The organism is Mucilaginibacter sp. UYCu711, from assembly GCF_050433825.1.
Lineage (GTDB): Bacteria > Bacteroidota > Bacteroidia > Sphingobacteriales > Sphingobacteriaceae > Mucilaginibacter.
Window position 1 is genome coordinate 230686 of the sequence record NZ_JBNPWM010000008.1, and the last position, 57671, is coordinate 288356.

Sequence of the window (57671 nt, forward strand, 5' to 3'; positions counted from 1 at the left end):
ATAGAAAAAATTCGGAAATGGCGAAGGGCTCCGCAGGTGCCTCCTTAATCTCCGCTTAACTATTGCACCATTTTATTGGCGCAGCACGAGCTGGCAAAAGCCTCGGGTTTGGCTTTAAATACAAAACCCATGCTTAGTATATAACCCATAGCTTCGTGCAGGGCCTGGTTTGATTTAAACATAGGGTTGGTATTGATATCGGCGTGAACTTCCAGATCTACATCATAAAGATCCAGCAGGTCGCAAAGTTTATAGGATATATCTATTGATTTTTGCACCTCGGTAAGCATGCGCTCCTTGATGCTCATTTTTTGCGAGCTGCGTTCCTGGTGGATAAACATGAAGCCGCCCCGGCCCTCGCGCAGGAAAACAATAACGGTAGCAAAATCGATAATGGTGCCTTTAACCTGCGAGTCGGTTCCGATGCAAACTTTAAGCTTGTTACCCAGCAGGGTTTCGCGCTCAATTGCTTGTTCTACTTCTTCAATAATGGGTAGTTGGATGATATCACCGCTGAACTTTCTCCAGGTCATAAAGTACGTTTTTTAGTAGTCCGTTAATGCATATCCTAAAGATAAAGCATAACGGACCATAAAAACGTTACCTTAATATGATTTATTTGTTAACACTGACCTAAATATCAACAGGTTAACAGCCTTAAAAGGGCAATTATTATATTTTTTTGATCTCAACACGGCGATTTCTGACACGACCGGCTTCGGTGGTGTTATCGGCAACAGGGTTTTTATCGCCATAACCTTTAACTACCAAATTATCAGCGCTGATACCCGAATTAACCAAGTAAGCCTTTACGGCAGTTGCGCGTTCGACAGATAATGCCATGTTGTGGGCCTCGGTACCTTCGGCAGAAGCATTGCCATTCAGCACAAATTTTACCGACGGGTCTTTCTTCATTTCGGTAACCGCTTTGTCCATAATTGGATAGGAAGCCGTCTTTAAAATTCCCGAGTTAAATTCGAGCTGGATATTGGCAAAGTTATAATTTGGTTTTTCAACCACCGGTGCGGGTGCAGGCTTTGGTGCTTCGGCAACCGGCGCGGGTTTTGGAGTTTCAACAGGTACCGGTGTAGTAACCTCGGCAACCGGTGCAGGGGTTTGTGCTACCTTTTTTGCCTTGCAGGCATTTAATAATACTACAGCTGATAATACGAATACGGAGAAGTAAAGTGCTCTTAAAAATTTCATAAGTGTGACGCGTTTGTTTATTTTGAAACGGCAATTATAAGCGGTTATTGTAAATAATACACACCCATAATTATAAACATATAAACAACGGGCGCGTGGGCGCCTATGCATTTAACTATAAAATTTTGGATAAAAAGATTACGCGGTAGCCACCAGCTTGCTTAAGCTGCGGTATACAAATTCGTTATAAATATGGCGGCGTGCAAACCTTCCCGGCGAATCGGCATTAACCAGTTTTACGTAGATGGCTTTGGGTACGTCAAAATACTCGTAAGCGTTACCATCGGTGAATTCAACCTTTAACACCTGGCTTTTAAACTCGAAATCGGCAATGGCAGCGTTGGTAGTTGTCTCGATGTATTCGGCTTTTGATTGCTCGCGCGTCTCTGGAGCGATACTTACCAGGAAGTGATAGGCCTCAATAATGGTTTTGCTTTTTTCTTCGGCATCCAGTTTACTTTCTTCGCTGGCCTGGAATTTATCCGGGTGCCAGGTTTTCATTAATCCGCGGTAAACCGATTTTAATTCCTGTAGTTCGGCAGTTTCTGCAACGCCTAAAAGCTTGCGGTAGTCGACAATTTTTTTCATGCTATATTTTGTAATTTATTGTCGTTGAAGCAGAAGCGTTTACTATCGCTCAAGAAAATAATTCTGCAAAGGTACGGTTTCTTTTGGTAGCGTGAAAGGTATCCTACGATATTAAAACCATGTACATATACGGGAGGGATTATGTTACTACTGTAAGCATATTGTTGGTGATAGTAACTGTATATTGTTTTAACGCGGTATTTGCCGGGCCCTGCACAACAGCGCCGCTTTTACTGAATATACTACCGTGCAACGGGCAAATAAATAAGTTTTGACTGCTGTTATAACCGATGGCGGTACCTTCGTGTGTACAAGCTACCTGCACCGCGGTAAATGCGCTTGCGGTATTACCAGTGGCAATACGCACTATTATTACACCATCACTAACTTTCGAGTCGCCAACCGAGGTAAGCGATGAGCTCAGATCGGTGGTAATGGTAGTACCGCTTGCCGGTGGTTTGTTTGAACTACCATTACTATTGCCATTATTATTTGATGGCGCAGCGTTTCCACTTTTGCTACATGCTGCCAGGCAGCTGCCCATACATACGGCCAATGCACCTATGCCAAGCTTCGATAAAAATTCTTCGCGTTCCATATTATTTTAATTCGCGGGTTATAATTTACATTTTCTCTTTTTTAACCTTCGGGTTAAAATCAAACATCCTTGATATGGTAAAGCCTATACGGTATTGGCCTTTTGAAAACTGGCGTTGATTATTGCTCAGCATGTTCATTTCGGCTACAGAATTTGAATTGGTAACATTTACTGTGAATACGTGGCCGCCTGTTTCTACTTCGTAGCCTAAACCTATCGGATCTTCAAATCCGTTGGCTTTTGTGCGGAAGCTGGAGAATGGGTGCGCGTAATCTAATATCAATCCTGCGTGATTACTTAGTTTAATACGTGCAGATGCCTGTACCGCGAAAAATGATTTTTCGTTACCCGGCAATAAGGGAAAAGGGGTATTATTACTTACATAAGTTGGGGCAACCTGCATTGAAAGGTCAGCCGAGAATTTACGGGCGATAATTGCCTGTGCCAGGTATGACAACCTGCTGCTGAATGTAGGGAAGGTAGCAACCTGGTATGGTTTGACACCCGCTTCGCCAACAAGCGTTATTGCAAACGGCGAGCTGTCATTTGATGTTTGGTGCAATAACGCCCATTTGGCTTCAAGTTGTACCAGTTGGCCGATAGTGCTGCGGCCGAGATCTAAGTTAAAATCATCGCTTATGCCATACTCAAAGCCAAAGAAAACATCGTTAACACGGTCGATACCAAAAGCCGCCTGGCCTCCGCCGTTAGTGCCGGCAATATCACCAAAGCGGTGGATGATCTGGAAGTTCAATTCGTTCTTCTTCACCATCTCGGTAGTTTGGGATAGCACCAAACGGGTTGATTTAAATATGGCGACCCTTACCGGTTTATCATTGGCGCTCATGGCGTTCATTAAAGAATCGGCAGCAGATTTTTGCTGCGCTTTTGCGCTCCAGGTTACTGCCAATAAGGCTAATACTGCGATGTGTTTTTTCATTGTTGTGTGATAGTTGTATGCGTGTTTAAATTTTATTTAGCGGCCGTATAAGTAGCATTAACATTCATTTTTATGCTCTCGGCGATATTGTGAAATACCAGCTTCGGTATATCAATATGATGATCGACGCATTTCACCATAAATTCTGCCGTCATGCTTATTACTCCATTATTAACCGTGAGGTTGCCTGGTATGGTGCGATTTTGTTTAACATTATGCACATCCAGCTCGCCTACAATAGTAATGGGGTAGGTGCCGTCCTTGGTCAGGTCGGGCTGTTCTTTTATTTTTCCTTTAAAAGTAGCGCGGGGATATTTATCACTTTCTAAATAATCGCTGTTAAAATGCTCCTGCATTAATGACTTAGGGAACTTGAAAGTGTTTATAGCTACGCTGAACACCAGATCGCCGCTTGTGGCATTATAAACCGAGTTTCCGGCTGATGTTTTGGCCGCGATATCTTCTATCGGCGCCGTCGAAAATAAACTTATCTGTGCGTTTTTACAGGCATAGAGCGTCTGCCCTGTCGCTTTTACTGATAGTAAAGCGGCAAGCAAAATAATACTTATATGTTTCATGTTTACTTAGGTTTTGTTAACGAATTTATGTTCCAGTTTAGCCCTACCGCTACCCCAAAGGTTTGTACTTTAACCTGGCTGTACCCAATAGCAGACAGGGGGATTTTAAAGTAAGGTTGCAGGCTTAAGCCTACGTTCGAGTTTATTTTGCGCTCATAAGTTGCCTGCAAGTTCATGATGCTGAACATGTATTTGCCTTTGCCCCGCACGGCATAATAAGACGGGCCGTATACTTTAGCCTGATCGCCATAATCATAAGTATAGCTTTCGTGCATCATAATGTATGATGATATACCTGTACCCAGTGTTATTTTATTGCTTGATTTGTTGTAAACCTGATAGCCTATGTTAATCGGGATATCCAGTACACGGCAATCGGCGGTAACATATTCCGGCTTGCTTTTAAAATTGTATGTAGTTGTGTATTGACTAAAAGGCAATGAATATGGCTTAACAGAATAATTTACACCCGTGCTTAAGCTCAGTTTTTTAACCCCCGCGGTAAACATTAAACCAATGTTTGTACCCTTGCTGGCCGACTGAAACGAACCTACGCCATTAATCTCTGACGATGCCAGCGCCGTTATAGCATACAGCGGATGGAACGACGAAGTCCCTGTTTTCTTAACCTCCACTTTTGACGCCGTTAAGGGCCTGGTAGCCGATTTTGGCACAACATTATTTGCCGCTAAAACCTGCCCGCTGGTATAATCAATTGGGGTTATGCCCGGCATCAGGCTTACTGCCGCCAATGTATTATAAGATCTGATTGGATCAGTCCCGGTTTGGGCAATAGCTTCGTTTTTAGCCGGATATTTCAACCCTGCCGGTAATGACGAACCGTATTTACCGCGTTTAGCTTTATTTAAGTTATTGGCTGTATATGCCTGCGCTACCTTGTTTTGCTGTGTAGTTGTTTGCTCATCCTTTACCGCGTTTGCTGGTTTAGAAATTACGTCATTACTTTTGCCTGGCTGGTTTGTTGCAGCCATCTGCGGTTGTTGCCCGTGGCTCGTAACATTAGCCGGCTGGTCGCCGGTTTTAGCAGGTTTATTACCTGCTATTTGCTGGGTACCTTGCTGCGTAGTTGTTGCCTCCGGTTTAAACATCAACCAGCCCAAAAACACCAAAATAACTGCAGCGGCCGCGCTTAATAGCGGTAGCCAATAAATCCTCCTTGCGGGTTTCTCTTTGTCAAGCATATGCTCAAAAGCATCCCAATCACTTTCCGCGAACTCCGTTTCCTGAACCGGGTCCTGCAGGCTGTGCTTAAAGATGTCGTCTATGCCCTTTTCCTTTTTCATTCTCTAATGCCTTTATCGTTATAAAACACCGGCTTAACGTTTGCTGCGTTTATTGCAACTACCGGTGTAAAATTTACGCCATTTATATAATTACCGGGTGCCTCTGCATCCAGTATCATTTGTTTTAGTTTCTGCCTTGCTTTAAATAAATTAGACTTTGATGTACCTATATTTATGTTCAGCATATCGGCAATTTCCTCGTGCGAATAACCGTCTATCGCAAATAAGTTAAATACGGTGCGGTAGCCCTGCGGCAACCGCTGTACCATAGCCAGCAGATCATTATAGTTCAGATTGTTATCGGTAGCTACGCTGGCATCAAAAACATGCTCGGCCTGGTCCAAATCCTCCGCATACGCCATTTTAAGGTTGGCGCGGTAATAATCAATAGATACATTGGTCATTATACGGCCAAGCCAGGCTTTAAAGGGCCTGGTAGTATCATACGATTCTATCTTTGTAAAAACCTTAAAGAATCCCTGGTTCATCACCTCCGCAGCTTCATCCCTGTCACCCGCATAGCGCAAACATATAGCCATAGAAAAGCCGTAAAATGCTTTATACAGCATTTTCTGGCATTTCCTGTCTTGTTCCATACAGCCCCTGATCAGTTGATGTAACTCTTCCTCGCCCATAAGGGTTGTTAATAGTTGCTAATTGTTATTACGCTCTAAACTACACCCATCACGTAGATTTATACGGAAAGGTTGCCCGTAGCCTTAAAATTAATTGAAATTAATTGAAAATCAGCCTAAATAAAAACTCATTAATGTTTAAACACAGACTCTTATCGGTTTCTGTTTGTAATTTTTAGAGGGATGGGCAACCTTTTATACGTTGTGCTCGTGTTTATATAGTTACCTGTTTAAAACATTATAATTATCTTTAACATGATACCTGTATCTGTAGTTATTATTACCAAAAATGAAGCGGAAGTTATACTGGAATGTATAGCCGCCGCTAAAATGATCACCGACGATATTGTTATCATAGATAATTATAGTACAGACCAAACTTACAACCTAACTGTTGCCGAAGGGTGCCGGGTTTATCAAAAAAACTGGGACGGCTACGGCACCAATAAAAACAAAGGCATTGAGCTGGCTAAATATGATTGGATATTAAGCGTTGATGCCGATGAAATTGCCGACCTGGAGCTGGTGCTATCACTGCATAGCTTAAAGCTTACCGACCCAACCATGGTGTACGATATTAAGTTTAAATCGTATTTCGGTAAAAAGCTCATCCGTTACGGCAGCTGGGGCCGCGATCATCATATCCGTTTGTTTAACCGCACAAGGGTGCGTTGGTCGCAATCAAGCGTGCACGAAACCCTGCTGTTGCCTGACGATACACAAATGCAGCGCCTGGATGGTGCTATGCACCACTACTCGGTAAAAAACAACGCCGAGTGTTATGCCAAAGCGTTTTACTATGCACGCCTTAGTGCCGAGAACTATTTAAACAGCGGCAAAAAAGCAAACCTGGTTAACCTGTACCTGTCGCCTGTATTTAGCTTCATTAAAAGTTATATTTTATTTGGCGGATTTGTAGATGGGAAAGAAGGCCTGGCCATTGCGCGTATAACCTATAAAAACAAGTGGCTTAAATACCATTACCTGCTGCGTTTTGAAAACACCCAGAAGAAAAAACAATACCTAAAACCTAACTTAGCGGTTGAATATTAATCATTTAACCCTGCGGTGAAACAAGGCCATCTTAAAAATCTTTCGGCAAATGCCTTGCAGCTTGTTGCAAACCAGCTTTTTGGGTTAGTTATATTTTATATCCTGTCCACCAGTTTAAGTAAAGATAGCTTTGGCCTGCTAAACCTGGCCTTGGCTATTTTGCTGGCCGTTTTTAATATTCTTTCCTGCGGCATGGATCAGCTTATCGTAAAAAAAATAGCTGCAGATGATAACAAAGAATCGGCCCTGTCGCTTTACATAACCCATACTCTAATTACCGGGTCGCTATTTTACGGGTTACTATTAGCCGGCTACCTGTTATTTCCACAGTTGCCATCGGTATATAGCTTGCTATTGCTGGTGGGCATAGGTAAGCTGATGATCTATCTCTCCACCCCCTACAAACAAGCCGCCACCGGTTTAGAAAAGTTTAAGCTGCTGGCCTGGCTCTCGGTTATATCAAATTTTGTACGATGCGTGTGTTTGTTGGCGGCCCTGTTGTTGCATAGTATTGGCCTGTCTGTAATTGTCGCGATCTTTATTATTGGCGACACTTTAGAATTTATAGTTGGCTTTACCCTGTTTAAAACCCAAGCCCAAATGCCCGTGCGCCTAAAATGGGATAGTCTAAATTATCTGAGCCTGATCCGCGAAGCGTTGCCGCAAATGGGTGTGATGCTGATTACCTCCTCATTGGCCCGGTTTGATTGGATCTTTATCGGCTTCATGCTCTCGGCTATTAAGCTGGCCGAGTATAGTTTTGCCTATAAGCTATTTGAGATAGCCACGCTGCCATTATTGGCTATAGCGCCGTTACTTATCCCCCGGTTTACCAAAATGTTTAAGCAAGGCGATGTTAATATAGCCGGCTTACAATTTTTGATCAGGATTGAAATGATTATAGCGGCGTTTACCGTTTTGCTGTTAAATATCTACTGGTCGCCCATTATTGATTGGGTTACACAAGGCAAATACGGGGCGGTTAATGTTAATACCATTTTTATCCTGTCGCTTTGCTTACCCCTGCTGTATATGGAGAATTTTTTGTGGACCATTTTCTTCGCGCAGGGTCGATTAAAAATGATACTGCATGCCTTTATGGTTACACTTGCGGTAAATGTGGTGGGCGATGTAATACTTATCCCCCTATATAAAAACGAAGGCGCTGCCATTGCTTTTTTGCTGGCTTGTATGGCACAGATCATTTTCTACCTCAGCAAAAACGCGCTGGCCGAATTAAAGAATATCTGGCAGCCTTTATTTATATGTACCGGCTGCGCATTGGTCAGCGGCTTTGCGGCAAAGGCTGTTTTGGCTGATAGCTGGCTGGTTATACCTGCTGCGATATTACTTTATTGGGGGTTGTTGTTTATTACCGGGCAGGTAAGGGTGAGTGATAGAGATAAGTTAAAAGCGGTAATGGAGTAAGCGCCGCACAAAGCGCGAGCCTGTGCGATTCCCTTCTTGAGAGGGGAACTTTAAGCGGCAAAGCTCCTGTTCACAGGCAACCAATCCCAATTTTTACCCGTAATCCCTCTACCGGGATTAACCTGGTTATTTGCTTCTGTAAAAATCAGATGACCCCAGCACCAATCGCATTTAATTTAAAAAAACTAAAAGGTAGTGCCGACTGGAAATTACTACTTTTTTTGGTGTTGTTTTTAGATGTTAAACTGGCGGTAAAGCTTTTTGCAATTGCGCTCATCTACCTGTTAAACTTCGATTTTAAATTTGGCTTTAAACTTAAAGGGGCAAGGCTGACGCTTTTTTACCCGCTGATAATTCTGCTGGCTATAATTGGGTACTTACTTAACGGGCGCTACACCAATTTAAACTATAACCTTGTTTTTATAACCGTGCTGGGGTTTTGGTTGATGTGTATTTTGGCGATACACCAAATTAAACTGGCTATTGAAAGAAATACCGTAGCGGTTATTAATCAAACCATCATTATCTTTTTTATTATCAATACAGCGGTATCGCTGTTAAATATAGGGGCTATTATATTGCATACCCACGCGCTTAACCCGTTTACCTACCAGGGCGAGTACCAAAAATACTTCATCAGTACCGGCGATTTTATAAAGGGACTAATGTTCGATTCATCTATCACCAATTCAGTAATAAATGCTTTCGGGGTGATTTACTTTTTATCCCGCAAAAATTTCATGATGACGTTGGTTTGTATGTGCATCCTGTTACTTACGGCCAGCAATTTTATTAATTTATTGGTAATAGCCGTACTGGGGCTGCTGTTTGTTTTTAAAAGCAATCGGGATCAAAAAAGCGTTATCGTAGTTTGCTTTGGATTCCTGGTAGTGTTTATGGCCAAAATATCACCACAAAATAACGACTACGCCCTAAACACGATAAAAACCGCCATATATAAAAAGCCGGTAATATCTCCATGGCTGGTTGATAATACGGTCCGCATCACCTTGCGGCCGGACAGTACCTTAACCCCCGAAGAAAAAAGAATAAAAACAGCAACCCTATATATCGACAGCTTATATAAAACGCACCCTCCAAAAGCTATACGCAATAAGTTGCCCGCCGCCGTGGTAACTACCCCGACCGGTAAAATTATTTTACCCAAGCCTAATCTTAACCTACCTGCGTACCAGTGGTTACGGTCGACCCCAAAAGAACAAATTCAGCTCCATGATTTTGTAACTGCTCATGAGCAGGAATTGCCTATTTCAAAAACGCATACCTGGAGCCCCACCCCCGGGAAACTTACAGGGATGAAACAGACCGTTGATTTTTTCAAGCAGCATCCGGCAAAAATATTTTTTGGCGAAGGCGTTGGCAATTTTTCGTCGAAGCTGGCATTTAAGGCAACCGGGTTAAATTTTACCGGGGGATATCCTAAAAAATACGTTTACATCAATCCCGACTTTTTGAGGAACCATTTAGATGTTTACCTGTCGTTTTTTAGCAGGGGGCCGGGCACGCACTCCCTAACCAACAGCCCGTTCTCGGTATACGACCAATTACTATCAGAATATGGCTTGTTGGGCTTATTGGCCCTGTTTATATTTTACTTATGGTTTTTTGCGAGGCATTATAAAAAGCTTACTTATGGCATCCCGTTATTAATTTTATTACTGTCGATATTTTTTATCGACTATTGGTTCGAGCAGCTATCGGTGGTGGTATTGTTTGAGTTATTGTTATTTTTAGATATTAAAGAAAGTCAATTACCGTTAACCCCTAAAACCGTAATTAAATGAGCGCCACACCAAGCATAACCGTTTTAATGCCGGCTTACAATGCTGCAAAATATATTGCCGAGGCAGTTACCTCGGTATTACAACAAACCTATACCGATTTTGAATTGCTTATTATAAACGATGGTTCGACAGATGAAACCGTAGCTATCATCAACAGCTTTAAGGATGACCGCATCGTATTGATCAATCAGCCCAATAAAGGTGTGGCAGACGCTTTAAATACGGGCCTTGCCTACGCAAGGGCGCCCTACATTGCAAGGTTTGATGCAGACGACGTTTGTTATCCCTACCGTTTAGAAAAACAGGTGCGTTTTTTACAGGATAACCCCGAATACATTTTAGTAGGCAGCGAGGCCAAATACATTTTAGAGAACGGCGAGTTTTTGTTCGATTTTCATTGCATCGCCTACTCGCACGAGCAGATCATTGATAAGCTATATTTCTACTGTCCGTTTGTGCACCCTGCAGTTATGTATAAAAAACAGGCGGTTATTGATGCCGGCGGCTATCCAACCCACGCTCATAATTTTGAGGATTATTTGTTATGGGCCAACCTTGCCGGCTCGGGCAGGCTTTGCAACCTTACAGAGCCGCTGATAAAATACCGCCTAAACTCATCATCAGTAACCATTGATGAGAAATGGCGCGGGCGAAGGTTCCGCGAATTAAAACGCGAGATCGTACTGCGCGGCTCTATAACTGCCGCCGAAGGCAATGAGCTGCTGGCCATAATTAAGGACCAGGACGTACGCAAAATAAAAGAGGGTGCCTATAATGCTTTATGCGGTAAAAAATTCCTGACAGATAACCATCAGCCCGAAAAGGCACGGGATTATTTTAACCGGGCCATTAAGATCTATCCAATGCGGTTAGAGAACTACCTGCTGTACGCACTTAGTTATTTCCCCGAAAGTTTTATAGCGTGGCTACATAAACTTAGTCCTAACCGTTTGTAGCATGAGGGTAGCTATAATAGCGCGATCAACTTTATATACCGTCCCCGGTGGAGATACGGTGCAGGCCGTGCAAACCGCTTTGCATTTAAAGGATCTGGGCGTTATTGCCGATGTGAAGCTATCCAACGAGGTTATTGACTATAGCCGGTATGACCTGCTGCATTTCTTTAACATCATTCGCCCGGCTGATATTTTATATCATAGCAAAAAAGCCGGCAAGCCTTATGTAGTATCAACCATTTTGGTTGATTACAGCGAGTATGATAAACATCACCGTAAAGGTATTGGCGCTTTGTTTAGCTATCTGCCGGCAAACACTATCGAATACCTGAAAACGATAGCCCGCTGGTTATTGGGCCGCGACCACCTGTCGAGCCACAGCTATATCTGGAAAGGCCAGCGTAAAAGCATTATGGAGATACTGCGCAAGGCTGCCATGTTATTGCCCAATTCCGAGTCGGAGTACCTGCGTTTGATGAAGGCTTACCCGCAGCCTGTTAAATACCGGGTTATACCCAATGGTATCAACCCAGCTTTATTTAATCATGATAGCACGATAAAAAAAGACAACAACCTGGTTTTATGCGTGGCGCGGATAGAAGGAATAAAAAACCAGCTTAACCTGATAAAAGCCTTAAATAATACCCGCTTTAAATTATTGCTAATAGGTAACCATAGCCCCAACCAACAGGCATATTATGATGAGTGCCGCAGCATAGCGGCAGCCAACATCCAATTTATCGACCATCTACCCCAGGCCGACCTGGTGGCTTATTACCAGCAAGCCGGCGTACATATTTTACCCAGCTGGTTTGAAACTACCGGTCTAAGCTCGCTTGAAGCGGCTGCCATGGGGTGCAACCTGGTGATAACAGACAAGGGCGACACCCGCGAATATTTTGAATATTATGCCTTTTACTGTGATCCGGCGAAGCCGAAAAGCATATTAGCCGCTGTTGAAGAAGCAAGTACCACAGTAAGATTGGATAGCCTCCGCGAAAAAATTTTAGAAAAATATACATGGGCGCAGGCAGCCAAAAGCACATTTGCTGCGTATCAATCAATAACAGCGGCCACATGAAATTAAAAATAGCCATATTAGGTACCCGGGGCATTCCCAACCACTACGGTGGTTTTGAGCATATATCAGAGTATGTATCGGTAGGGCTGGCTAAGCGCGGGCATACAGTAAGCGTATACAACTCGCACAATCATCCCTATACGCATGAGTCCTGGAATGGTGTAAACATTATCCATTGCTATGATCCCGAATACCTTATTGGCTCGGCAGGGCAGTTTGTTTATGACTTGAATTGCATCCGCGACGCGCGTAAACGCAATTTTGATGTGATCATTATCATGGGTTATACCAGCAGCTCGGTTTGGGGCAGCTTATATCCCGAGCGAAGCGCCATAATTACCAATATGGATGGGCTGGAGTGGAAACGATCAAAATACTCGAAACCGGTACAAAATTTTTTAAAATATGCTGAGAAGCTGGCCGTAAAACATAGCCAGTATTATGTATCAGACTCGATGGTTATTAAACAATACCTGGCCCGTAAATACGATATAAACAGCCGGTATATTCCTTATGGCGCAGATATGATTTCGGCTATAGAACGCGAACAGATAACCTCAACCGAAGCCGCCAGAGAAGACTACTTTTTGCTGATGGCCCGTATGGAGCCCGAAAACAATATCGAAACTATTTTAGAGGGTTATAACCAGAGCAGCTCAAAAAAACCATTTAAAGTTTTGGGCGATACCGGCAACCGTTTCGGCAAATTCATTACGCATAAATTTCAAAACGATAACAGGATAGAATTTAAAGGATCGATTTTCGACACTGCCAAGGTGAGGGCGCTGCAAAATAATTCATACCTGTATTTTCATGGGCATAGTGTGGGCGGTACCAACCCATCGTTATTAGAGGCAATGGCCAGCGAAGCCTTAATCGCGGCGCATAATAACCCGTTTAACCAGGCTGTTTTAAGTACCGATGCTTTCTACTTTTCAAATCCAAATGATGTAAAACAGCTGGTTGAAAAGGTGCAAAGGCACGATACCGAAAAAACCATGGTTAAAAACAACCTGCAAAAAATAAAGCACCTGTTTAATTGGGAAAGCGTTGTTGACGGCTACGAGCAATACGCCATTGAATGCTACCAGGATTATAACAATGGAAGGGTTATTTCTTAAAGGCGGTACGCCGGCAACTAAAATAAGCTATTACCATTTACTGGCTTTTATGGCCAGCCTGCCTTTTGATTTTTTTTACAGCCACATTATCCTGGCAAGCTTTTGTCTACATACGCTTATTCAGCTGAACAAGAAAGGTATCAAGCCGGTTTTTACAGTTAATAACCTGTTATTGCAATCGGTATTTTTTGTTACGCTGTTAAGCACCATTTACACCATTAATCGCCCCGAAGCTTTTAACCAGTGGAGCAAGCATATCACTATATTATTGTTCCCCATACTATTCTGCGTGTCGCCGTTTGATCTGAAGAAGTATCGCGGGCAATTATTATTGGGTTTTTCAATGATATGCACCCTGGTTGTATTGTATTTATATGCAGATGCTTTTCGTACCATCAGGCATTATGGGTTGCCGTTGCGCGACCTAATTTCGGGAGCATTTACCAACCAAAATTTTTCTGACGCTATTGAAATGCACGCTACGTTTTTCTCGCTGCAATTGGTTATTGCATTAATATACCTGCTATCAGAATTGTTAAAGAAGCAGCCGACCATTAACAAGGCTATTTATAGTATCTGCAGTGTTATTTTATTAGCCGGGATTATTCAGCTAAGTTCAAAATCTATTTTTGTCGCACTGTTTTTAGTCATCAACCTGGCTGTGCCTTATTTTTTATTGAGGGATAAAAAGCGGGTAAGGTTTATCACCAGTACGGCATCATTATCTGCAGTGCTTATCATCATCTTATTTACCGTTGGCAATTTCAGGGTGCGGCTGGTAAACGACTTAAAATACGACCTTGCTTTAACCAGTGCTGATAAGGCTTTCGATTCGCGCCTGGACCGATGGGGTACTGCCACTGAATTGATCAGCAAATCGCCGATAATAGGCTACGGCGCCGGATCAGAACTTGGCCTGCTGCACGAAAGTTTTTTTGCAAAGAAGTATTACAACTCGTTCCTGAATAACCTTAACGCGCATAATGAGTATTTGAGCATGCTGCTAAAATCAGGGATTATAGGCTTATTGATCTACCTGGCTACTTTATGGTTTGGCTTTAAGCAGGCACTGCAAAGAAAAGATCTTTTGTTCTTTACGTTTATACTGCTGATAGCGGTGGTATCGCTGTCAGAAAACCTACTGGATATAGATAAAGGCATCATATTTTACGCCTTCTTCTTTTCGTTTTTTATTTTTTCGGGGGATAAGAAAGCGGTTACAGCTGCGCTTTGATTTTGTCAACAGTTGCCTGGAACTCTTCCGAAGTAAATTTCAGTTTTGGGCGGGTAAAATCCATATCGGCCATGCCATTAATAGGTATTAAATGCACGTGCGCATGTGGCACTTCCAAACCAATAACAGTAACACCAATCCGGTTGCAGGGCAAAGCTTTCTCCATCGCGGCAGCAACTATTTTAGCAAAGATCATTAAGCCGGCATAGGTTTCATCGTCCAGGTCAAACAGTTTATCAACCTCTTTTTTAGGCACTACCAATAAATGGCCTTCCACCAATGGATTAATATCCAAAAACGCCAAAAACTCATCGCTTTCAGCAACTTTATATGCCGGGATCTCGCCTGCTATTATTTTTGAAAAAATGCTCATGAGTTAATTATTGAATGAGTGAATTATTGAATTAATGAATTTTAAAGATGGGTTAAATCAATAATTCATCAACTCAATAAATCAGTAATTAATTACCTGCTTACTTCCAATATCTCGAACTGCATTGTACCGGCCGGTACGGTAATCTCAGCTATTTCGCCTGCTTTTTTGCCTAACAAGCCTTTTGCAATTGGCGATATCATAGAAATCTTTCCCGTTTTCATATCGGCTTCGCTTTCGGCAACCAATTGGTAGGTCATGGTAGCGCCGTTGCTTACATTTTTAATTTTTACGATAGACAAAGCCAACACTTTTGATATATCTAATTTCGACTCGTCCAATAAACGCGCGTTTGCCAACGTTTCCTGCATTTGCGAAATTTTAGCCTCGTGCAAGCCCTGAGCTTCTTTAGCTGCATCATATTCGGCGTTCTCAGATAAATCGCCTTTATCGCGCGCCTCGGCAATTGCCTTTGATATATTCGACCTGCCTGTGGTCTTTAACTCCTGTAATTCTTTTTTTAAATTCTCTAAACCTTCTTTGGTAAAATATGCTACCTCTGCCATAATCCCTATTATTACTTTAATTGTCTAATTGGTTGTCAAAAAAAACCGCCCTCCCTTTTTTTATAGAAGGACGCCATGACTTTAAAAACAAACAAGACTATAAAGGCATGCCCATATAGTCTTGTTTTATGTAAAACGAAGATAAGCGATTTAAGTTTTAAAATGCAAATTTTTTGTGTAGGGTACAAAAAATAGTGATTGGAGATTGGAGGTTAGGGATTAGTTTTTTTCTAAGAGCGACCAGCCCGATCTCTAATCAACTAATCACCAATCTCTAAGCGCAGCGCAGCAAGCTTCGCAGCCATAACCTCGCTAATTTTGCGGTACGAATCAAACGTCCAGCCTGCAACGTGTGGGGTTAAAATAACTTTACCTGACTTTTTCAAATCGTCAAACCATTCCTGCTCGGCCAAACCTGGAAACTTTTCTACTTCCAGCACATCAAGCCCCGCGCCTAATATTTTACCGTCTTTTATCGCATTTAACACCGACCTGACTTTTGCCACCTTACCACGCGATGTATTGATAAAAAATATCGGTTTTTTAAAATGAAACAACAGCTCGTCGTTGATCATGCCGTTTGTTTCTTTGGTTAGCGGCACGTGCACGCTCAATACATCGCTCTGCTTAACTATCTCTTCCATGCTTACTTCGCGGGCATAACGGTCGCTGAAACCGGTTTTATACTTATCATAAGCAATAACCTCAACCTCAAAACCACTCAGTTTTTTGGCAAAGCTTTTACCCATAAAACCATACCCAATAATGCCCACGGTTTTACCCTTTAACTCAAACCCTCGGTTGGCTTCACGTTTCCATTCGCCATTACGAATCTGGGCATCGGCGGTATTAAAATGGTTCATTAATGATAATAATAACCCTACTGCATGCTCGCCTACGGCATCCATATTACCTTCGGATGCATTGATCAGGGCAATGTTTTTTTCGGCAGCGTATGCCTCGTCTACATTATCCATCCCCGCTCCCGCACGGCAAACAAAGCGCAGATTGGCAGCGGCATCAATAAGCTGCTTGTCCACGTTAAATTTTGAGCGAATAACCAGTCCGGCATACTCACCTATAATTTCTAAAGCACCGTCTAATTTAATAGTTGGCTGATAATCGCATACGTAACCCAGCGTTTCAACCTGCTCAATAAATATGGGGTGGATATCGTCGGCGATAAGGATTTTGTTGTTATTCATTTAATTATTCCTGAAGCGCCAAATATACATAACGAAAGATTAACTACTTTTGAATATGGGTAACCTATCCGTCAAAAAAATAATACTTACTGCCATTTGCCTTACCTGCACTATACTACCTACTAAAGCGCAGGACGCAACCCCTGTTACTAAAGTTGATCCGCCTTTATTCGGATTTTATACCAAGTCCTTAGATTCCGGCGGTATCCTGATCCGTTCGTCTGCCGAAGTAGATGATAAGGCCTTGCAGGTTGCCGCGCAAAAAATTAACCTTATGCTGGCCAATATCCCCGATGTACGGCATAACCTGGCACAGTGGGGTGCCGGGATTCATATCATCGGCAAAAACCAGCAAACATCTGACCTGCCCGAGTTTCACGATCAAAAAGGGGTGTCCTTTGTCGATAATAGCGCAACCACCAATATCGATGTCCGCACTCGTGGGATAGGCGGTATCTATACTTCGTGCGGTGAAGAGAATTTACTTAACCTGCCTGGCGACCGCTATGCCGGCTCGGATATTTGCATGCATGAGTTTGCACACAACATTATGTTTTACGGACTGGACGACTCGTTATCCAAAAAAATTGACGCGCAATATAAATCAGCCATAAAAAAGGGCTTATGGCCCGGAGCCTATGCGTCAGTTAATGCCGGCGAATACTGGGCCGAACTATCTATGTGGTACTTTGGAGCTCACGGCGAATTTTTAAAAGGCACAAAACTACCGGCGGCAGGCGCAGCAGGTTTAAAAGCTTACGACCCGGAGGGTTACGCCTTGTTGGCGTCCATCTACTCAGGTAAATTAAAACCGGCAATAACGGATATAGCACCAGCTAAAAACTTGACTAAAGGTGCAAAATCGGCTGCGGTAAATATCAAAGCCCGTTTAATGTTTACTAACAACATGGAACAAAAACTAAAGCTGTTCTGGATTGATTATTTGGGGAAAGCACGGGCTTATGGTACAGTATCGCCATATAGCAAAGCCATCCAAAAAACATTTGTTGGCAATGTGTGGAGGGTTGAGACTGAAAAAGGAAAAGTAATTGGCTATTACGCTGCTACTACGCCCAATGCCATGGTAAAACTGGAATAAATTTATTGGCGGCCAACTGTTACTTGTTGGGTGATCTTTACAAAATCGGCTACCGTTAAGCGTTCGGCGCGCAGGTTGAGCAATGGCTCGTCGGTCATTTTTTCTTTATTGATGATGGACGATAGCGCGTTACGTAAAGTTTTACGGCGCTGGTTAAAACCGGCTTTTACAACCTGCCAAAAAAGCTTTTCATCACAATCTAAATTTGCCACCTCGTTACGGGTTAGCCTTATTACTGCCGACAGTACTTTAGGCGGCGGATTAAACACCCCGGCTTTTACAGTAAACAAATACTCAACTTTATAATACGCCTGCAAAAACACGCTTAATATGCCGTATTCTTTGCTCCCCGCTTTGGCGGCGCAACGCTCGGCAACCTCTTTCTGGAACATGCCCACCACCTCAACCACTTGTTGGCGGCTGTCCAGCACCTTAAAAAGTATTTGCGATGATATGTTATAAGGAAAGTTACCAATAATGGCAAACGGGCCGGTAAATCGCGCAGCAAAATCCATTTCTAAAAAATCGGCGTTGATCAGCCTGCCGGCAAGTTCAGGATATTTCTTTTGAAGGAACTCGTAGCTTTCGGTATCGATATCGATCAGCGACACTTCATACTCCGGGCGCTCCAATAAAATATCCGACAGTATCCCCATCCCTGGCCCAACTTCCAAGACCTGGGTATACCGGTTTTCGGGGCGCAGGCTGTCCACTATCTTGGTGGCGATATTTTTATCGGTAAGAAAGTGCTGCCCTAAATGTTTTTTTGCCCGTACTAATGTCATTATAAATGGATTATTTGAGCAAATTACGTCATATTTGTGCTTTAATCAGGAACGCTTAGCTTAAAATCTTTTATTTGACTGTAAAGCACAAAGCTAAAAGACTAAAGCTAAAAGCAGATGCTGTAAATTACAACGCCGATTATGTGTGAAATCAACCGTATAATCAGTGAAATCATAAAAAAATGAATAAACTTAAGATAGGCATAAGCATAGGCGACGTTAACGGCATTGGTTTAGAGATAATAATCAAAACCCTGGCCGAAAGCATGATCTATAATTATTGCACGCCAATTGTTTACGGGCATACCAAAGTGGCATCGTTTTATCGCCGTGTTACTGAAACCAGCGAGCTTAATTTTAATGTGATAGACCACCCATCACAAGCGCAGCCTAAACGCGCCAACATGATAAATTGCTGGGAAGAGGACGTAAAAATTGAGCCGGGTGTAGCTAACAAAGAGGTGGGTAAATTTGCTTTCCTATCGTTAGAGCGCGCTACTGCCGATTTGATAAATGGCGATATAGACGCATTAGTTACCGCCCCTATTAATAAAGACACGATACAAAGTGAGGACTTTAATTTCCCGGGCCATACCGAGTATTTGCAGGAGCGCGACGGGGCTGAAGAATCATTAATGTTTTTGGTAAGCGATACCTTGAAGGTTGGTGTTGTTACGGGCCATATCCCCGTTACTAAAGTTGCCGAAAGTATAACCACCGAAAAGATATTGGCTAAATTAAAGCTGATGAACAACAGCTTACGTAATGATTTCTGGATACGTAAACCAAAGATTGCAGTACTGGGCCTTAACCCCCATGCCAGCGACAATGGCCTGATCGGCGACGAAGAGCAAACTAAAATTATCCCGGCCATTGAAGAAGCAAGGGCAAATGATATCCTGGCTTTTGGCCCGTATGCTGCTGATGGTTTTTTTGCCAACGCTACCTATATGCAATTTGATGCGGTGCTGGCTATGTATCACGATCAGGGCCTGATACCTTTTAAACAGATAGCTTTTGAATCGGGTGTTAACTTTACCGCGGGGTTAAAATTTGTACGCACCTCGCCCGATCATGGAACGGCTTATGATATTGCCGGTAAAAATATAGCGTCGGAAGTGTCTTTCCGCGAGGCGATATTTACCGCGTTGCATATTGCGAAACACCGTATCGAAGGATTGGAACTGAACGAAAACCCATTACAGTTTACCAAACTGCAACGCGACAGGGATTAAGTAACCAACATAAGAAATACACAAATGTTAATATAAAGGCCTCTATTTGAGGCCTTTTTTTATTAATAATTAATTATATTTGAAATAACCGTTATTCACTTAGCCCTTTTATTGTATGCGTAAAGTTTCTGATATACTTGCCCGCAAGGGTGGTACAGTAGTGGCTATTGATGCCGCCACTTTAGTTTTAAATGCATTAAAATTAATGGCCGAAAAAAATATTGGCTCGGTAGTAGTTACCGAACATGGCGAATACGCAGGCATCTTAACCGAAAGGGACTATGCCCGTAAAGTGATCCTGGAAGGCCGCTCGTCCGACCATACTACTGCCGGCGAAATTATGAGTACCAGCATCCCGCGCGTTTTGCCCGAAAACTCTATTGAAACCTGCATGCATATCATGACCGAAGGCAAACTACGCTACCTGCCGGTTTTTAGTTATAACAAACTGGAAGGTATTGTTTCGATGAGCGACGTGGTTACCGAAACCATCCTGTCACATGTAGCTACTATTGAGCAGTTGCAGAATTATATACAATCGTAATTATTTCCTCGTTCCAAAGGATAACCCCGCCGCTATCCCGAATGTCGCGTAAGCATAACTATCCTGGAAATAGATATTATACTCGTCCTGCCCGCGGTAGCCACCGCCCAACATAATGGCGGTGTTTTGCATAAACGGTAGCTGGTAATAGTATTTGGCTACGGCGTTTAACCGCTTCCTGGTATCGCCAAAGGCAAACCTGTTGTATTTGTCCATAATATATTGCAGGTCAATTTGCAAACGCATCCAGTCGTGGTAATTCTTTTTGTTTGGGTCGATAGCATCATCATACTTCCTGGAGAGACTGTACATCCAGCTACCCTTTGCCCGCACCCAACCATAACGGCCGGCTAAAGCATGCGCGTAACCGGTACCAATTAAGGCAGCGTGAAGCTCCAAACCACCGCTGATATAATTATTGATGATCAGATTCTCTTTATCCGTCCGCGTACCGCTATGGTATAAAAACGTATAAAAGTTAGTGGTGAACTTTCCGCTATCTACATTTATCGTTCCATTGGGATTTGCTGTCGGGCCTTCAATGCCATTAGAATGATGGTTATAGGATACCGAAAAGAACTTGGAATTATATTTATCATTATTCACCCTAAAATAAACCGCCAAACCCGGTGTATAGCTTGGCGATTTTACCGGCGAGCCAAATGCCGAAAACAGACGAATACTTATCTCGGGCATAGCTACTACAAAAAACGGAAGCTTGGGTGTGTTGGCTATTACAAAGTTACCCACCAGGTCGGACGTTAGCATGGTTTTATTTGGGCCGCCATAATCGTTACCAAAAGTGGCTGCCTTTAAGTTTTGTGTGTAAATTTCATTAAATGCTTTATTAATGGTACGATATTGCGTTTTAGCGTCGGCGTTTGTTTGAGCCTTAAGGCCGATGGCCCATCCGCAAAAAAAGATAAAAAGAAAGATAGTAAGTTTGTTGAGCATAGATCAGTGTTTATTCAATTACGGTAATAATGCCGTGCCGGATTTTTACAAACAAGTGCGCTTGTTGGTTTAAAATATTAATTACTAACTCAACATTACCTGTAAATACCGCTAACACACAATTTTTGCTTATCTTGTACGCACACAAAAATATAGAGTGACTTTTCAAGATTTTAATTTTAACGAGCAGCTTACAGAAGGCATAACAAGCATGGGGTATACCACCCCAACCCCCATACAGGGAATGGCCATTCCGCTTATTTTGGCAGGCAAAGATTTAATAGCCTGCGCCCAAACCGGTACCGGCAAAACCGCCGCATTTTTACTGCCTATTTTGGAAAAAATTGGCCGTACAGCAAAGGATCATACCAGCACCCTTATACTTACCCCAACCCGCGAGTTGGCACAGCAAATAGACCAGCAGGTTGAAGGGCTTGCCTATTTTACCGGCATCAGCTCCATTGCTGTTTTTGGCGGTGGCGACGGGCATATTTATGAGCAGCAGCGCCGCGGTATCCAAAACAACGTAAACATTATTATAGCTACGCCGGGCAGATTAATAGCCCACCTTACATCGGGCATATTAAAGCTGAACAAGATAGATCATTTGATCCTTGATGAAGCCGACCGCATGCTGGACATGGGTTTCTCTGACGATATTATGCGCATCATCGGCCATCTGCCAAAGGAGCGGCAAACGTTGCTATTCTCGGCTACAATGCCGGGGCGCATCCGTCATTTGGCTAAATCGGTATTGATTAACCCTGAGCAAATTAATATAGCTATTTCACAACCGGCTGTTGGTATCGATCAGCAGATCTATCGTTTGCATGATCAGCAAAAAACGCCGTTGTTGCAGCATTTGTTAAAAGACGGCAATTATTTAAGCACTATTATTTTCGCTTCGCGGAAAGAGATCGTCAAATCATTAAATAAAGAATTAAGAGGTATCAAATTATCAGCCGAAGCTTTTCATTCTGACCTGGAGCAAAAGGAACGCGAAGAGATCTTATTAAAATTTAAGAACAAACAGCTGCCCATTATTATTGGTACCGATGCGTTATCGCGTGGTATTGATGTAGAAGGGATTGACCTGGTAATAAATTACGATGTACCTGGCGATGCCGAGGATTATATTCACCGTATTGGCCGTACCGCACGTGCCGAAACTAAAGGCACCGCTATAACTTTTGTAAATCATCGCGATGAGCGTAGGTTAAAAGCGATTGAGGAACTAATGGACAGGAAGATAACCCAACATCCGTTGCCCGAGCATTTGATGAGCATTACCGAAGTGAAACACGAAGCAAAACCAAATCAAAACCGAAATAACAGGGGCAAGCAACGCGTCTGGAAGAAATAGGCCTCCTCTAAATCTCCCCCGATAGGGGAGACTTTAAATTTTGTGATATGAATTTAAAAATCAAACTAACAACAGCTATCCTTGCACTATCCACAGGGATTACTTTTGCGCAGCAAGCACCTAAAACATCAGGCAACCCCATAGCCCAGGGCTGGTACGCCGACCCGGAAGCACAGATCTTTGGAAAAGAATATTGGGTTTACCCTACCTATTCTGACAGGTATGAAAAACAGGTATACATGGATGCCTTTTCATCAAAAGACCTGGTAACCTGGACCAAGCACGAACGTATTATTGACACCTCGGCTGTTAAATGGGCAAAAAAAGCCATGTGGGCACCGGCTGTAACAAAAAAAGGCAACAAGTACTACATATTCTTCGGTGCTAACGATATCCAGAATAACAACGAGGTTGGTGGCATTGGTGTAGCGGTAGCTAACAAACCGGAAGGGCCGTTTAAAGATCTTTTGGGCAAACCGCTGATTGACAAGTTCGTTAACGGGGCACAGCCAATTGACCAGTTTATTTATAAAGATGACGACGGCCAATACTATATTATTTATGGCGGCTGGAGACATTGCAATATAGCGAAGCTAAATAACGATTTTACCGGGCTGGTACCTTTTGCTGATGGCGAAACCTATAAATCTATCACCCCGAAAGATTATGTTGAAGGGCCGGTTATGTTTAAACGTAATGGTAAATATTATTTAATGTGGAGCGAAGGCGGCTGGACAGGACCAAATTATCGTGTTGCTTACGCGATAGGCAATTCGCCAACCGGGCCGTTTGAGCGTATTGACCTGGTATTAAAACAAGACATGACCGTTGCTACCGGCGCGGGCCACCACTCTGTTATTAATATCCCCAAAACGGATGAATGGTATATTGTTTATCACCGCCGCCCATTAGGCGAGCGCGATGGTAACCACCGGGTAACCTGTATTGATAAAATGTATTTTGATGCCGAAGGGCATATCCTACCGGTTAAGATCACTAATGAAGGTGTTGCGGCAAGGAAGATTAAGTAACTTCTGATTTTGATATTTAAAGGTGCTTGTGTTTTCATGGGCACCTTTTTTGTTATTGCTGTTTGTGAGGGTACAAACAGCGGTGGTTTTTCTATCCAAACAAATCACTGCTCAAATACCTATCCCCTCTATCGCAGCAAATAAATACAATAACGCCTTCTTTTAGTTCGGCTGCAAGCTTAAGCGCTCCGGCTAATGCGCCGCCGCTGCTCATGCCGGCAAAGATGCCTTCTTTGCGTGCCATTTGGCGGGTCGTCGCTACTGCTTCTTCTTCTGAGATATCCAGCACCCTATCCACTCTTGACGGATCAAATATTTTTGGCAGATAGGCTTCGGGCCAGCGACGGATACCGGGGATAGACGAGCCTTCGGTTGGCTGGCAACCTACAATCTGGATATCTGGGTTTACTTCTTTTAAAAATTTAGAGCAACCCATAATTGTACCGGTAGTACCCATTGCGCTTACAAAGTGTGTTATCTTTTGATCTGCATCGCGCCAGATCTCGGGGCCGGTAGTTTTGTAATGAGCCATGTAATTATCCGGATTGGCAAACTGGTTCAGGATATAATAGCCTTCGTTTGCCGCTTTACTTTCGGCGTAATCCCGGCAGGTTTCGATACCATCGAGCAGCGTTACTTTGGCACCAAAAGCTTCCATAGCCAGCGTACGTTCTTTGGTTGAGTTTGATGGCAGGGCCAGCTCCATATCCAAACCATATAAACAGGCTATCATGGCTAAGGCTATGCCGGTATTGCCGCTGGTGGCTTCAATCAGCTTGCTGCCCGGTTTAATATCGCCGCGCTCAAGGGCGCTTTTAATCATGTTTAGCGCCGCGCGGTCCTTTACACTGCCGCCGGGGTTATTACCCTCCAGCTTGCCATATATTTTAACGTTTGGATTTGGATTGAGCCGTTTTATCTCAACCATCGGCGTATTGCCTATCAGGTCAATAAGTGTTGCCATACTATTCTGCCTTTTTTAAAACCTTCACCAATGAGTCATGGTAAACGCGCGAGTGCGGCTGCACGCTTTTGGTTAGCCATACGTTACCGCCTATCACACTATCATGCCCAATAACCGTATCGCCGCCTAATATGGTAGCGCCCGAGTAGATCACTACGTCATCCTCAACGGTCGGGTGTCGCTTGGTGTCGGCCATATACTTGGCAACGCTCAATGCGCCTAAAGTAACGCCCTGGTAAAGTTTAACATTTTTACCTATCTGGCTGGTTTCGCCAATTACTATCCCGGTACCATGGTCTATGTAAAAATATTCTCCAATAGCTGCTGCCGGATGTATGTCTATCCCTGTTTTTGAGTGTGCATATTCTGTCAAGATCCGCGGGATCAAAGGCACATCATTTTTATATAAAGCATGTGCCATGCGATAAAATGAAATAGCGAAAAATCCCGGATAAGTACGTATTACCTCAAACTCGCTGCGCGCGGCCGGGTCGCCATTAAAAATGGCCTGGATATCTGTATTTAATATGCGGTATAGTTCCGGCAGATGTTCGAAGAAACTTTTTGCACGCTCTCTGTTATCGCAATCGCTGCAGGCTTTGGTAGCATCCATGATATGCAATAGCTCATCCTGCAATTTTGCAAACTCATCCTGCAGCTGACCTATTGATATAAATACCCTTTTTGATTGCTCGGGAAATAATAAACGGATAACCTGCATGGCCCAGGCGGTGATCTCCTTATTTGAAGGTACGGCCTCGGCCAGTTGTTGTTTATTTAATATCTGCCGATAAAATTCGTCGTTCATAGCCTAACAATGGCTTGCTACCCATTGTGGTACAAGTTTATACAAAAATATGTTGTTTGGATGTAAAAAGTATATGTATTTGGTAGAACTAACGGACTTTTTGCACGCACCACGTTGTCATACAACGCAGGTTTTGTACGTTGGTGGTTTTTATAGGCTCATGTAATTTACCGAACCGATGAGTATAGCTAAGCAATCTATCCTGGTTAACCAAAAATCTTGTCGATCCATCCGGCAGCAAATACCTGCTATTGCCTAAATCTTTAAGCAGTGTTTCTATGCCGATATCCGATGCTAATCTCGCAAAGAAATATCCGCCCGGCTTTAAAACCCTGAAAGCTTCATTTACCATGGCATCAAAATGCTCCCCGTTCCTGGCAAAGTGAAGCACCGCGCTGCTGATTACCAGATCGAAAGTTTCATCAATAAAAGGCAAGTCATCTGCGTTAGCGACATTAAAATTTTCCGTGAGATTATTGGGAGCTAATGTTGCGGATAAAGATCGTACCGCGTTAACAGCGTCCGCGCTTTGGTCAACGCCAAATACTTCGTAATTATTATTTAAGAAATAATACAGGTTCCGACCACCGCCGCAGCCTATGTCCAGCACTTTTTTGCAATGCTGGTAGGTTCCTTTTAGTAATTGATCAAAAAGATAGATGTCGATGTTGCCGTAGGTCTCAAGCGGATTTGCAGGCATAAGCTTAATAATTTAACAATTGTTGCATCGCCTTATCCAACCGCGATTTTCCTAAGAATTGATTTTCTAACCCTTTGTCCATAGGCACCGGTGTATCCAGGCTGGCGCAGCGCATTACCGGCGCCTCCAATTCTTTAAAGCATTGCTCGCCTATTGTAGCTGCTACTTCTGCACCAAAGCCACTGGTCAGCGTATCCTCATGCAATACCAACACACGACCGGTCTTTTTAACGCTGGTTATTACCGTAGTGATGTCCCAGGGTTGCAGACTGCGCAGGTCGATAATTTCTATAGATAGCTCGGGATGATTGCTTAAATATTCTAATGCCCAATGTACCGCATAACCATAGGTAACAATAGTAGCTTCGGTTCCTTTTTTTACAACGCGCGCTTTCCCTATCTCAATAAATATTTCACCATCTGGCACCTCACCGGTAAGGTTACGGTACAGGTATTTATGCTCGAAATACATTACCGGGTTTGGATCGGCAATGGCAGCCATTAGCAGGCCTTTCGCATCAGCAGGAAATGCCGGGTAAACAACCTTCAGCCCCGGCGTTTTAGTGAACCAGGCCTCATTACTTTGCGAATGGAAAGGCCCGCCCGCGGTGCCTGCACCCGTAGGCATGCGGATAACCACATCGACATTCTGGCCCCAGCGGTAATGTGTTTTGGCAAGGTTATTTACTATTTGGGTAAAGCCGCTGCTTACAAAATCGGCAAACTGCATTTCAACAACCGCCTTATAACCATTAAGTGACAGGCCCATGGCCGTACCAATAATTCCCGATTCGCACAAAGGCGTATTGCGGACCCGCTCTTTACCAAAAAACTCAACAAAGTTTTCGGTCACCTTAAAAACACCGCCATATTCGGCAACATCCTGGCCCATAATTACCAAATTGTCATATTTATTCATCGCCAACATTAAAGCATCGCGGATAGCGTCGATATAGCGTATTACGTTATACTTGCCCGACAGCTTAAACGTTGGCCGGGTTGATGGCTTGTATACATCACCCATCTCGGTAAATATATTGGGGCGGATATCTTTTTCGTTTAAAACCTTCTCGATGATCGGGTCTATCTCTTTTAAAAATTCACCACGCAGGTATGGGATCCATTCGGGACGTAATATCTCCTGTTCTATTAAGTAATTTTCGAATTTGGTCACCGGGTCCTTATCCTGCCATTCATCAAAAAGTTCCTGCGGCACATACTTAGTACCCGATGCTTCTTCGTGGCCTCGCATCCTAAAGGTCATACATTCTACCAGTACCGGCCTTGGCCTTTTACGGATATTGGCCGCGATCTCGCTAATGGCATAATAAACCTCTAATATATTGTTGCCGTTTAACTGCCGGCCCTCTATGCCATAGCCAATAGCTTTATCAATTAATTTTTTTGCGTTGTATTGCTCGTCTGTTGGGGTTGACAGGGCGTAACCATTATTTTCGATTAAAAAAATAACAGGCAGGTTCCAAACCGCGGCAATATTTAATGCCTCGTGGAAATCACCTTCGCTGGTGCCGCCCTCGCCGGTAAATACCAGGGTTGCCTTTTTACGATCTGCTAATAAATCGGCTAACGCGATACCATCAGCCAAAGCCATTTGCGGGCCAAGGTGCGATATCATACCAATGATCTTATGTTCTTGTGTGCCAAAATGGAAGGATCTGTCGCGGCCCTTGGTAAAACCTGATGCTTTGCCCTGCCATTGCCCCAAAAGCCGGTTAAACGGCACTCCACGGGTTGTAAATACCCCGAGGTTGCGGTGCATGGGTAGGATATATTCGTCGGGGGCCATTGCCATAGCACAGCCTACCGCAATAGCTTCCTGACCTATCCCCGAAAACCATTTACCAATGCGCCCCTGCCTTAACAGGATGAGCATCTTCTCTTCAATAACACGCGGATACAGCAGTTTCTTGTAAATGGCTATCAACGCGTTATCGTCCAGGTTTTTCCGGTCAAAAATCATAAAGGCAATTTACTCAAATTTCAGAGGTTTAATAAAAGCTTACAGGGCTGTTAATTTAACGACTTTAATTGCTGATCTAATATGCTGAAGTCAAACTTTGGCTTGATGGCATATTTTAATTGTATCAGCCCGCTCGAAAATGTTTCGCTACCCAATAGCAACAGGTCAAGCTTATCATGAATATCAAAAAATAATGGCTTGCCGCCGCCCAACACTACGGGGTGTACCGAGATAATAAATTCGCCTATCAGCCTATGTTTTATAAAGCTTGACAGCAATGTAGCCCCGCCAAACAGCCAGATGTTTTTACCCGGCACCTCGCGTATGGTTTGTATATCCTTCAGGAAATTTTTACTGCTTATTACTATTATCCTTGGATTGGGTATAATAAAAGGTGAATCTGTAAACACATAGATCTGCTTATCAGCAAACGGGCTGGGCAGGCCATCTATCATGTCATAACATTTACGGCCCATAAATATACTGTCGGTGCTTTCAAAAAAAGCTTCCATGCCATAATCCTGGTCGGTTAGGCACCAGTCTATCTCGCCATTAGGGCCCTCAATAAAGCCGTCAAGACTAACGGCCAGATTTAAAATTATTTTCCGCATGATTGCTTATTTTTCAGGCTCTTTTTTTTCGCGCCACTGTTCAGCGAATGATTTGTCGGCAACGTTTGGCATATCGCGATAATGTCCCCAGGTTTTCTTGAAAAAGGTTTGCATTAACCGGTTTTTGGTTTTGCCGCTAAAAAAATCTTCCAGTTTGCGGCTCAGCATGCCTTTGCGCCAGGCAAGCCAGCCCCATTTTTCTTTACGCGGCACCAGGTCATCATTAACAGCATCCCTGCGGTTAAGCAGCAGCATTTTATGGATATCAATTTTAACCGGGCAAACCTCGGTGCATTTACCGCAAAGGCTTGAGGCGTAACTTAAATGCTTAAACTCTTTCATCCCCGCCATGTGGGGCGTAATTACCGACCCGATAGGACCACTATAGGGCGTGCTATAAGTATGGCCGCCAATGTTTTTATAAACCGGGCAGGCGTTTAAACAAGCCCCGCAACGGATACAATACAAGCCCTGGCGCTGGTCTTTTTGTGCCAGCAGATTTGTGCGGCCGTTATCAAGCAATATCACGTACATTTCCTCGGGGCCATCGGTTTCATTGGCCTGCCTTGGGCCGCTTAATATGGTATTATAAACGGTTAAGTTTTGACCCGTGCCGTGGGTAGCTAACATCGGCCAAAACAAGTCGAGATCAGTAATTGACGGCACTATTTTTTCGATCCCAACAATAGCGATATGTATTTTGGGAAACGATGTGCTTAGCCGCGCGTTGCCTTCGTTTTCGGTAAGGGCTATGCTGCCGGTATCGGCAATTAAAAAATTGCCGCCGGTTATGCCAACATCTGCCTGCAGGTATTTTTCACGCAACAATTCGCGCGCTTTTTGAACCAATTGCTCGGGAGTGAAATCTATAGGTGTGCCAAATTTTTCGTGGAACAGTTTGGCTATGTCTTCTTTAGACAGGTGCATGGCCGGCGTAACAATATGATATGGCTTTTGCCCCAGCAATTGTACAATATATTCGCCCAGGTCTGTTTCTATTGATTCGATATGATGATGCTCCAGAAACTCATTTAGCTCGATCTCCTCGGTAACCATCGACTTTGATTTTACGACAGTTTTGGCACCGGCCTTTTGGATAATATTCAGGATCTCTTTATTAGCCTCGGCAGCATCATTGGCCCAAATAACCTTACCGCCGCGTTTCTGAAAATTAGCTTCAAACTCGGGCAAGATCTTGTCCAGGCTCTCCATCACCTTCCATTTAACAACGTGAGCCCTGCGTTTGGCGTTCTCTAAATTGATCAAACGCGACAAGCCCCTATCAACAGCCACCTCGTATTTACCAATGTTGTTATTGATAATACGGCGGTGATCTATGTCAAATGCTTTATTCTCAGCGTCAACTAAAAACTCTTCGGCGATGCTCGTCATCTGGCTAATTTAGATATTTTGTTGGATAGTTGATTAAGTGGAGTAGTTGATTAAGTGAATAGTTTATTTAAAATAGAAAATGGTTGATCAAGTTATATTTAACTCAATCAACCATTCACTTATTAAACTTTCAACTGCGACTTAGCGCGTATTCTTACCGTCGACAACAGGGCGTTTATCTGCATTTGCCAGATCCCAGGCGGTATAAAATACCAGTTGGGCGCGTTTTGCCAATAACGGAAAGTTGATCTTGCTCACCTCATCGCCGGGGCGGTGATAATCGGCATGCACACCGTTAAAGTAGAATATGATAGGCACGTTATGCTTAGCAAAGTTATAATGATCTGAGCGGTAGTAAAAGCGGTTCGGATCAGCCGGATCATCATATTTATAATCCAGTTTCATTTTTGTGTATAGGTTGTTTGCGTTATCGCCTGCTTTATGCAGATCGGTACTTAACATTGACGAACCAATTACATAAACATAGTTTGCAGAATCAGCTTTGCCGATATACTCTTCGCCAACACGGCCGATCATATCAATATTCAGATCAGCAATTGTTCTTTCCAATGGAATAACCGGATGATCTGTATAATACTCAGAACCCAGCAAACCTTTTTCTTCGCCAACATTTCCTAAAAACAGGATGCTGCGGCGCGGGCCTTTACCATCTTTTTTTGCTTGCGCGAAAGCTTTAGCGATAGTTAAAACACCAGTGGTACCAGAACCATCATCATCGGCACCGTTGTTTACTTTGTCGGTAGCGTTGGGGTCGCGCACCAAACCAATATGGTCATAGTGGCCCGATATTACCAATACTTCATCTTTCAATTTAGGGTCGCTGCCAGGCAAGAAGCCTAATACGTCAACAGCTTTAACAGGGATCTCCTGGGTCGCGTAATCTACAGCAATGTCCGTCACTACAGTTTGGGATTGTGGCGTTCCGCTTTGGTCAATAGCATTTCTTAGCGATGCAATAGTTTTACCCGAACTTCTTAGTAACATATCTGCAGTTCCGGTAGGTATGGTAATAGTTATCGGAGCGGCAGGCCCTTCTTTTTTAAGGGTCATTGGCAATTCACGTTGCATACCTGCTGCGCTGGCACCGCCTGGTCTTCCGCCCGGGATTGTAACATTAGAAAAATTTACCGCTAACATCAATGCCGGGTTTTTACTTAAAATATAAGCCTGGCGTTTGCGGCTGCGCGCACCTGTCCAATCAGACGGGGTAGCAGTACCGCTTATTTGTGATACACCATCTTTAGTAGGCTCGCCGGCGTTAATGTACATTACTACTTTACCGGTAAGGTCAATGCCTTTTAAATCATCATAATTTGGGGCACCTATACCATAGCCTACAAATACAATCTCTTTGCCGTTTATGGTTTTTGTACCGGTGCCTGCAAAAGCGTTAAAGTCTTTGCCGCTGGTTAAGGCTGTCCCATTTACCGAGAACGAGTTTACTTTAAACAGGTTTTGCACTACGGCAACATCAAAAAAGTAAGAGCCATTAACAATAGGCTGCAAGCCTAATGCTTTAAATTCGTCGGCTATATAGTGTGCTGCTTTGTCGGCACCGGGTTTACCGGTTTCGCGGCCTTCGAAAGCATCAGATGCCAGGATGCTTAAATGCTTGTTAGCCAGTTCTGCGCTAATGATAGGCGCATACTTCATAGCGGTTTTGTTTTGCTGCGCAAATACACCGGCAGCCAATCCGGCTAAGGATAGGGTTAATATCGTTTTTTTCATTACTTCAGTTAATTTGAGGGGAAATTAGTGATTTGTTGGTAATGTTCGATATGGTATCGGATATTTTACAGCCTCACCCCAACCCCTCTCCAAAGGAGAGGGGCTTTCGATGCAAAATCTTCCCGCTTTTTTTAAGTCCTCTCCTTTGGAGAGGATTAGGTGAGGCTAACCAAGTGCATGGTATATTCAATAAACAAAAACAGCGATGGGTTCGAAACCCATCGCTGTTAAAATTCTTATCCCTTCGATATCATCTTTTATTAAGCGAATCCAAAGAAACATTCACCCCATATTTTCCATCATCACTTTTCCACTTACTTGAGTAGTTGAAAATTCTGGCTCTCAAATAAGAAATAGTTAGTTCCTTAGTGGCTTTCCAACTCACATCTAGGCCTGAAAAATTATCACAATTAAATATAGCAGAAGGGAAATCCTCCGACGTAATTTTGTTTCCTGATTTTGTTATAAATACTTTGCCGCTGGTAGAAGTGGTCGCACCTGCATCTGCTTCAATTAATATGGCATCAACTTTATGATCTGGAGATTGGGTTCTTTTAATTTCCTTAAAGCCGACATCGTCTATCAGATTAAAATCACACGAACATTGTAAAGAGATAACAACGAAACCAAGCAGATAAATAAAAGTCCGACTTAGCATTATAGATAACTGTTTAACTGCAGGCAATCTTATCCACCCGCCTTGCGTGCCTGCCGCCTTCAAATTTAGTATTGAAGAAGATCTCCACTATATTTTTAGCTTGTTCAAGCGTAACAAAATTTGACGGGATGCACAATACGTTGGCATCGGTATGGCTACGGGCCGGCTCGGTTACGGCTTCGTTATAACATAATGCTGCGCGGATACCCTGGTGTTTATTGGCTGCGATGGCAACGCCATTGGCGCTGCCGCAAAGCAGGATGCCATAATCAAACTCGCCGCTTTCTACACCCAAAGCTACCGGGTGGGCAAAATCTGTATAATCGCATGAGTCTTTAGAGAAGGTGCCGAAATCTTTTACATTCTCGCCCAATATGGTTAACAGGGCGTTTTTCATTTCAAAACCGGCGTGGTCTGCGCCAATGGCAATTTTAAGTCCTTCTATCATAATTTTTTGGTTACGAACTCATTATATCGTCGTGCGCTTTTGTACGGCGCTTCTCAACCCTTGTTGCTACTACAATACCCACTTCATATAAAAAAAATAATGGAAGGGTTGCTATGATAGTTGTTATAAAATCCGGCGATGGGGATATAATTGCACCTACTATCAGTATAATAACTATCGAATAGCGGCGGGTTTTTCGCATGAACGTACCCGTTAATATGCCTAACGATGCCAGGATGTATATCAATATAGGCAGCTCAAAAACAATACCTATTATCAATGTAATAGTTGCCACCATTGATAAATATGAACTAACAGTAATGGTATTCTTAATTTCGGGGCTAACCTTGTAATTTACCAGGAAAGCTATCGACTCAGGCGCTATCACATAATAACCAAATAGAACGCCCAGTAAAAACAAGAAGGTTGCATAAAAAACAAACCCATTTGCGGCCTTGCGTTCTTTAGCTAAAAGGGCTGGCTTTATAAAACGCCACATCTCCCATAAAATGTAGGGTATGGCAACAATTATACCTATTAATACAGACGAGTTGATTTGCAGCATAAACTGGCCGGCAACTTCGGTGCTAATAAGCGTTGCATTCATTTTGGTGATGCAAAAACCATCACCCAGTTTACACATCATCCGGTAAGTCCAGAAACTTGGGTCGAAAGGCCCCAGGATGATCTTATTAAATATAAAATCGTAATTTAAAAAGGCAACAACAGCAAATACAACAACAGAAATAGCCGACCGGATAAGGTGCCATCTTAATGCTTCTAAATGGTCAAAAAATGACATCTCGGCTTCTAATGATTTGCCTTTATCCTGTATCGCTTTTATTAATTTGTTATCGCTCATTTGTTTAGTTATCCGTACGTAAATGCCCGGACGCTAAATTACGTTTTACTACTGCTTGTTGGTTTTATTTATTCAGAATATTCAAACGTTTCCATAAACTTGGTAGTGAAGTTACCCGCACGGAAGTTAGGGTCCTTCAATAATTTCAAGTGGAACGGAATAGTTGTTTTGATGCCTTCTATAATAAACTCACCCAAAGCGCGCTCCATGGTGCTTAAGGCTTCTTCGCGGGTTTGGGCCACGCAAATAACTTTAGCTATCATTGAATCATAGTTTGGCGGAATAGTATAACCTGAATATACATGCGTATCTACACGCACACCATGGCCACCCGGCGAGTGGAAATTGGTTATCCTCCCCGGTGACGGGCGAAAGTTGTTAAACGGATCCTCGGCGTTGATACGGCACTCAATGGCGTGCATTGTTGGCTCGTAATTTTTACCTGAGATTGGGATACCCGCGGCAACTTTTATTTGTTCTTTTATCAGGTCGAAGTTAATCACCTCTTCGGTAACCGGGTGCTCTACCTGGATCCGGGTGTTCATTTCCATAAAGTAGAAGTTGCGGTCCTTATCAACCAAAAACTCTACCGTACCTGCACCTTCGTATTTTACAGCTTTAGCACCTTTAATGGCCGCCTCGCCCATTCTTTTACGCAGCTTTTCTGTCATAAAAGGTGATGGCGCTTCTTCAACCAGTTTTTGGTGACGGCGTTGGATAGAGCAATCGCGTTCAGACAGGTGGCAAACTTTACCGTATTGGTCGCCTACTACCTGTATTTCAATATGGCGCGGATCCTGTACGTATTTTTCCAGGTACATACCATCGTTACCAAACGCTGCACCAGATTCGGCACGTGCCGAATCCCAGGCTGCTTCAAACTCTTCGTCTTTCCAAACTACACGCATACCACGGCCACCACCACCGGCAGTTGCTTTTAGTATAACAGGGTAGCCTATTTTTTTTGCTATCGCGATACCGCTTTTAACATCGGCCAACAAACCTTCAGAACCTGGGATGGTTGGTACCCCAGCTTTTTTCATGGTTTCTTTGGCTGATGCCTTATCGCCCATGGCATTGATCTGATCGGCAGTTGCGCCAATAAATTTAATACCGTACTCTGCACAAATAGCCGAGAACTTGGCATTTTCTGACAAGAAACCATAGCCCGGATGAATGGCATCGGCATTAGTTAACTCGGCAGCTGATATGATATTGGGGATATTTAAATAAGAATCTTTACTTGGCGGCGGGCCAATACAAACGGCCTCGTCAGCAAAACGAACGTGAAGACTGTCACGATCAGCAGTAGAATATACAGCTATGGTTTTAATACCCATTTCCTTACAGGTACGGATTATCCGCAAGGCAATTTCACCACGATTAGCTATTAATATTTTTTTAAACATGCTTTTTTATTTTGAAGATTTGAAAATATGCTGATTTGAAAATGATTTTAAAATTTGAAAATGTTTAACATCTTCAAATTCTCAAATCACCAAATTTTCAAATTAAATAGGCTCTACTAAAAATAATGGCTGGTCGTATTCAACCGGCGACGCATTATCAACCAGTATCTTAACAATACGTCCTGATACTTCTGATTCTATCTCGTTGAATAATTTCATTGCTTCAATGATACAAACTACGCTGCCGCTTTTTATCTCGTCGCCTACGTTAACAAACAATGGTTTATCAGGCGATGCCGAACGGTAGAAAGTACCTATCATTGGCGATTTAATGGTCATGTAGTGTGAGGGATCCTCTGCGGCCGGTGCAGCAGCAACAGGCGCGGCAGCGGGGGCAGTAGCAGACAAAGCCGGTGGTTGCAGGGGCACACTTGTAGTCACAGCACCGTGGTGTACAACGGTATGCTCACCGGCTGTTTTAATAGTTATCTTAAAATCTTTTTGCTCAATTGCCACTTCGTTCACTCCTGATTTGGAGACAAAGCGGATAAGATCTTGTATTTGTTTAATATCCATTGTTGCAGATTATAGGGTTTTTGGATAATGTGTAATCTAAGTTAGTTATAATATACAGATGCGCAAATTTGCATATATGCAGTTTGATTATTAATGACTTAACGTGTAATTACTGGTATGGTTTTAATTTTTAAAAGTACTTATAAAAAAGCCTAAGAGTTATAACCCCACTTTAAATAAAGCGAGCCCCAGGTAAAGCCACCGCCAAAAGCAGCTAATATTAAGTTGTCGCCTTTTTTAAATTTATTTTCCCACTCCCACAAACATAAAGGTATGGTTGCATTGGTGGTATTGCCATAGCGCTCAATATTTACAATTACCTTATCCTCGCTAACGCCTGTACGGGCAGCGGTGGCGTCAATAATACGTTTGTTGGCCTGGTGTGGTACCAGCCATGCAATATCGTCGGCAGTTAAATTATTGCGTTCCATTACTTCGGCAGCAACGTCGGCCATGTTGGTTACGGCAAATTTAAATACCGCTTTACCTTCCTGGTAAGCATAATGTTCGCGAGCGTCGATAGTTTCGTGACTGGCTGGTTTTAAAGAGCCGCCGGCCTTCATATTCAGGAACGGGATCCCCGAACCATCGCTTTTTAATACAGAATCAATAATACCATAACCTTCGGTACTTGGCTCTAACAAAGCAGCACCTGCGCCGTCACCAAAAATAATGCAGGTTGCGCGGTCCTGGTAATCAACTATTGATGACATTTTATCGGCACCTACCACTAACACTTTTTTATGCTTGCCGGTTTCAATAAACTGCGCACCTGTAGCCAGGCCGAATAAAAAGCCAGAGCAGGCAGCCTGCATATCAAATCCCCAGGCATTTGTTGCGCCAATTTTATGTGCAAATGAATTAGCCGTTGCCGGGAAAGGCATATCAGGGGTGGTAGTACAAAAAATTATAAGGTCAATTTCTTCGGCGCCTATGCTGCGTTTTTTTAGCAGCCCTTGTACTGCAGGCACTGCAAGATCTGATGTGCCAAGGCCTTCGCCTTTTAGTATTCTGCGTTCTTTGATACCGGTGCGGGTGGTTATCCACTCATCATTGGTATCAACCATTGTTGATAGCTCAGCGTTAGTGAGTATATAATCTGGTACGTAACCATTAACAGCCGTAATGGCCGCAGTAATTTTACTCATAGTTTATAAGTTTTTATTGAAAAGCGCTGGTTATTTTACCAACCAGTTCACTCTCAACCATATCTTTAGACAAAAGAACCATATTCTTTATAGCCTCGGGGCTTGAAATACCGTGGCCAACAACAACCGGCGCGTTAACCCCTAAAATTGGGCTGCCGCCATATTGCTCATAATTAAACCTGTCAAAAAACTCATCCTTCAATCCCTTTTTGCGGGTGATGACATAGAATGATTCGGCAAGCTTTAAAATAATATTACCGGTAAAACCATCGCATACAAAAACATCGGCCATATCGCCAAAAAGGTCGCGCCCTTCGGCATTACCTATAAAGTTTATGTTAGCTGCTTCTTTTAATAAAGGATAAGTGGCCTGGCAAAGCAGGTTACCCTTTTCTTCCTCCTCGCCTATGTTCATCAGCGCTACACGGGGGTTATCAATACCGTAAACGTTTTGTGCCATTAAACTACCCAATACGCCAAACTGCACCAATACTTCCGGTTTGCAATCGGCATTGGCACCAACATCCAATAAAATGCTGATACCGCCTTTTACTCTCGGAACAATTGTAGTAATAGCCGGGCGAAGAATGCCGGGGATAGCTTTTACACTAAACATAGCACCAACAAGCATAGCACCTGTATTACCCGCCGAAGAAAAGGCTTGTATATAGCCCTCTTTAAGGAGTTTAAAACCTACGCTGATACTTGAATCGGGTTTTTGAACAACGGCTTTGGTGGGGTGTTCGCCCATGCCTATAACTTCGGTAGTATGTATAAACTCGAAGTTATCCGGACTAAAATTATTTTCATGAAGAATACTTATAGCCGCGTCTTTATCGCCTATAAGTACCAAAGTATGGCCTGATAAAACTTTGTATGCCTCGATAGCCCCTAAAACAGTCGCCTTGGGGGCGTAATCTCCGCCCATAATATCTAAGCCAATCTTCATATCAGAAAATTAGTATTAGGCTACTGCTTTTTCTATCAGTAATTTACCGTTGTAGTATACGTTACCATCTACAGTATAAGCTCTGTGCGGCAAATGTACAGCACCGGTAACTTTGCAAGTAGTTAAAGTTGGAGCGATAGCCTTATCATGGGTTCTACGCTTGTCTCTTCTTGATTTGGATATTTTACGTTTTGGATGTGGCATAACTTATAGTTATTATTATTTAATTTTTTTGAGCACGTCCCACCGTGGGTCCGGGTTCTCATCTTGTTCATTATTTGCCGCTAAGTTATTTAACTTATCCAGCATTTCCTTATCACAATACGGGGTTTCGCCCTCGCTGCCGCAAGTTGCCACAAATGGCACTGCAACATTTATGTATTCGTAGATCAATCCCGCCAGCATTATTTCATGCTCGCTTTTGCCTAAGGCTATGATCTCGTCATCTTCATCTATTACCTCGTCGCTAAACTTAGCTATCTGCTGTTCATACACGTCAATAACCTGCGGGTATTGCGACAGGCATCTGTCACAGGTAGCATCAATAGTACCGGCGATATGAAAATCCAGGATCAGCATAGTTTCCTGTTTTTCCAATTCAACCCGGCATTTCAAGTCGGCCTTTTTAACCAGCGAGTAATCAAACTCGTTAAAAAAATCATCCTTTACATCAAACTCAAAGTGATGTTTTCCCAGCGCTAAACCGGTAAAAGGAATCGAATAATTTCTTAGCGATTTCAATGAGCAACAATTAGCCTGCAAATGTAGGGAAAAATACCAATACAGAAAAAGGTTTTTTTCAAAAGGTTTTTTGAGGTGTATTGATGCGTTTTATAGCTCTAATTGGTCAACCTGGCAGTTGTTAACACATAATCATTAATATATATCGGCAATATTACTATTTGATTTTTAAACTATCTGGCTTATTCATGAGCTGTTTGACGGGTCGAAACTAATTGTAACTCATTATTTACTTTGGAATTTTGTAAAAAATATCGCACCATTAAAATTTATTGTAGATTTACCCTAACCAATTTTAAAATTGAACATGAAAAAAATACTTTTATTAAGCTTTGTAGCAGCTACTGCTATATTATCAGTTGCATTAAGCGGTTGCTCTGCGCACAAAAGCGCTTCAACCCCGGCGGCAGACAACACTTTAACTGCTAACGAACAAAAAGAAGGCTGGAAACTGTTGTTTAACGGCACCGACCTTAAAGGCTGGCACTCTTGGAAACGTGACACTGTTGCCGCTAACTGGATGGTTAAAGATGGCCAGATCCAATACGACCTTGCTAATGACCGCAAAGGCGATGACTTAGTAACTGACGGATCATATACTAACTACGAGTTGCAAATACAATGGAGAATCACTCCGGGTGGTAACAGCGGTATTATTTTTGACATACAAGAAGATGGCAAACATGGCGCTACCTACCAAACCGGTGCAGAAATGCAAGTATTGGATAACGTTGCTGCCGCCGATAATAAAAAACAAAATCACTTAGCAGGTTGCTTATATGATATGATTGGTGATGCGACTGTATCACATCCGGTAACTCCGGGCGAGTGGAACCAGGTAAAAATTATCCAAAATAAAGGCCAACTTACTTTTTGGTTAAACGGCACTAAAACTGTTGACGTTAAAATAGGCAGCCCTGAGTGGGAAACCGCATTAGCAAGCAGCAAATTTAAAAGCCGTGGCTTTGAAGATTTCATGAAAGTACAAGGCGGGCACATTGCTATTCAAAAGCACCCTGGATCAAGCGGTTGGAAAAACATGAAGATCCGCGAGATAAAAGACTAATTTATTATCATCAAAATATTAAGCCCGTTCCAACGCTGTTGGAACGGGCTTTTTTGTGCCTTTATAATAGGTGATTAAAGGATATTCGCCTGTTTATTCCAGTAGGCTATTTAAAATAATTCACTACATAGCCAACCATCTCTTTAGTATAAAGTTCCCACCTGGCAAGCGTTTGTGCTTCGGGTAAAAAGCTATCTATTCCAAATCCAACTCCGCCTGATAAATAATTAGATGCATACGGAACAACATCTATTCCTGCTTTTTTAAATATCATTAATGATCTGCGCAGGTGGTATGCCGACGTAACCAATAAGTAAGGTGGTGGCAAATTGCTTTTCTCTAATAATATTTTAGAAAACTTAGCATTTTCAATTGTGTTTTTAGAGTTGCTCTCAACTAATATCAAGCTATCTGGGATATTAAATTTTAACAACTGTGTCCTAACCCAGGCCGCTTCTCTAAACTTACCCGGAATCAATTCCCCATTGCCACCGCTTATTAATATATGAGATGCCTGTTTGGTTGACATTAATTTAACTGCCTGTATAAACCTATCAGCAGAACCATTAAAACTACCGCCATTAGGCCCGCTTGATGAAAAACCTCCTAATAAGATTACGCAGCTGTACTTTTTTGTATTAGCCGCCATTGGGGTTTTAACATCCCAAATATTTGCTACAACTTTGAAAAAGAACGGCGCTGAAAAAAAATAAAGAACAATAACTGCTGCTGCTAAAAACCGTTTCCTTGTTTTGGCATTTTTGTTTAGGAATGCTATTAACAACAAAGCTACTACCCAATAAAGTGGCAGCAATATAAAAAGCAGAATTTTTGAAAGTATAAAATACATAATGCGCTAATTGTCGCTAAGATATATTAAAATCAATTATATTTTATTGCTACAAAACCAATTAAATAAAATGTCCGTAAGTATAAAGCGTCCCGCCAAAATAAATATGATAAAGATGTGTTACGCTAAGCACATGTTTATTTACCGCCAGCAGTAACTTTCTGTTGATAGCTAATAATTAAAATGCAAATACAAGAATATATAAACAGTGGCATTTTAGAGCAGTATTGCCTTGGGTTGCTTGCCAAAAGCGAGCAGGAGGGCGTATTAGCCATGTGTACTGTTTATCCCGAAATTAAAACAGAATTAGCTGAAATTGAACTTGCCTTGGAGCGGATTGCGGCAATTAATGCCATCGCGCCAAAGGCTTCTTTAAAGCAGCAAATATTAAACACTATCGCAATTAACGAAGTAATTACTTTAGAGAACTTACCACCAACGGATAGGTATTCTGATTACCAGGCATGGTTAAAAGCTGTTGAGCAGCTTTTACCTTCCCAACCATTCGAAGATTTTTTTGCTTACCCCTTGCATCACAGCAATAAAATTGAACAAACACTTGTTGTTACCAAATTTGGGGTCCCAAAAGAAACGCATGAAGATGTTATTGAAAGCTTTTTTATATTAGAGGGTAGCTGTGTTTGTAAAGTGGGCCGACACGCCTATACCTTAAATGCCGGCGATTTTTTAGAGATCCCATTGCACGAAGAACATGATGTTACCCTAACATCTCCATACGTAGTTGCTATTTTGCAACACCGGCTTATATAGGGGAATTTTTTATATCTTCGCTTAAGGCAGCCGCGCTATCGCTGTCATCCTCCCTAATTTATCTGTTACCTTTATTAATTAATATTATGAAAAGATCAGTCCCGTTTTGTTTGGCTGTGCTATGCTTGTTAAACTTTAAAACCAATGCACAGGTTAATAGCGCCGCCACAATTAAGCAAGCCATTATCACCAATAAAAACTTTGATTCTGTACAGGTAAAAGCTATAAAATTGCTTTCAGGCTTTTCGGCGGGGACGTCATATAATGAGATTTGGATCCGCGATTTTAACACTTTTATAAAAGGATCGCTTAAAGCGCACCCAAAAGAAGAAGTAAAAAACATGCTCTTAATGTTTTTTAAAATACAGGGCGGGGACGGCAATATCGTAGATGGTATAGTTGAATCAAAAAAAGCAAACGTAGGCTATAATTACAGGCACTCGGCTTTACTACCGGGTTGGGAAGCTCATAAAAACACCGTAGAAACCGACCAGGAATCGTCGCTGGTACAAGCTGTCCGGAAATACATCGATGTTACCGGCGATACCTCTATATTGGATGAGCAAATAGGCGGCAAACCGGTAATTGCACGGATTGAGGATGCTTTAAATTATATTCTGAAAGATCGCTGGTCGGCAAAGTATGGCCTGGTTACCGGCGCAACAACTGCCGACTGGGGCGATGTACAGCCCGAAACAGGCTGGGGAGTAGCCATTAACCAAAAAACCAAATGGGCTATTGATATTTACGACAACGCCATGTTTGCAATGGCGCTGCGCGATTTCATACATTTTAAACCCAAAAGCTACAATACCGCCAAAAATTGGAACCTGGTTGCTGTCAGTCTTAAAGCCAGTGTACGCAAATACCTATGGCAGCCAAAAGCTCACAAATATATCCCCCATGTTTACCTGGATGGCAGCCCGTTTGCCAAAGAGTTTAAAGAAGATGGTATCTTATATGTAGGCGGCTCTATCTGTGCGATTTTAGCAGGCTTTAATACTAAACCCGAGGTGATGGAAATTAACCGGCAAATAGTAGCGGCCGCGGCAAAAGAGAAACATGCTACCGTAGGCTTAACCCTGTCACCACCGTATCCCAAAGGGACGTTCCCAAATATGGCACCTTATACCTACCAAAATGGCGGCGACTGGACCTGGTTTGGCGGCCGTTTGATTGAAGGGCTGCTAAAATACAACCTGTTTACTGAGGCCTATAACGAGCTAACCCCAATGACAGACCGCGTAATTGCTAATAATGGATTTTATGAATGGTACAACGTGCAAACCGGTGCACCGAGCGGCTCGGGGAACTTTAGGGGCGAAGCGGGTGTATTGGATGAGGCCATTACCTTATTAAAGCGTTGGGCCAAAAAGTGATATGTTTTGTTTCACGAAATAGCGAAACAAATGAAACACGTGAAACACGATTTCGAATTAACTTGCTATTAATAAGCCATTTACAAAAATTCGGTGAAACAAAATGAAACAACTTTTATGTAGGTGAATTTGAGCATGTATTTACGTTTATCACTTGACTATCAATAAAATACAAATCAGGTAATTTTAGGGCCGTGAAACAGGTATTTTGTTTCAGGGGTGAAACAAAAACATCGCATAAAGGAGGCCCGCTTTCCGTAAAAATTAAATTCTTGTAACGTTTCCCGGTAAAAGGAGTTTCCAGTCATATAACACAACAATTTATGAAAACTCTTATAGTGGCTTTAACAGCCGCCTGGATATGCTTTGTCTTTAATTTCGCCAACGGTCAAACTACCGCGGTAAAAGTATCCGGCCGGATTATAGGCAATAACAAATCGCCTGTAGACGGGGCCACTGTATTATTATTAACCGGTAAAGATTCTGCATTGGTAAAAACCGCATTATCCAATTCCGACGGAAGTTTCGTTTTTGCAAATATCAAAAATGGTTCATATCGTATTAAGGTAACTTATATTGGTTTTCAAGATTACAGCGGCGCGTTTTTTTATTTGGGAGATAATGCAGTGGTATTACCCGCCATCACTATAAACACCACAAGCAAAGCATTAAAACAGGTAGAAATTATAGCTCAGAAACCGTTTATTGAGCAAAAGATTGACCGTACGATAGTTAATGTTGGCGCGTCAATTTCAAATACCGGGGCAACGGCTTTAGAGGCATTGGAAAAAGCGCCGGGCGTAACAGTTGATGAAAACGGCCAGATCAGCTTTAAAGGAAAAAGCGGGGTAATGATAATGATTGATGATAAACCTACCTACCTGTCGGGTGCCGACCTGGCAAACTATCTTAGAGCCATGCCGGCCTCGCAACTGGATCAGATCGAGCTGATGTCAAACCCGCCGGCTAAATATGATGCATCTGGCAACGCCGGGGCAATAAATATTAAAACAAAAAAATCAAAAATCCGTGGCTTTAACGGCTCGGTTGCGGCAAGCACCGGTAAGGCTGTATATTGGCGAACATTAGGAAGTGTAAACCTCAACTACCGTACCGGCAAGGTTAACCTGTTTGGGCTGGCTGGTTATGGTGTTCAAAATAATTACCGCCGGTTAGATGTATCGCGCACCTACCTGGATGCAAACAGAAATGTCACCTCATCCTATACCGAATTAGCTTATTTTCACCCCGTAAACTATAACCCTAACTTAAAGTTGGGCATGGATTATTATGTATCGCCAAAAACCACTGTTGGCTTTGTACTTACAGGTAACATTTCATCAGGGAATAACTATAACCCGGTAAACAGCAATCTGAGGGACGCTACGGGAAAGATAGATTCTATAATAACATCTGATAACAATACCAACACTAAAAACTACAGCGGCGGCATCAACCTAAATTACAGTCACCAGTTTGATAGTTTAGGCAAGGTTTTAACGTTCGATCTGGATTATTTAAAATATGATAACCACCGCAATCAAACCTTTTTTAATAAAACCTATAATGCAGCGGGGGCATTAGGCGCTATACAAGATATCACCGATAATTTACCATCGGACATTGCTATTTATGCTGCCAAAACAGATTATGTACAACCGTTGCCGGGCAAGGCCAAGCTATCTGCCGGAGTAAAAACCAGTTATGTAAATACTGATAACGCGGCCAATTATTTTAACCTGGTAAACAATGTAAGTACAATTGATTACAACAATACTAATCGCTTTTTATACCGCGAAAACATTAATGCCGCCTATGCCAGTTATGACCAGGAGTTTAACCGTTTTGCCGTACAGGCTGGCTTGCGCGTAGAGCACACGGATGTTAGCGGCCACCAGTTAGGTAATGCACTGGCCCGCGACTCTTCATTCACCCAACATTATACCAACCTGTTCCCTACGGTTTATTTCCTGTATAAATTAGACAGCGCCGGATCAAACACATTAAAGCTAACTTATGGGCGACGGATCTCCAGGCCCTATTATCAGGACCTGAACCCTTTTAGGACCATCCTTGATAAATACAGCGCTTTTGAGGGCAACCCGTTTTTAAAGCCCCAGTTCTCGTCCGATTATCAATTAATGTACAGCTACAAGAGTGTATTTTCTATAGGCATAGAGTATAACCCTATTTATGATTACCAGGTAGAATATGATTTCCAGCAGGGAACAACCTTTTTAGCAACGAATATAAACTTAGGCAAGCGGGTGTTTTGGGATCTGGAGGCTAACCTTAACTTTAATCCTACCAAATGGTGGACTTTTAGTTTACATACAGAGCTTAACCACACCAGTTACCAGGGGCAATTGATCGGGTCGTACCTGAACAATAGCTCTACGTATTGTTACCTGAGCAACAATAACCAATTCGACCTGTCGCACGGCTGGAATGCCGAATTATATACTTTTTATATGTCCCCGGCAACAGACGCACAATTTACCCATATTTCCCGCGAGCAAACCAATGTTGGGATCTCTAAAAAAGTACTGCATAATAAAGGCTCAATAAAATTATCGGCGAGGGATATCTTTCGGGCCAACTTCTCGGGCGGGAACATTACCAACATACCAAATGTAATAGCTACTTACCATAACGATTTTGCAAACCGGTCTGTAACACTCGGATTTAACTACAACTTTGGCTCAAGTAAAAACGATAAGAAGAAAATAGATGCTGGCAGTGCTGCTGATAACGAAGCCGGCCGGGTGCGCAATTAATCATTACCCGGTTTGTCGCACTAACATTAAAACTGGTGAAGCAATATCTTAACCTATTGTAAATAACTTGTTACTGCCCCCTGTAGTAGCCGTAAACCTTTCAAATTTTATATTAAATTAACATACTCTTGCTACATTTGAGCAAGGATTTTATGGTACACCTTCCTGATATTGTACTACCCTGCTATAGAAACCATCCATTAATAATAGATATATGTTATTGATCAAAAAATTTACCGGCAAAACGCTAATACTATGTCTAACCGGCTTGTTTGCAATTTGCAATTGCGCCTTAGCGCAATATCCCGGAAAAATTGCTAAAACCGACCAGATTTTATTACCAAATGGCTGGAAACTTAGCCCTGCCGGCCGGCAGGTGAAATTAGGAGATCTGCCGTTAAACATGCAATTAAGCGCCAGTGGAAAGCTATTGGCAGTAACCAATAATGGCCAGAGCACCCAATCTGTACAGTTGATCGATCCGAAGAATGAAAAAGTGCTCGACGAAAAAGTATTAACCAAATCATGGTATGGTTTAGCTTTCAGCCGGGACGAAGAACACTTATATGTATCAGGCGGGTACGATAACTGGATAATTAATTTCCCGGTGCAGGACAATAAATTAGGTAAGGCAGATACCATACGCCTTGGCCTGCCATGGCCTAAAAAGACCATTTGCCCAACCGGACTGGTTGCCAATAAAGATAATTCGAAATTATACGCTATTACTAAAGGCGACAGCTGTTTGTATGTAATAGCCCCTGGCACCAAATCCATCGTCAGCAAACTGCAGTTGCCATCAATCGCTTATGATTGTTTATTATCGCCTGATGAAAAAACATTGTATATCTCCTTATGGGGTTCTACCGGCATAGCGGTTTACGACACGCAATCAGGCAGCATCACAAAAACAATATATTCGGGCCACCACCCTAACGAGTTACTATTAAATCAAAAGGCAACCTTGCTTTTTGTAGCTAATGCTAATGATAATACAGTATCTGTAATAGATACCAAAACTAATATGTTAACGGAAACCATTTCTACCGTTTTATATCCCACCAAACTGGTTGGTTCTACCACCAATGGTCTGGCTTTATCGGCCGACGAAAAAACACTTTATATTGCCAATGCTGACAATAATTGCCTGGCTGTATTTGATGTTTCGATAACGGGGAATAGTAAAAGCATGGGGTTTATCCCGGTAGGATGGTATCCAACTAACATTAAAACATTGGGTAACAAAATTATAGTTGCCAACGGTAAAGGCTTAACTTCAAAAGCAAATCCACGCGGCCCGCAACCTTTTGCAAAGGACAATAACATAGGCGAGCATGTTGGCCAAACCGCCAAAAGCGAAATACAATATATCGGTGGTTTATTTATCGGCGCGCTGTCGTTTATTGATCCGCCCAAGCCTGACCAGTTAAAAGACTATACACGCCAGGTGTATGCAAATACCCCCTTTACTGCAAAAAAAACTATCGAGGCCGAAGGCGAAACCGGGAACCCGATACCACGCAGGCTTGGTGAAAAATCGCCTATTAAATATGTGTTTTATATCATTAAGGAAAACCGTACTTATGACCAGGTGATGGGCGACGTACCCGAAGGTGATGGAGATAGTTCACTATGTCTTTTCGGCAAAAAAATAACGCCTAACCAACATGCACTGGCTAAACAATTTGTATTGCTGGATAATTTTTATGTTGATGCTGAGGTTAGTGAAGACGGCCACAACTGGAGCATGGGCGCTTACGCTACCGACATTATAGAAAAAACATGGCCTACCAACTACAGCTCGCGCGGGCCATCTTACTCAGGTGCGGCAACCGGCGCTAATGATGGTTATATATGGGATTACTGTAAACGCGCAGGGGTTACCTATCGCAGCTATGGCGAGTTTGGCTCGTACAGCAAAGCCAGTATTAAAGCATTACAGGGGCATATGGGTCCTCATTCACCCGGATTTAATACCAAAATAAAAGACCAGGTACGCGCCGATGCATGGATCCACGATTTCGATTCGTTACTAAACATAAAAGCGGTACCGCAATTTAACACTTTACGTATTAGCGACGACCATACCAGCGGGCAAAAGAAAGGGGAATATTCTCCTATCGCCGCCGTAGCAGACAATGACCTGGCTGTTGGCCGCATTGTTGAACACCTGTCTCAAAGCCCAATCTGGAATGAATCGGTAGTGTTTATTTTGGAAGACGATGCCCAGGCCGGCCCCGATCATATTGACGCGCACCGGTCGCCTGCCTTTATTGTTGGCCCTTATGTAAAACGCAATGCGGTTGTTCATAGCATGTACACTACATCAGGCATGCTTCGTACTATGGAGTTGATACTTGGCTTACCTCCTATGAGCCAGTATGACGCTGCCGCTTTACCATTTTACGAATGTTTCACCAGCAAACCCGATCTAACCAAATATCAACTTATACCTGCACAAGTTGATATTGATGCCCGCAACGTGGCAGTAAATGAAAGCAGCAGGCGCTCCGAGTTTTTTAACCTTGCAAATGAAGATAAAGTACCGGACAGGGATATGAATGAAGTTATCTGGAAAGCAGTAAAAGGAGAAAATTCGGTTATGCCGGCCCCTAAGCGAAGCGCGTTTGTTATCCTTGAAAAGAAAAAGAAAGACGATGACGATTAATAATCGTTCTGATAATCAGTAATAGGATATCAACTTTTGGCGGTCCTGTTTATTTGCCGCCATTTATTTTTTTGGTAAACTGATCCTGCAGATCTTTTAGTTGAGCATCATACCCTTGCCTATCTATAAAAGCTGCCGGGTTATATGCAGCGCCGGGCTTGTGCTTGTTATAAAGCCCAAACTGGCTGGCATGTGATGCCAGCCAGATATCGAACTTCAGTTTTTTCATGGCCGATAAGGTATAAGCATAATCTTTGGCAATGTTTGGATAGGCAGGGATCTCCGAGAATTTCTTGTCGGTAATTATGGTAGGCAGGTTTGCAATCAGCACCTTATAGCTCCGGTTTTTATCTTTCACATCAAACAAAAAACTGCACGATCCTTTAGTATGCCCCGGGTGATGAAGCATAACTAATTGCATGCCGCCCAATTTTATGATATCGCCATTATGTAACAGCCGGTCTGTTTTTACAGGCGCATAAGGGCTTACATTACCCCCTAAGGCATAATCAGAGCGGCCTCCGTCGGCCAGCACAGCGGCATCGCCTGCGTCTACCATCATTTTAGCGCCGGTCATTTTCTTTATGGCTGCCATCGCGCCCACATGGTCGTAATGTGCCTGGGTAGTTAACAATATCCTGGTATCGGCAAATTTAAAACCCAGGGCTTCAATACTTGCTTTGATAAAGGGTGCCGAAGATGCAAGCCCCGTGTTGATCAATATATTCCCTTTGGGTGTTACAATTAAATAGCAGGCCAGATCATAAGTACCCACGTAGTAAAGGTTGCCTGCAATTTTAAAAGGCGGATAAGGCTTTGACCATTCGGGGTGCATGTTTGTTAAGGGTTCGGCTATCTTTTGAGCAAATGCCAAATAGTTAATACATAACAAACAGATCAGGGCCAGGGACTTTTTCATTGAAATAAATTATGGTTAATAAAGCGGCCTAAATATACGCAGCTATGGGCAGGCACAGCAAATCTTGGGTGGTAAATAAAATATTTTTAATTATCATTAAGCGTATTAAAGCTGTGGAGATAATTGGCTTAATGCACCTAAACCCAACGTTACCAAACCGTATTAACAAATTCGTAATTAATTGATATGCAGTATTTTGCGAAAAAATATTTTTTGCATTTAAGCTAATCTGCTTTACATTTACCCCCACCAATTAAGCTATTGTAAACGCGATGCCGCCTTTACAAGCCTGTTTTATTATTTCAACTTATGAAAAGATCTATTATTGCATCACTTATTATTTGCAGTTGGTTATACGCTGCGGCGCAAAAGCCGCTAAGTAAAGTAACTATATATACCACTGCCAAAGGATCGGCAACGCGGTTTGCATCATCCGGACCAATAGCATTAGTTAAAAAACCGCAGCCGGTTGAAACAGAGTTGGCTGTGTTTGTAGATCCGGGTAAAACGTTTCAAACTATGGTAGGTATTGGCGGTGCCCTCACAGATGCTGCTGCCGAAACCTTTTATAAACTACCGGTAGTTAAGCAAAAAGAACTGCTTACGGCATATTACAGCAAAGACAGCGGCATTGGCTATACTTTTGCCCGTACCAATATCCAAAGTTGTGATTTTTCCAACGATACCTATAGTTATGTGGGCGACAATGACCCCCAGCTAAAAACCTTCAATATCAGCCACGATAAAAAATACCGCATCCCTTTTATAAAAGAGGCATACAAGGCCGCGGGCGGCAAACTGGATATGTTTGTTAGCCCGTGGAGCCCTCCGGCCTGGATGAAAGATAATAATAGTGTGATAGGCGGTGGTAAACTAAAGCCAGAATTTGACCAAAGCTGGGCCAACTTCTATGTTAAGTTTATTAAAGCGTATGAGCAGGAAGGTATTAAAATATGGGGCCTTAGCGTGCAAAATGAGCCTATGGCCAAACAAAAATGGGAATCATGCATATATACCGCCGAAGAAGAGCGCGATTTTGTGAAGAACTACTTAGGGCCAACGCTGCAAAAGCAAGGCTTGGGTAGTAAAAAATTGATTATCTGGGACCACAACCGCGATCTGCTTTACCAGCGCGCCAGCACGATACTTGAAGACCCGGCCGCAGCAAAATATGTTTGGGGCGTAGGCTTCCACTGGTATGAAACCTGGACCGGCGCTGGTATGGCGTTTGAAAATACGCGCCGCACAGCCGAAGCATTCCCTTTAACCCACCTGGTGTTTACCGAAGGCTGTATAGAGAAATTTGATTTTACCAGGTTGGATGACTGGGCGCTCGGCGAGAAATACGGCACATCAATGATCAATGATTTCAATGCCGGCACCGTTGCCTGGACAGACTGGAACGTATTGCTGGATGAGAAAGGCGGCCCCAACCACGTTGGTAACTTTTGTTTTGCACCGGTACATGCCGATACCCGTAACGGCAACTTGATATATACTAACGCGTATTATTATATAGGCCATTTCTCTAAATTTATTAAACCGGGTGCCAAACGCATTGTAAGCGCCGCCAGCAGAGATAAGCTATTGACCACAGCCTACCTTAACCCCGATGGTAAAATTGCCGTAGTGGTAATGAATAGCACCGATACCGAAATACCATACACCCTATGGATAAAAGGAAAAGGCACCGCGACAAACAGCCCCGCCCATTCTATCGAAACTTTAGTTATTAATTAAGCTGATAAATAATGAAACATTATAAGTTTTTAATATGCCGTGCCGCTGCATTATGCGTACTGCTACTTTCAACAACCGCACATAGCCAGGGATTTTTAAAGGCTAAAGGAAGGTTAATAGTTGATGGGAAAGGCAATAAAGTTATTCTGCGGGGTATGGGCCTGGGCGGATGGATGCTGCAGGAGGGGTATATGTTCAGGCTATCAAACCTGGGGCAGCAGCATAAAATAAGGGAACGCATAGAAGAAGTAGCGGGTCCCGAATACACCGCCAAATTTTACGACAAATGGCTAAATAACCATACTCGTAAAATAGATATTGACTCGATGGCTGCCTGGGGATTTAATTCGATAAGATTACCAATGCACTTCAATTTATATACTTTGCCGGTTGATAAAGAGCCCGTTGCCGGGCAAAACACATGGGTTGATAAAGGTTTTGCAATGACTGATAGTTTGGTAAAATGGTGCAAAGCCGCTCATATTTATTTAATACTCGATCTGCATGCAACACCCGGCGGCCAGGGTAATGACCTGCCAATATCAGACCGCTACCCGGATCAACCTTCGTTATGGGAAAGTAAAGCAAACCAGCATAAAATGATCGCTTTATGGCGTAAGCTGGCTGCGCGATATGCCAGCGAACCTACCATTGGCGGCTATGATATTATTAACGAACCCAACTGGGGGTTTGAAAACGCGGAGGATAAACGGGGTACAGCCGAAAGCAAAAACGAACCGTTACGCGCTTTGATGGTGGATATTACCAAAGCTATACGCGAGGTTGATAAAAACCATATCATCATCATTGAGGGTAATGGTTTCGGAAACAATTATCGCGGCATTTTTCCGGCGTGGGATGATAACATTGTTGTGAGTTTTCATAAATATGGCAACTTTAATACTACAGAGGCCATCCAAAATTTCTTAACTATTGGGCAGCAAAATAATGTACCGTTGTGGCTGGGCGAATCGGGTGAAAACTCAAACACCTGGTTTACTGAAGCCATTAAACTTGTTGAGAGCAACGACATTGGCTGGTGCTGGTGGCAACTTAAAAAGATCGGAATAAATAATCCCCTTGAAATAAAATTTACTCCGGCTTATAAAAAACTGGTCGATTATTGGAGTGGCCGTGGAAGTAAACCGTCGCAAGCCGAGGCGATTGCAACGTTAGACGAGCTTTTAGAAAACATAAAACTCGAAAATAACATCTTTCATAAAGATATTACCGACGCCATGTTCAGGCAGGTGCGTTCGGCAACAGCAATACCTTTTAAAACAAATACCATTGGTGCCAATACTACCATTAAAGCTGTTGATTATGATATGGGCAGCCAGCGCATTGCTTATTTTGATAAGGATACCGCCAGCTACCAGTATACACCAGGTGTAAAAACCGTCGGCAACCGTGGGCGTGCCTACAGGAACGATGGGGTTGACATAGAGGCCGATGAGAATGGTTACCATATCTTCAGCATTGAGGATGGAGAGTGGCTGCAATACACCACGCAGGCGGCACAAAAAGGAGCTTATACTATTAAACTATTAGTATCAACCGATAACGGTAAAGGAAGGATATCTTTAGCCGTTGGGAGCGCCGCGCCGGCAGTCATCGCGTTAGCAAATAACGATGCGAAAGGATGGCATACGGTCGACATTAAAAACGTAGCTTTAAATAAAGGCCTTAATAAAATTAGGGTGACGGCCGATGAAGGTGGTTTTAATTTAAAATCTATACAATTTATAAAAAACTGATATTGTTATGAAAAGGATTTGCTGCAGTGTTTTGATTGTGATCGGGTATGTTTTCCAAACGGGTTTCTCAGCGCCAACGCAAAAAGAAGCTGAACCGGTGAAGATAAAAAAAGAAGCTACAGCTATACTTAAAAAACAAATATTAGCCAATGCGGCGTTGGCCTTACAACAACAACCGGTAACTATAACAGCAAGCCATTCGCCGCGAAGCGCAGGCGGCTTGCATGATTTTTTCTCGGAAGCAGATTACTTCTGGCCCGACCCGTCGAATCCCGATGGGCCTTATATCAATCGGGATGGATTAACTAACCCGGATAACTTTTTAGAGCACAGGAAAGCAATGGTCAGGTTAAGTAAGATCATAGGCGCGCTTGCATCGGCTTATAAAATAACGGGAGATGAAAAGTATGTAAAACAAGCGCTGATACATTTAAACGCCTGGTTTGCAGACCCCAAAACTATGATGAACCCTAATTTGCTTTATTCGCAGGCAGTTAAAGGTAAATTTACAGGGCGCAATTATGGTATTATTGATTCTATTCATTTAATGGAAGTGGCGCAGGGCATGTTGGTAATGGAGGGTGCAAGATCGTTTGACAAGCTATCAGCGGCAAATATTAAAAAGTGGTTTGCCCAATATATCAATTGGTTAAACACCAGCAAACCCGGCATGCAGGAACGGGATGTTAAAAACAATCACGCCACATGCTGGGCCATGCAGGTTGCTGCATTTGCCAAACTTTGTAAGGATCAGGTTATGCTTGATTCTTTACGTATCCGTTATAAAACAATATTACTGCCTAACCAAATGGCTGTCGACGGTAGTTTTCCGTTAGAGCTGGGGCGTACCAAACCTTATGGCTATTCTATCTTTAACTTAGATGCAATGGCCACATTATGCCAAATTCTTTCAACAACAAAGGATGACCTGTGGGATTATGAAACCCCGGATGGCAAATCGCTTAAAAAAGGCATTGCATACCTGTATCCATATATTGCCGATAAAAGCAAGTGGCAACTTAAACCTGACGTAATGTATTGGGGAAACTGGCCGGTTGCGCAACCCTTTTTACTATTTGGAGCCAATGCTTACCGCCGGGATGATTGGTTTAAAACATGGATTAAATTAGATCATGACCCACAAGTAGAAGAAGTTATCAGAAATCTGCCAATCCGTAATCCGCTAATTTGGTTGTAAGCTTAGTTATGATGCGGAGATTGTAATTTATGCACTTCTTTATGGGTGGGGTGATGATCCATTACCAACTTGCTCCAACCCTTGTTATCGCTTTTGCGCACTTCTTTTTTATGGTCATCCATTACCTTTTTTATGCGGATAGCATACTGCCAGCAGGTGCTTTGCCTTATGCCAATTTTTTCTGACAGCTGGTATGACGAGATAGCACCTTTGGTGGTATACATCAAATACACAATATAAAAGGCTTTATTAATAGGGATGCGGTTATTCTGGAAAATGGTATTAAACAGCACCGATTCTTCATAATTACACTTAGTGCAACGGCGGCTGTATGTCGCACGGCCCGCATGGAAACTTACATTCGCGCATTTTATACATGAAAACCCATTGGCCCATTTTAAATGAGCTAAGAATTTATTGCAGCTCTCCTGGTCGGGGTATTTAGCGCTAAACTCTTCAAACGACAACTCAGTCGAAAGCGCCCTTGCATCATTAACCTTCTCAATATTATGTTTAAGCTCTGTATTGTCTTGTTCAAGCAATACGTTCATCATAGATATTTCTGCAGCTTGTTTTTCCAGTTGCTCGTTTATATATAGCAACTCTTTGTTTTGCTGTTCAATAAATTGCGCCTGTTCAAATATTTGCTTTGATTTATTAATTACTTCCTGAGTCCGGTCTTCAACTTTAATTTCAAGCTCCTGATTTAAGGTATCTTTCAGCGTACTGTTTATTTCCATTTGTTTTATAGTAGCATCCATAGCCGCCTCCTTCTCGCGCCTGAATAAACGCACCTGGTCGCCGATAGCGAATGACAGGAAAGTCATTTCCAAAATAAAGCTGAAGCCTAAACTATAAAAACCAATTACGCCCGATAGCCCCTGGAAAAACCCCAATACGCTAAGAGCTTTACATATAAATCCTAAGAACAAGAACGTGTAGCCTAAAACAAAAAACCTTGCGGGTTTAAAGCCGCTGTTCCTGATAACTATACCGGTCATAAACGCAAGCGACAGTGGTATAAATTCTATGAACTTATAGATGAAATACCGGTGTTCAAAAAGGCAAAAAACAAAGTAAAGCGTCCTCAATAATATGGTGTAATTAATAAGATGGTATAGCTTATTATTAAGGCTGCGTACATGTAACAGATCCCGGGTAAATAATAACGCAAATACGCTTACCAGGTATAGCGCGGTACCATATGCGTATTCATTCCAGTTAGGGGCATTGGGCCATATATATTGAAATGCAATACCATCTGTACACATTTCATAAAGCCCAACACTTAATATATATAGCACATAAAATAAGTACGATCGTTTTTTAACTGCTATAAACATCAGCAGGTTATGGAAACAAAATATCAGGATCATACCATAGAAAATACCATAGGTTAGGTATTCTGTTAACGCATAATATATAAAATGGCTTATTTTACGATAAACAACTATTACGTTTACCTGGTTCTGCGATTGTATTTTTATATAATAAACACGCTCGCCCTTACTCCTGTTATATATCTGGAACTCAAAGTTTTTATGCCTGAACAACCTTTTACCAAACGCCATTGCCGCCCCTTCGGTTGTTTGCACGTAGCGGCCGTTCGAATCCGGCTGATATACGGTAATATGATCTGTAGTTTGATCATAAAATTCAAATATTGAACTATTAACACCTAACGGCTCAGTGAATTTTATCTTGATCTTATACCAATAAGTGGCATTTAGGTCGTATTTTTTAGGGTAAAAATCGCTGTTTATCTTAAACCGATGATACACACTATCGGCCATAATATCATTTATCGTTAGCTTATTTGATTTGTCCTCAATATACTGGAACTCATTAGCAGAAAAGATGTATTGCTTATGTGTATTATTAAGTTCTACCGGCTTCTGCGAAAATACAGGCACAGCAAAAAGACATAAAAGAAGGGCAAAAAAAATTCCTCTTCGCATTTATAATAAGAAAAAAATGATCAGCTAATTGGTTTATAAGCGGGCTATCGTTTAAAGAAAATAAAATCCTTAAAAAAGCCTGACGTAAATCTACAATAAATCCGTCAAAGCAGCTTGTAATAAAAAAGAAAATAGGCTAAAAACAGCCAATTGTAACATTTATGGGACAACAATTTATACTAAAAACGTTTTTTTTCATATCGATTTAAGCGTATTAATAAGCCGCCCAATAATTAGCTAAAAACATATAAATATACTTGAATTATATTTTTTGCATTAGTGCACAAACCGTATTAAATATTTTGTAATAATTTAATTATCAGGTATTTACAAAAATTTTTATTGTTTTTTTGAAATTACTTTATATAAATTTGACCTAACAAAACAACACGGCATATCCTATATTGCCGGTTAACTAACCAATTAATACCGTTAATAAAATGTACACACAAACTGCTTATGGCTGAGACGCCTATGAATTTTTTTCGCCAGATTTTTTAGTCTGCCGGAATAGCCAGAAAGTAAATCTCAACAATTAAAAAACTTAATTATGACAAGAAAATTTCCTTTATTTATTTTAATGCTTTTTGCATGTATTAATATTGCATTAGCACAGAATACCACTGTAAAAGGTAAAGTTAGCGACGGCAAAGGGGATGCATTACCGGGCGTAACAGTTAAAGTGAACGGTACAAATAATGCTACGACAACCGATGCTAACGGCTATTATTCGCTAAATGCCAATGCTAACAGCGAGCTAACGTTTTCGTACGTGGGCTTTACCACCCAAACCGAAAGAGTTGGCAGCAGCGGTGTTTTAAACATCTCGCTTACAGAAGCGGTTGGCAGCCTTAATGAGGTTGTTGTGGTAGGTTACGGCGCGCAAAAAAAGAGCGTAATAACCGGCGCAATTTCCAGCGTGCATGCGGCCGATCTTGAAAACCAACCTGTGACCCGTATCGAGCAGTCTTTACAGGGTCGTACCTCAGGCTTAACCATAGCAGTTGGTTCTGGCCAACCCGGTGCAAGCTCAACAGTGCGTTTAAGAGGGTTTACCTCGTTTGGTAATGACAAGAATAACCCGCTTTGGGTTATTGATGGGGTTATTATTGATAATGGCGGTATCGGCTTCCTTAACCAAACAGATATTGAATCGATTGAAGTGTTGAAAGACGCAGCTTCGGCAGCAATTTATGGTACTCGTGCTGCGGCAGGTGTAATTTTGATCACCACTAAAAAAGGCAAAACAGGCCAGCTAAACATAAGCTACAGCGGCTATTATGGCACACAGGCGCCTGCTAAAAAGCTGGATGTTTTAAATGCTACACAATATGCTACACTAAGAAACCAGGCCCTGGTTAATGCCGGTAAACCCGCGTTATTTGCCGACCCATCAATATTTGGTGTTGGTACAGATTGGCAGGAGCTTTTGTTTAACCACAGCGCCCCTAAACAAAACCATGAATTTAGTGTGAATGGCGGCAGCGAAAAGGCAACTTACTTTGCTTCATTTGGATACAGTGACATCAGGGGCGTTGTGGCCACGCCAATTTCTAAATGGAACCGTGCCAATATCAGGATAAACACTACGTTTAAACCGGTTAAATGGATAAGCTTTGGCGAAAATTTGGGATACAGCCACTCGGTTAACTCAGGTATCGGCGAAACCAACCGCGAGTTTGGCGGCGAATTAAGCTCGGCTGTCAACTTAGATCCTATCACCCCTGCTTATATTGATAATGCAACAACGCAGGCGGCATTTGTTGGCCCTAATGCTGCAAGTTTAGCGGCACAAACCAGGGCAGCTGATGGCCGGTTGTATGGTGTATCGCCTTACGTTTTACAGGAAATGAAAAATCCACTGGCTGTTATTCATAACAAGTTGGGCAACTATAGCTGGGACCATAACA

The 57671-nt window shown here is 42.5% G+C and carries 53 protein-coding genes (1 of these 53 running past the window's edge); 21 read left to right on the forward strand and 32 right to left on the reverse strand.

All coding sequences use genetic code 11. The features are described from left to right. Positions 1-59 precede the first annotated feature (59 nt). The 8 genes from ABIB50_RS18075 to ABIB50_RS18110 all read right to left on the reverse strand — a co-directional run bounded on the left by ABIB50_RS18075 (position 60) and on the right by ABIB50_RS18110 (position 5849). Positions 60-533 (reverse strand): ribonuclease H-like YkuK family protein, encoded by a 474-nt coding sequence (locus ABIB50_RS18075; protein ID WP_429381944.1) that lies wholly within the window; start codon positions 531-533, stop codon positions 60-62. A 139-nt stretch (positions 534-672) separates the two neighbouring features. Beyond that, positions 673-1206, reverse strand: coding sequence for an OmpA family protein (locus ABIB50_RS18080; RefSeq protein ID WP_429381946.1), 534 nt, complete (start codon positions 1204-1206; stop codon positions 673-675). Positions 1207-1344: 138 nt separating this feature from the next. Further along, the gene (locus ABIB50_RS18085; protein ID WP_429381948.1) at positions 1345-1794 is read right to left on the reverse strand and encodes a KTSC domain-containing protein; all 450 of its coding nucleotides are present in this window, start codon (positions 1792-1794) and stop codon (positions 1345-1347) included. Between the two features lie 139 nt (positions 1795-1933). Beyond that, positions 1934-2392 (reverse strand): ubiquinol-cytochrome c reductase iron-sulfur subunit, encoded by a 459-nt coding sequence (locus tag ABIB50_RS18090; RefSeq protein ID WP_429381949.1) that lies wholly within the window; start codon positions 2390-2392, stop codon positions 1934-1936. A 25-nt stretch (positions 2393-2417) separates the two neighbouring features. Continuing rightward, positions 2418-3332, reverse strand: coding sequence for a DUF5777 family beta-barrel protein (locus ABIB50_RS18095; RefSeq protein WP_429381951.1), 915 nt, complete (start codon positions 3330-3332; stop codon positions 2418-2420). Between the two features lie 32 nt (positions 3333-3364). Continuing rightward, a complete protein-coding gene (locus ABIB50_RS18100) occupies positions 3365-3910 on the reverse strand; it encodes a YceI family protein (RefSeq protein ID WP_429381953.1) in 546 nt (181 codons plus the stop codon). 2 nt (positions 3911-3912) lie between these two features. Beyond that, complete coding sequence (locus tag ABIB50_RS18105) at positions 3913-5214, reverse strand: hypothetical protein (protein ID WP_429381955.1); 1302 nt, start codon at positions 5212-5214, stop codon at positions 3913-3915. Continuing rightward, on the reverse strand, positions 5211-5849 hold the full coding sequence (locus ABIB50_RS18110; RefSeq protein WP_429381957.1) for an RNA polymerase sigma factor: 639 nt from the start codon (positions 5847-5849) through the stop codon (positions 5211-5213). The genes ABIB50_RS18105 and ABIB50_RS18110 overlap by 4 nt, the downstream gene beginning before the upstream one ends. A gap of 255 nt (positions 5850-6104) precedes the next feature. Between ABIB50_RS18110 and ABIB50_RS18115 the strand changes: the two genes are divergently transcribed. From ABIB50_RS18115 to ABIB50_RS18145, 7 genes are all read left to right on the forward strand, one after another. Then, entirely contained in the window at positions 6105-6902 is a 798-nt protein-coding gene (locus ABIB50_RS18115; RefSeq protein ID WP_429381959.1) for a glycosyltransferase family 2 protein, read from the forward strand. A 15-nt stretch (positions 6903-6917) separates the two neighbouring features. Further along, positions 6918-8330, forward strand: coding sequence for a lipopolysaccharide biosynthesis protein (locus ABIB50_RS18120; RefSeq protein WP_429381961.1), 1413 nt, complete (start codon positions 6918-6920; stop codon positions 8328-8330). Between the two features lie 149 nt (positions 8331-8479). Then, positions 8480-10135, forward strand: a complete 1656-nt coding sequence (locus ABIB50_RS18125; RefSeq protein WP_429381963.1) for a hypothetical protein — start codon at positions 8480-8482, stop codon at positions 10133-10135. Further along, a complete protein-coding gene (locus tag ABIB50_RS18130) occupies positions 10132-11091 on the forward strand; it encodes a glycosyltransferase family 2 protein (protein WP_429381965.1) in 960 nt (319 codons plus the stop codon). Before ABIB50_RS18125 ends, ABIB50_RS18130 begins: the two co-directional genes overlap by 4 nt. A 1-nt stretch (position 11092) precedes the next feature. Continuing rightward, the gene (locus tag ABIB50_RS18135) at positions 11093-12172 is read left to right on the forward strand and encodes a glycosyltransferase family 4 protein (RefSeq protein ID WP_429381967.1); all 1080 of its coding nucleotides are present in this window, start codon (positions 11093-11095) and stop codon (positions 12170-12172) included. After that, a complete protein-coding gene (locus tag ABIB50_RS18140; protein WP_429381969.1) occupies positions 12169-13293 on the forward strand; it encodes a DUF1972 domain-containing protein in 1125 nt (374 codons plus the stop codon). Before ABIB50_RS18135 ends, ABIB50_RS18140 begins: the two co-directional genes overlap by 4 nt. Beyond that, the gene (locus ABIB50_RS18145) at positions 13274-14527 is read left to right on the forward strand and encodes an O-antigen ligase family protein (RefSeq protein WP_429381971.1); all 1254 of its coding nucleotides are present in this window, start codon (positions 13274-13276) and stop codon (positions 14525-14527) included. The genes ABIB50_RS18140 and ABIB50_RS18145 overlap by 20 nt, the downstream gene beginning before the upstream one ends. Here ABIB50_RS18145 and ABIB50_RS18150 read toward each other — a convergent pair. The 3 genes from ABIB50_RS18150 to ABIB50_RS18160 form a co-directional block, all read right to left on the reverse strand. Continuing rightward, on the reverse strand, positions 14511-14900 hold the full coding sequence (locus ABIB50_RS18150) for an HIT family protein (protein WP_429381973.1): 390 nt from the start codon (positions 14898-14900) through the stop codon (positions 14511-14513). The two genes, ABIB50_RS18145 and ABIB50_RS18150, sit on opposite strands and share 17 nt — an antisense overlap. A 92-nt stretch (positions 14901-14992) precedes the next feature. Continuing rightward, entirely contained in the window at positions 14993-15466 is a 474-nt protein-coding gene (greA, locus tag ABIB50_RS18155; RefSeq protein WP_429381975.1) for a transcription elongation factor GreA, read from the reverse strand. Positions 15467-15726: 260 nt separating this feature from the next. Beyond that, positions 15727-16671 (reverse strand): NAD(P)-dependent oxidoreductase, encoded by a 945-nt coding sequence (locus ABIB50_RS18160; protein ID WP_429381977.1) that lies wholly within the window; start codon positions 16669-16671, stop codon positions 15727-15729. Positions 16672-16726: 55 nt separating this feature from the next. Here ABIB50_RS18160 and ABIB50_RS18165 point away from each other — a divergent pair, with 55 nt between their 5' ends. Beyond that, complete coding sequence (locus ABIB50_RS18165; protein ID WP_429381979.1) at positions 16727-17770, forward strand: hypothetical protein; 1044 nt, start codon at positions 16727-16729, stop codon at positions 17768-17770. A gap of 2 nt (positions 17771-17772) precedes the next feature. Here the strand turns inward: ABIB50_RS18165 and rsmA are convergent, their stop codons facing one another. Continuing rightward, positions 17773-18555 (reverse strand): 16S rRNA (adenine(1518)-N(6)/adenine(1519)-N(6))-dimethyltransferase RsmA, encoded by a 783-nt coding sequence (gene rsmA / locus ABIB50_RS18170; protein WP_429381981.1) that lies wholly within the window; start codon positions 18553-18555, stop codon positions 17773-17775. Positions 18556-18737: 182 nt separating this feature from the next. On the opposite strand from rsmA, the gene pdxA reads away from it, so the two are divergent. Further along, positions 18738-19790, forward strand: a complete 1053-nt coding sequence (gene pdxA, locus ABIB50_RS18175; RefSeq protein WP_429381983.1) for a 4-hydroxythreonine-4-phosphate dehydrogenase PdxA — start codon at positions 18738-18740, stop codon at positions 19788-19790. Positions 19791-19905: 115 nt separating this feature from the next. Further along, entirely contained in the window at positions 19906-20334 is a 429-nt protein-coding gene (locus tag ABIB50_RS18180; protein WP_429381985.1) for a CBS domain-containing protein, read from the forward strand. On the opposite strand, the gene ABIB50_RS18185 is transcribed toward ABIB50_RS18180, so the two are convergent. Next, positions 20335-21288 (reverse strand): hypothetical protein, encoded by a 954-nt coding sequence (locus ABIB50_RS18185; RefSeq protein WP_429381987.1) that lies wholly within the window; start codon positions 21286-21288, stop codon positions 20335-20337. A gap of 157 nt (positions 21289-21445) precedes the next feature. Here ABIB50_RS18185 and ABIB50_RS18190 point away from each other — a divergent pair, with 157 nt between their 5' ends. Continuing rightward, positions 21446-22651, forward strand: coding sequence for a DEAD/DEAH box helicase (locus tag ABIB50_RS18190; protein WP_429381989.1), 1206 nt, complete (start codon positions 21446-21448; stop codon positions 22649-22651). A 47-nt stretch (positions 22652-22698) separates the two neighbouring features. Continuing rightward, positions 22699-23682: a glycoside hydrolase family 43 protein gene (locus ABIB50_RS18195; protein ID WP_429381991.1), complete on the forward strand. Its 984-nt coding sequence runs from the start codon at positions 22699-22701 to the stop codon at positions 23680-23682. A 91-nt stretch (positions 23683-23773) separates the two neighbouring features. Here ABIB50_RS18195 and cysM read toward each other — a convergent pair whose 3' ends face one another. From cysM to ABIB50_RS18275, 16 genes are all read right to left on the reverse strand, one after another. Beyond that, on the reverse strand, positions 23774-24646 hold the full coding sequence (cysM, locus tag ABIB50_RS18200) for a cysteine synthase CysM (RefSeq protein ID WP_429381993.1): 873 nt from the start codon (positions 24644-24646) through the stop codon (positions 23774-23776). Position 24647: 1 nt separating this feature from the next. Next, positions 24648-25454, reverse strand: coding sequence for a serine O-acetyltransferase EpsC (gene epsC, locus ABIB50_RS18205; protein WP_429381995.1), 807 nt, complete (start codon positions 25452-25454; stop codon positions 24648-24650). Between the two features lie 88 nt (positions 25455-25542). After that, complete coding sequence (locus ABIB50_RS18210; protein WP_429381997.1) at positions 25543-26154, reverse strand: class I SAM-dependent methyltransferase; 612 nt, start codon at positions 26152-26154, stop codon at positions 25543-25545. A gap of 4 nt (positions 26155-26158) precedes the next feature. Continuing rightward, positions 26159-28135 carry an alpha-ketoacid dehydrogenase subunit alpha/beta gene (locus ABIB50_RS18215; RefSeq protein ID WP_429381999.1) on the reverse strand — a complete coding sequence of 659 codons (1977 nt, stop codon included), beginning with the start codon at positions 28133-28135 and terminating at the stop codon, positions 26159-26161. Between the two features lie 50 nt (positions 28136-28185). Further along, on the reverse strand, positions 28186-28746 hold the full coding sequence (locus ABIB50_RS18220) for a dihydrofolate reductase family protein (protein ID WP_429382001.1): 561 nt from the start codon (positions 28744-28746) through the stop codon (positions 28186-28188). Positions 28747-28752: 6 nt separating this feature from the next. Continuing rightward, positions 28753-30138 (reverse strand): LutB/LldF family L-lactate oxidation iron-sulfur protein, encoded by a 1386-nt coding sequence (locus ABIB50_RS18225; RefSeq protein WP_429382003.1) that lies wholly within the window; start codon positions 30136-30138, stop codon positions 28753-28755. A 141-nt stretch (positions 30139-30279) separates the two neighbouring features. Continuing rightward, positions 30280-31887 carry a M28 family peptidase gene (locus tag ABIB50_RS18230; RefSeq protein WP_429382005.1) on the reverse strand — a complete coding sequence of 536 codons (1608 nt, stop codon included), beginning with the start codon at positions 31885-31887 and terminating at the stop codon, positions 30280-30282. 250 nt (positions 31888-32137) lie between these two features. Then, complete coding sequence (locus ABIB50_RS18235; RefSeq protein ID WP_429382007.1) at positions 32138-32545, reverse strand: hypothetical protein; 408 nt, start codon at positions 32543-32545, stop codon at positions 32138-32140. A 13-nt stretch (positions 32546-32558) separates the two neighbouring features. Next, positions 32559-32993, reverse strand: coding sequence for a ribose 5-phosphate isomerase B (gene rpiB / locus ABIB50_RS18240; RefSeq protein ID WP_429382009.1), 435 nt, complete (start codon positions 32991-32993; stop codon positions 32559-32561). Positions 32994-33003: 10 nt separating this feature from the next. After that, positions 33004-33855 carry a twin-arginine translocase subunit TatC gene (tatC, locus tag ABIB50_RS18245; RefSeq protein WP_429382011.1) on the reverse strand — a complete coding sequence of 284 codons (852 nt, stop codon included), beginning with the start codon at positions 33853-33855 and terminating at the stop codon, positions 33004-33006. Between the two features lie 68 nt (positions 33856-33923). Beyond that, the gene (gene accC / locus ABIB50_RS18250) at positions 33924-35264 is read right to left on the reverse strand and encodes an acetyl-CoA carboxylase biotin carboxylase subunit (protein WP_429382013.1); all 1341 of its coding nucleotides are present in this window, start codon (positions 35262-35264) and stop codon (positions 33924-33926) included. 102 nt (positions 35265-35366) lie between these two features. Then, positions 35367-35840 (reverse strand): acetyl-CoA carboxylase biotin carboxyl carrier protein, encoded by a 474-nt coding sequence (gene accB, locus ABIB50_RS18255; RefSeq protein WP_429382015.1) that lies wholly within the window; start codon positions 35838-35840, stop codon positions 35367-35369. 152 nt (positions 35841-35992) lie between these two features. Then, positions 35993-36988: a beta-ketoacyl-ACP synthase III gene (locus ABIB50_RS18260; protein ID WP_429382017.1), complete on the reverse strand. Its 996-nt coding sequence runs from the start codon at positions 36986-36988 to the stop codon at positions 35993-35995. Between the two features lie 13 nt (positions 36989-37001). Continuing rightward, positions 37002-37937: a phosphate acyltransferase PlsX gene (plsX, locus tag ABIB50_RS18265; RefSeq protein ID WP_429382019.1), complete on the reverse strand. Its 936-nt coding sequence runs from the start codon at positions 37935-37937 to the stop codon at positions 37002-37004. A gap of 15 nt (positions 37938-37952) precedes the next feature. Beyond that, complete coding sequence (rpmF, locus tag ABIB50_RS18270; RefSeq protein WP_144246778.1) at positions 37953-38141, reverse strand: 50S ribosomal protein L32; 189 nt, start codon at positions 38139-38141, stop codon at positions 37953-37955. Positions 38142-38156: 15 nt separating this feature from the next. Further along, on the reverse strand, positions 38157-38678 hold the full coding sequence (locus ABIB50_RS18275; RefSeq protein ID WP_429382022.1) for a YceD family protein: 522 nt from the start codon (positions 38676-38678) through the stop codon (positions 38157-38159). 307 nt (positions 38679-38985) lie between these two features. Between ABIB50_RS18275 and ABIB50_RS18280 the strand changes: the two genes are divergently transcribed. Next, on the forward strand, positions 38986-39744 hold the full coding sequence (locus tag ABIB50_RS18280; protein ID WP_429382024.1) for a 3-keto-disaccharide hydrolase: 759 nt from the start codon (positions 38986-38988) through the stop codon (positions 39742-39744). Positions 39745-39850: 106 nt separating this feature from the next. On the opposite strand, the gene ABIB50_RS18285 is transcribed toward ABIB50_RS18280, so the two are convergent. After that, a complete protein-coding gene (locus tag ABIB50_RS18285; RefSeq protein ID WP_429382026.1) occupies positions 39851-40393 on the reverse strand; it encodes a YdcF family protein in 543 nt (180 codons plus the stop codon). Positions 40394-40777: 384 nt separating this feature from the next. Between ABIB50_RS18285 and ABIB50_RS18290 the strand changes: the two genes are divergently transcribed. From ABIB50_RS18290 to ABIB50_RS18305, 4 genes are all read left to right on the forward strand, one after another. Further along, a complete protein-coding gene (locus ABIB50_RS18290) occupies positions 40778-41365 on the forward strand; it encodes a cupin domain-containing protein (protein ID WP_429382028.1) in 588 nt (195 codons plus the stop codon). A gap of 86 nt (positions 41366-41451) precedes the next feature. Continuing rightward, a complete protein-coding gene (locus ABIB50_RS18295) occupies positions 41452-42744 on the forward strand; it encodes a hypothetical protein (protein WP_429382030.1) in 1293 nt (430 codons plus the stop codon). Between the two features lie 323 nt (positions 42745-43067). Continuing rightward, complete coding sequence (locus tag ABIB50_RS18300) at positions 43068-45521, forward strand: outer membrane beta-barrel protein (protein ID WP_429382032.1); 2454 nt, start codon at positions 43068-43070, stop codon at positions 45519-45521. A gap of 214 nt (positions 45522-45735) precedes the next feature. Further along, entirely contained in the window at positions 45736-48189 is a 2454-nt protein-coding gene (locus ABIB50_RS18305; protein ID WP_429382034.1) for a bifunctional YncE family protein/alkaline phosphatase family protein, read from the forward strand. Positions 48190-48238: 49 nt separating this feature from the next. On the opposite strand, the gene bla is transcribed toward ABIB50_RS18305, so the two are convergent. Continuing rightward, positions 48239-49108, reverse strand: a complete 870-nt coding sequence (gene bla / locus ABIB50_RS18310; protein ID WP_429382036.1) for a subclass B3 metallo-beta-lactamase — start codon at positions 49106-49108, stop codon at positions 48239-48241. A gap of 309 nt (positions 49109-49417) precedes the next feature. Here bla and ABIB50_RS18315 point away from each other — a divergent pair, with 309 nt between their 5' ends. Genes ABIB50_RS18315 through ABIB50_RS18325 form a run of 3 tightly spaced genes read left to right on the forward strand, consistent with a single transcriptional unit; the run spans position 49418 to position 53803 of the window. Further along, complete coding sequence (locus ABIB50_RS18315; RefSeq protein WP_429382038.1) at positions 49418-50848, forward strand: glycoside hydrolase family 30 protein; 1431 nt, start codon at positions 49418-49420, stop codon at positions 50846-50848. A gap of 11 nt (positions 50849-50859) precedes the next feature. Next, positions 50860-52605 carry a cellulase family glycosylhydrolase gene (locus ABIB50_RS18320; RefSeq protein ID WP_429382040.1) on the forward strand — a complete coding sequence of 582 codons (1746 nt, stop codon included), beginning with the start codon at positions 50860-50862 and terminating at the stop codon, positions 52603-52605. 7 nt (positions 52606-52612) lie between these two features. Next, on the forward strand, positions 52613-53803 hold the full coding sequence (locus tag ABIB50_RS18325) for an alginate lyase family protein (RefSeq protein ID WP_429382042.1): 1191 nt from the start codon (positions 52613-52615) through the stop codon (positions 53801-53803). 2 nt (positions 53804-53805) lie between these two features. Here the strand turns inward: ABIB50_RS18325 and ABIB50_RS18330 are convergent, their stop codons facing one another. Then, the gene (locus ABIB50_RS18330) at positions 53806-55761 is read right to left on the reverse strand and encodes a 7TM diverse intracellular signaling domain-containing protein (protein WP_429382044.1); all 1956 of its coding nucleotides are present in this window, start codon (positions 55759-55761) and stop codon (positions 53806-53808) included. Positions 55762-56311: 550 nt separating this feature from the next. Here ABIB50_RS18330 and ABIB50_RS18335 point away from each other — a divergent pair. After that, positions 56312-57671, forward strand: partial view of a SusC/RagA family TonB-linked outer membrane protein gene (locus ABIB50_RS18335; protein WP_429382046.1) — the start only. 1790 nt of this gene lie beyond the right edge of the window; 1360 of the gene's 3150 nt are visible here — the first part of the coding sequence; the start codon lies at positions 56312-56314; its stop codon lies off the right edge, out of view.

Excerpts from the sequence above, each read along its gene's own strand:
- ABIB50_RS18230 (WP_429382005.1), bottom strand. The coding sequence starts at position 31,887 with ATGAAAAAAACGATATTAACCCTATCCTTAGCCGGATTGGCTGCCGGT.
- ABIB50_RS18235 (WP_429382007.1), bottom strand. The coding sequence starts at position 32,545 with ATGCTAAGTCGGACTTTTATTTATCTGCTTGGTTTCGTTGTTATCTCT.
- ABIB50_RS18140 (WP_429381969.1), top strand. The coding sequence starts at position 12,169 with ATGAAATTAAAAATAGCCATATTAGGTACCCGGGGCATTCCCAACCAC.
- tatC (WP_429382011.1), bottom strand. The coding sequence starts at position 33,855 with ATGAGCGATAACAAATTAATAAAAGCGATACAGGATAAAGGCAAATCA.
- ABIB50_RS18185 (WP_429381987.1), bottom strand. The coding sequence starts at position 21,288 with ATGCTCAACAAACTTACTATCTTTCTTTTTATCTTTTTTTGCGGATGG.
- ABIB50_RS18195 (WP_429381991.1), top strand. The coding sequence starts at position 22,699 with ATGAATTTAAAAATCAAACTAACAACAGCTATCCTTGCACTATCCACA.
- ABIB50_RS18220 (WP_429382001.1), bottom strand. The coding sequence starts at position 28,746 with ATGCGGAAAATAATTTTAAATCTGGCCGTTAGTCTTGACGGCTTTATT.
- ABIB50_RS18095 (WP_429381951.1), bottom strand. The coding sequence starts at position 3,332 with ATGAAAAAACACATCGCAGTATTAGCCTTATTGGCAGTAACCTGGAGC.
- greA (WP_429381975.1), bottom strand. The coding sequence starts at position 15,466 with ATGGCAGAGGTAGCATATTTTACCAAAGAAGGTTTAGAGAATTTAAAA.
- ABIB50_RS18100 (WP_429381953.1), bottom strand. The coding sequence starts at position 3,910 with ATGAAACATATAAGTATTATTTTGCTTGCCGCTTTACTATCAGTAAAA.
- pdxA (WP_429381983.1), top strand. The coding sequence starts at position 18,738 with ATGAATAAACTTAAGATAGGCATAAGCATAGGCGACGTTAACGGCATT.
- rpiB (WP_429382009.1), bottom strand. The coding sequence starts at position 32,993 with ATGATAGAAGGACTTAAAATTGCCATTGGCGCAGACCACGCCGGTTTT.
- bla (WP_429382036.1), bottom strand. The coding sequence starts at position 49,108 with ATGAAAAAGTCCCTGGCCCTGATCTGTTTGTTATGTATTAACTATTTG.
- rsmA (WP_429381981.1), bottom strand. The coding sequence starts at position 18,555 with ATGACATTAGTACGGGCAAAAAAACATTTAGGGCAGCACTTTCTTACC.
- ABIB50_RS18160 (WP_429381977.1), bottom strand. The coding sequence starts at position 16,671 with ATGAATAACAACAAAATCCTTATCGCCGACGATATCCACCCCATATTT.
- ABIB50_RS18125 (WP_429381963.1), top strand. The coding sequence starts at position 8,480 with ATGACCCCAGCACCAATCGCATTTAATTTAAAAAAACTAAAAGGTAGT.
- ABIB50_RS18150 (WP_429381973.1), bottom strand. The coding sequence starts at position 14,900 with ATGAGCATTTTTTCAAAAATAATAGCAGGCGAGATCCCGGCATATAAA.
- ABIB50_RS18285 (WP_429382026.1), bottom strand. The coding sequence starts at position 40,393 with ATGGCGGCTAATACAAAAAAGTACAGCTGCGTAATCTTATTAGGAGGT.
- ABIB50_RS18085 (WP_429381948.1), bottom strand. The coding sequence starts at position 1,794 with ATGAAAAAAATTGTCGACTACCGCAAGCTTTTAGGCGTTGCAGAAACT.
- ABIB50_RS18290 (WP_429382028.1), top strand. The coding sequence starts at position 40,778 with ATGCAAATACAAGAATATATAAACAGTGGCATTTTAGAGCAGTATTGC.
- accB (WP_429382015.1), bottom strand. The coding sequence starts at position 35,840 with ATGGATATTAAACAAATACAAGATCTTATCCGCTTTGTCTCCAAATCA.
- ABIB50_RS18320 (WP_429382040.1), top strand. The coding sequence starts at position 50,860 with ATGAAACATTATAAGTTTTTAATATGCCGTGCCGCTGCATTATGCGTA.
- ABIB50_RS18330 (WP_429382044.1), bottom strand. The coding sequence starts at position 55,761 with ATGCGAAGAGGAATTTTTTTTGCCCTTCTTTTATGTCTTTTTGCTGTG.
- epsC (WP_429381995.1), bottom strand. The coding sequence starts at position 25,454 with ATGAACGACGAATTTTATCGGCAGATATTAAATAAACAACAACTGGCC.
- ABIB50_RS18325 (WP_429382042.1), top strand. The coding sequence starts at position 52,613 with ATGAAAAGGATTTGCTGCAGTGTTTTGATTGTGATCGGGTATGTTTTC.
- ABIB50_RS18110 (WP_429381957.1), bottom strand. The coding sequence starts at position 5,849 with ATGGGCGAGGAAGAGTTACATCAACTGATCAGGGGCTGTATGGAACAA.
- ABIB50_RS18300 (WP_429382032.1), top strand. The coding sequence starts at position 43,068 with ATGAAAACTCTTATAGTGGCTTTAACAGCCGCCTGGATATGCTTTGTC.
- ABIB50_RS18075 (WP_429381944.1), bottom strand. The coding sequence starts at position 533 with ATGACCTGGAGAAAGTTCAGCGGTGATATCATCCAACTACCCATTATT.
- ABIB50_RS18080 (WP_429381946.1), bottom strand. The coding sequence starts at position 1,206 with ATGAAATTTTTAAGAGCACTTTACTTCTCCGTATTCGTATTATCAGCT.
- ABIB50_RS18260 (WP_429382017.1), bottom strand. The coding sequence starts at position 36,988 with ATGAGTAAAATTACTGCGGCCATTACGGCTGTTAATGGTTACGTACCA.
- ABIB50_RS18215 (WP_429381999.1), bottom strand. The coding sequence starts at position 28,135 with ATGATTTTTGACCGGAAAAACCTGGACGATAACGCGTTGATAGCCATT.
- ABIB50_RS18165 (WP_429381979.1), top strand. The coding sequence starts at position 16,727 with ATGGGTAACCTATCCGTCAAAAAAATAATACTTACTGCCATTTGCCTT.
- ABIB50_RS18130 (WP_429381965.1), top strand. The coding sequence starts at position 10,132 with ATGAGCGCCACACCAAGCATAACCGTTTTAATGCCGGCTTACAATGCT.
- ABIB50_RS18225 (WP_429382003.1), bottom strand. The coding sequence starts at position 30,138 with ATGACGAGCATCGCCGAAGAGTTTTTAGTTGACGCTGAGAATAAAGCA.
- ABIB50_RS18180 (WP_429381985.1), top strand. The coding sequence starts at position 19,906 with ATGCGTAAAGTTTCTGATATACTTGCCCGCAAGGGTGGTACAGTAGTG.
- rpmF (WP_144246778.1), bottom strand. The coding sequence starts at position 38,141 with ATGCCACATCCAAAACGTAAAATATCCAAATCAAGAAGAGACAAGCGT.
- accC (WP_429382013.1), bottom strand. The coding sequence starts at position 35,264 with ATGTTTAAAAAAATATTAATAGCTAATCGTGGTGAAATTGCCTTGCGG.
- ABIB50_RS18315 (WP_429382038.1), top strand. The coding sequence starts at position 49,418 with ATGAAAAGATCTATTATTGCATCACTTATTATTTGCAGTTGGTTATAC.
- ABIB50_RS18105 (WP_429381955.1), bottom strand. The coding sequence starts at position 5,214 with ATGAAAAAGGAAAAGGGCATAGACGACATCTTTAAGCACAGCCTGCAG.
- ABIB50_RS18305 (WP_429382034.1), top strand. The coding sequence starts at position 45,736 with ATGTTATTGATCAAAAAATTTACCGGCAAAACGCTAATACTATGTCTA.
- ABIB50_RS18145 (WP_429381971.1), top strand. The coding sequence starts at position 13,274 with ATGGAAGGGTTATTTCTTAAAGGCGGTACGCCGGCAACTAAAATAAGC.
- ABIB50_RS18280 (WP_429382024.1), top strand. The coding sequence starts at position 38,986 with ATGAAAAAAATACTTTTATTAAGCTTTGTAGCAGCTACTGCTATATTA.
- ABIB50_RS18210 (WP_429381997.1), bottom strand. The coding sequence starts at position 26,154 with ATGCCTGCAAATCCGCTTGAGACCTACGGCAACATCGACATCTATCTT.
- plsX (WP_429382019.1), bottom strand. The coding sequence starts at position 37,937 with ATGAAGATTGGCTTAGATATTATGGGCGGAGATTACGCCCCCAAGGCG.
- ABIB50_RS18115 (WP_429381959.1), top strand. The coding sequence starts at position 6,105 with ATGATACCTGTATCTGTAGTTATTATTACCAAAAATGAAGCGGAAGTT.
- cysM (WP_429381993.1), bottom strand. The coding sequence starts at position 24,646 with ATGGCAACACTTATTGACCTGATAGGCAATACGCCGATGGTTGAGATA.
- ABIB50_RS18295 (WP_429382030.1), top strand. The coding sequence starts at position 41,452 with ATGAAAAGATCAGTCCCGTTTTGTTTGGCTGTGCTATGCTTGTTAAAC.
- ABIB50_RS18135 (WP_429381967.1), top strand. The coding sequence starts at position 11,093 with ATGAGGGTAGCTATAATAGCGCGATCAACTTTATATACCGTCCCCGGT.
- ABIB50_RS18090 (WP_429381949.1), bottom strand. The coding sequence starts at position 2,392 with ATGGAACGCGAAGAATTTTTATCGAAGCTTGGCATAGGTGCATTGGCC.